At 71.6% G+C, this 57,671-nt stretch carries 43 protein-coding genes (1 of these 43 running past the window's edge); 21 read left to right on the forward strand and 22 right to left on the reverse strand.

Annotated features, from left to right (window positions below; translation table 11 throughout):
* From ACESM1_RS21825 to ACESM1_RS21865, 9 genes are all read right to left on the reverse strand, one after another.
* A partial coding sequence (locus ACESM1_RS21825; RefSeq protein ID WP_372623370.1) for a helix-turn-helix domain-containing protein occupies nt 1-162 on the reverse strand: 162 nt, incomplete at its 3' end.
* A 180-nt stretch (nt 163-342) separates the two neighbouring features.
* The gene (locus ACESM1_RS21830; RefSeq protein WP_372623323.1) at nt 343-1,326 is read right to left on the reverse strand and encodes an alpha-ketoacid dehydrogenase subunit beta; all 984 of its coding nucleotides are present in this window, start codon (nt 1,324-1,326) and stop codon (nt 343-345) included.
* An 11-nt stretch (nt 1,327-1,337) separates the two neighbouring features.
* Nucleotides 1,338-2,321, reverse strand: coding sequence for a thiamine pyrophosphate-dependent dehydrogenase E1 component subunit alpha (locus tag ACESM1_RS21835; protein WP_372623324.1), 984 nt, complete (start codon nt 2,319-2,321; stop codon nt 1,338-1,340).
* A 4-nt stretch (nt 2,322-2,325) separates the two neighbouring features.
* A complete protein-coding gene (locus tag ACESM1_RS21840) occupies nt 2,326-3,618 on the reverse strand; it encodes a TRAP transporter large permease (protein WP_372623325.1) in 1,293 nt (430 codons plus the stop codon).
* Between the two features lie 3 nt (nt 3,619-3,621).
* Nucleotides 3,622-4,119 carry a TRAP transporter small permease gene (locus ACESM1_RS21845; RefSeq protein WP_372623326.1) on the reverse strand — a complete coding sequence of 166 codons (498 nt, stop codon included), beginning with the start codon at nt 4,117-4,119 and terminating at the stop codon, nt 3,622-3,624.
* 57 nt (nt 4,120-4,176) lie between these two features.
* The gene (locus ACESM1_RS21850) at nt 4,177-5,148 is read right to left on the reverse strand and encodes a TRAP transporter substrate-binding protein (RefSeq protein ID WP_372623327.1); all 972 of its coding nucleotides are present in this window, start codon (nt 5,146-5,148) and stop codon (nt 4,177-4,179) included.
* A 60-nt stretch (nt 5,149-5,208) separates the two neighbouring features.
* Entirely contained in the window at nt 5,209-5,610 is a 402-nt protein-coding gene (locus ACESM1_RS21855; protein ID WP_372623328.1) for a hypothetical protein, read from the reverse strand.
* A 16-nt stretch (nt 5,611-5,626) separates the two neighbouring features.
* Nucleotides 5,627-7,264: a GMC family oxidoreductase gene (locus ACESM1_RS21860; RefSeq protein ID WP_372623329.1), complete on the reverse strand. Its 1,638-nt coding sequence runs from the start codon at nt 7,262-7,264 to the stop codon at nt 5,627-5,629.
* Between the two features lie 106 nt (nt 7,265-7,370).
* Entirely contained in the window at nt 7,371-8,138 is a 768-nt protein-coding gene (locus ACESM1_RS21865) for a hypothetical protein (RefSeq protein ID WP_372623330.1), read from the reverse strand.
* 1,154 nt (nt 8,139-9,292) lie between these two features.
* Here ACESM1_RS21865 and ACESM1_RS21870 point away from each other — a divergent pair.
* Nucleotides 9,293-11,059 carry a PHA/PHB synthase family protein gene (locus ACESM1_RS21870; RefSeq protein WP_372623331.1) on the forward strand — a complete coding sequence of 589 codons (1,767 nt, stop codon included), beginning with the start codon at nt 9,293-9,295 and terminating at the stop codon, nt 11,057-11,059.
* A gap of 18 nt (nt 11,060-11,077) precedes the next feature.
* On the opposite strand, the gene ACESM1_RS21875 is transcribed toward ACESM1_RS21870, so the two are convergent.
* Nucleotides 11,078-13,027 carry a serine/threonine protein kinase gene (locus ACESM1_RS21875; protein WP_372623332.1) on the reverse strand — a complete coding sequence of 650 codons (1,950 nt, stop codon included), beginning with the start codon at nt 13,025-13,027 and terminating at the stop codon, nt 11,078-11,080.
* Between the two features lie 226 nt (nt 13,028-13,253).
* On the opposite strand from ACESM1_RS21875, the gene ACESM1_RS21880 reads away from it, so the two are divergent.
* The 20 genes from ACESM1_RS21880 to ACESM1_RS21975 all read left to right on the forward strand — a co-directional run bounded on the left by ACESM1_RS21880 (nt 13,254) and on the right by ACESM1_RS21975 (nt 37,579).
* Nucleotides 13,254-14,162, forward strand: a complete 909-nt coding sequence (locus tag ACESM1_RS21880) for an ImpA family type VI secretion system protein (protein ID WP_372623333.1) — start codon at nt 13,254-13,256, stop codon at nt 14,160-14,162.
* Between the two features lie 47 nt (nt 14,163-14,209).
* Nucleotides 14,210-14,746, forward strand: coding sequence for a type VI secretion system contractile sheath small subunit (gene tssB / locus ACESM1_RS21885; protein ID WP_372623334.1), 537 nt, complete (start codon nt 14,210-14,212; stop codon nt 14,744-14,746).
* 17 nt (nt 14,747-14,763) lie between these two features.
* Nucleotides 14,764-16,275, forward strand: coding sequence for a type VI secretion system contractile sheath large subunit (gene tssC, locus ACESM1_RS21890; protein WP_372623335.1), 1,512 nt, complete (start codon nt 14,764-14,766; stop codon nt 16,273-16,275).
* A 50-nt stretch (nt 16,276-16,325) separates the two neighbouring features.
* Complete coding sequence (locus tag ACESM1_RS21895) at nt 16,326-16,814, forward strand: Hcp family type VI secretion system effector (protein WP_372623336.1); 489 nt, start codon at nt 16,326-16,328, stop codon at nt 16,812-16,814.
* 26 nt (nt 16,815-16,840) lie between these two features.
* Entirely contained in the window at nt 16,841-17,644 is an 804-nt protein-coding gene (locus ACESM1_RS21900) for a type VI secretion system accessory protein TagJ (protein WP_372623337.1), read from the forward strand.
* Nucleotides 17,637-18,347: a type VI secretion system baseplate subunit TssE gene (gene tssE / locus ACESM1_RS21905; protein WP_372623338.1), complete on the forward strand. Its 711-nt coding sequence runs from the start codon at nt 17,637-17,639 to the stop codon at nt 18,345-18,347. The genes ACESM1_RS21900 and tssE overlap by 8 nt, the downstream gene beginning before the upstream one ends.
* A complete protein-coding gene (gene tssF / locus ACESM1_RS21910) occupies nt 18,344-20,236 on the forward strand; it encodes a type VI secretion system baseplate subunit TssF (protein ID WP_372623339.1) in 1,893 nt (630 codons plus the stop codon). The genes tssE and tssF overlap by 4 nt, the downstream gene beginning before the upstream one ends.
* Nucleotides 20,200-21,300 (forward strand): type VI secretion system baseplate subunit TssG, encoded by a 1,101-nt coding sequence (gene tssG / locus ACESM1_RS21915; RefSeq protein ID WP_372623340.1) that lies wholly within the window; start codon nt 20,200-20,202, stop codon nt 21,298-21,300. The genes tssF and tssG overlap by 37 nt, the downstream gene beginning before the upstream one ends.
* Nucleotides 21,297-23,921 carry a type VI secretion system ATPase TssH gene (tssH, locus tag ACESM1_RS21920; RefSeq protein WP_372623341.1) on the forward strand — a complete coding sequence of 875 codons (2,625 nt, stop codon included), beginning with the start codon at nt 21,297-21,299 and terminating at the stop codon, nt 23,919-23,921. Before tssG ends, tssH begins: the two co-directional genes overlap by 4 nt.
* Complete coding sequence (gene tagH, locus ACESM1_RS21925) at nt 23,908-25,320, forward strand: type VI secretion system-associated FHA domain protein TagH (RefSeq protein WP_372623342.1); 1,413 nt, start codon at nt 23,908-23,910, stop codon at nt 25,318-25,320. The genes tssH and tagH overlap by 14 nt, the downstream gene beginning before the upstream one ends.
* Nucleotides 25,317-25,781: a type VI secretion system lipoprotein TssJ gene (gene tssJ, locus ACESM1_RS21930; RefSeq protein ID WP_372623343.1), complete on the forward strand. Its 465-nt coding sequence runs from the start codon at nt 25,317-25,319 to the stop codon at nt 25,779-25,781. Before tagH ends, tssJ begins: the two co-directional genes overlap by 4 nt.
* Complete coding sequence (gene tssK, locus ACESM1_RS21935) at nt 25,778-27,124, forward strand: type VI secretion system baseplate subunit TssK (RefSeq protein WP_372623344.1); 1,347 nt, start codon at nt 25,778-25,780, stop codon at nt 27,122-27,124. Before tssJ ends, tssK begins: the two co-directional genes overlap by 4 nt.
* 30 nt (nt 27,125-27,154) lie before the next feature.
* Nucleotides 27,155-28,495 carry a type VI secretion system protein TssL, long form gene (tssL, locus tag ACESM1_RS21940; protein ID WP_372623345.1) on the forward strand — a complete coding sequence of 447 codons (1,341 nt, stop codon included), beginning with the start codon at nt 27,155-27,157 and terminating at the stop codon, nt 28,493-28,495.
* Nucleotides 28,492-32,034, forward strand: a complete 3,543-nt coding sequence (gene tssM, locus ACESM1_RS21945) for a type VI secretion system membrane subunit TssM (RefSeq protein ID WP_372623346.1) — start codon at nt 28,492-28,494, stop codon at nt 32,032-32,034. Before tssL ends, tssM begins: the two co-directional genes overlap by 4 nt.
* On the forward strand, nt 32,031-32,678 hold the full coding sequence (gene tagF, locus ACESM1_RS21950; protein ID WP_372623347.1) for a type VI secretion system-associated protein TagF: 648 nt from the start codon (nt 32,031-32,033) through the stop codon (nt 32,676-32,678). The genes tssM and tagF overlap by 4 nt, the downstream gene beginning before the upstream one ends.
* Nucleotides 32,675-33,466 carry a PP2C family protein-serine/threonine phosphatase gene (locus ACESM1_RS21955; RefSeq protein WP_372623348.1) on the forward strand — a complete coding sequence of 264 codons (792 nt, stop codon included), beginning with the start codon at nt 32,675-32,677 and terminating at the stop codon, nt 33,464-33,466. The genes tagF and ACESM1_RS21955 overlap by 4 nt, the downstream gene beginning before the upstream one ends.
* Nucleotides 33,463-34,578, forward strand: a complete 1,116-nt coding sequence (locus ACESM1_RS21960) for a DUF2169 domain-containing protein (protein ID WP_372623349.1) — start codon at nt 33,463-33,465, stop codon at nt 34,576-34,578. Before ACESM1_RS21955 ends, ACESM1_RS21960 begins: the two co-directional genes overlap by 4 nt.
* Entirely contained in the window at nt 34,472-35,605 is a 1,134-nt protein-coding gene (locus ACESM1_RS21965; protein ID WP_372623371.1) for a hypothetical protein, read from the forward strand. Before ACESM1_RS21960 ends, ACESM1_RS21965 begins: the two co-directional genes overlap by 107 nt.
* The gene (locus ACESM1_RS21970) at nt 35,605-36,633 is read left to right on the forward strand and encodes a DUF4150 domain-containing protein (RefSeq protein ID WP_372623350.1); all 1,029 of its coding nucleotides are present in this window, start codon (nt 35,605-35,607) and stop codon (nt 36,631-36,633) included. The genes ACESM1_RS21965 and ACESM1_RS21970 overlap by 1 nt, the downstream gene beginning before the upstream one ends.
* An 88-nt stretch (nt 36,634-36,721) precedes the next feature.
* Nucleotides 36,722-37,579 (forward strand): hypothetical protein, encoded by an 858-nt coding sequence (locus ACESM1_RS21975; RefSeq protein WP_372623351.1) that lies wholly within the window; start codon nt 36,722-36,724, stop codon nt 37,577-37,579.
* Nucleotides 37,580-37,615: 36 nt separating this feature from the next.
* Here ACESM1_RS21975 and ACESM1_RS21980 read toward each other — a convergent pair whose 3' ends face one another.
* From ACESM1_RS21980 to ACESM1_RS22035, 12 genes are all read right to left on the reverse strand, one after another.
* Entirely contained in the window at nt 37,616-38,866 is a 1,251-nt protein-coding gene (locus ACESM1_RS21980) for a TIGR02270 family protein (RefSeq protein WP_372623352.1), read from the reverse strand.
* Nucleotides 38,866-39,327 (reverse strand): DUF6484 domain-containing protein, encoded by a 462-nt coding sequence (locus ACESM1_RS21985; RefSeq protein WP_372623353.1) that lies wholly within the window; start codon nt 39,325-39,327, stop codon nt 38,866-38,868. Before ACESM1_RS21985 ends, ACESM1_RS21980 begins: the two co-directional genes overlap by 1 nt.
* Before the next feature lie 11 nt (nt 39,328-39,338).
* Entirely contained in the window at nt 39,339-41,498 is a 2,160-nt protein-coding gene (locus tag ACESM1_RS21990) for a type VI secretion system Vgr family protein (protein WP_372623354.1), read from the reverse strand.
* Between the two features lie 27 nt (nt 41,499-41,525).
* Nucleotides 41,526-42,011: a hypothetical protein gene (locus ACESM1_RS21995; protein ID WP_372623355.1), complete on the reverse strand. Its 486-nt coding sequence runs from the start codon at nt 42,009-42,011 to the stop codon at nt 41,526-41,528.
* Nucleotides 41,990-42,808 (reverse strand): M15 family metallopeptidase, encoded by an 819-nt coding sequence (locus tag ACESM1_RS22000; RefSeq protein ID WP_372623356.1) that lies wholly within the window; start codon nt 42,806-42,808, stop codon nt 41,990-41,992. The genes ACESM1_RS21995 and ACESM1_RS22000 overlap by 22 nt, the downstream gene beginning before the upstream one ends.
* A gap of 725 nt (nt 42,809-43,533) precedes the next feature.
* Nucleotides 43,534-44,634: a hypothetical protein gene (locus ACESM1_RS22005; RefSeq protein WP_372623357.1), complete on the reverse strand. Its 1,101-nt coding sequence runs from the start codon at nt 44,632-44,634 to the stop codon at nt 43,534-43,536.
* Nucleotides 44,635-44,675: 41 nt separating this feature from the next.
* Nucleotides 44,676-45,314: an OmpA family protein gene (locus tag ACESM1_RS22010; protein ID WP_372623358.1), complete on the reverse strand. Its 639-nt coding sequence runs from the start codon at nt 45,312-45,314 to the stop codon at nt 44,676-44,678.
* Between the two features lie 191 nt (nt 45,315-45,505).
* A complete protein-coding gene (locus tag ACESM1_RS22015; RefSeq protein WP_372623359.1) occupies nt 45,506-48,553 on the reverse strand; it encodes a CHAT domain-containing protein in 3,048 nt (1,015 codons plus the stop codon).
* A gap of 50 nt (nt 48,554-48,603) precedes the next feature.
* Nucleotides 48,604-51,006, reverse strand: a complete 2,403-nt coding sequence (locus ACESM1_RS22020; RefSeq protein ID WP_372623360.1) for a calcium-binding protein — start codon at nt 51,004-51,006, stop codon at nt 48,604-48,606.
* A gap of 45 nt (nt 51,007-51,051) precedes the next feature.
* A complete protein-coding gene (locus ACESM1_RS22025; protein ID WP_372623361.1) occupies nt 51,052-54,432 on the reverse strand; it encodes a filamentous hemagglutinin N-terminal domain-containing protein in 3,381 nt (1,126 codons plus the stop codon).
* Between the two features lie 43 nt (nt 54,433-54,475).
* Nucleotides 54,476-56,158, reverse strand: coding sequence for a ShlB/FhaC/HecB family hemolysin secretion/activation protein (locus ACESM1_RS22030; protein WP_372623362.1), 1,683 nt, complete (start codon nt 56,156-56,158; stop codon nt 54,476-54,478).
* Nucleotides 56,159-56,333: 175 nt separating this feature from the next.
* Nucleotides 56,334-57,671, reverse strand: partial view of a serine/threonine-protein kinase gene (locus ACESM1_RS22035; RefSeq protein ID WP_372623363.1) — the 3' portion only. Its footprint extends 318 nt past the window's final position; the window shows 1,338 of its 1,656 coding nt (coding positions 319-1,656); the start codon falls outside the window, past its right edge — the gene reads right to left on this strand; its stop codon occupies nt 56,334-56,336.

The raw sequence follows: 57,671 nt of genomic DNA on the forward strand, positions 1-57,671 counted from the left end.
CCCCGGCCGCGGCGGCCGCGCCCGATACCGCGCCGCCTCCGGGTCACGCAGGTAGCGCCGCACCGTGTTCCGCGACACGCCCACCTCGCGCGCGATCTCGCGCACGCCCTTCCCGTGCTTGGTCAACACCCGGATCTCCAACGCCAGCTCTCCCCCAAGCATCCAGGCCCCCGCCACCGCGACGAGGCACCCTAAACCTGGGTCAGCTTTCAACCGGCGACCGGGTCAGCTTCACTCCGGCGGCTACATGCCCGCCACCAGGGGCTCACCCCGTGCTGGTGGGCAGGCGAGTCGGAGCAGAGGCGAAGGCGCTCCCGGGCCACTCACGGACGGCGAGGATCTTCACACACGGTACAGGACGAGTTCCTCCACCATGCGAACGACATCCTCAACCTGCGGAACCGACAGCCGCTCGATGCCTGGTGCGAAGGGCTTGGGGGCGTGTGGCGCGTTCAGGCGGCGCACGGGTGCGTCCAGCGAGTCGAAGCGGTGCTCGCCGATCGCGGCCGCAATGTCGGCTCCGACCGAGCAACGCGGCGTCGCCTCGTCCACGACCAGCACGCGGTTGGTGCGTTCCACGGACGCATAGATGGTCCGCATGTCGATGGGCGACAGCGTGCGTGGGTCCACGACCTCCACGGAAATGCGCGACGCACCGAGCAGGTGCGCAGCCTCGAGGGCAACCTCGACCATGCGGCCCGTGGCGACGACGGTGGCATCGCGACCGGCGCGAACGATGCGTGCGGATCCGAAGGGCACGGTCACCTCGGGGCCGTCCGGCACGGGCCCCTTCGACCAGTAGAGAGCCTTGTGCTCGAAGAACAGCACGGGATCGCTGCCACGGATCGCCGTCTTCAGCAGACCCTTCGCATCCGCGGGGTTGGACGGCATCGCCACCGTCAGGCCGGGGACGTGCACGAACCAGCTGTCGAGCGCCTGCGTGTGTTGCGCGCCGCTGCCGCGGCCCACGCCGTAGGGCGCGCGGATCACCAGCGGCATGCGCGCCTGGCCACCGCTCATGTAGCGCATCTTGGCGGCCTGGTTGACGATCTCGTCCATGCAAACGGCGATGAAATCCTGGAACATGATCTCCACCACCACCGGCCCACCGGTCATGGCGGCACCAACCGCCATTCCGACGAAGCCCGGCTCGGCTATCGGCGTCTCCAGGATGCGGTCGGGGAAGCGCTCATGCACGCGCCGGTGAACGCCGAACACGCCTCCCTGCGCGATCAGGTCCTCACCCATGATGACCATCTCGGGAAACCGCTCGAGCTCCTCGATCAGTGCCTCCGCCAGAGCGTCGCGATAGGTGATTTCGCGCATCTGCGTTCCGTTCAAGCCCAGGCAAGGATGTCGGTGCTGATGTCCTCGGGTACAGGCGGCGGGCTGGCTAGCGCGAAGGCGACCGCCGAGGCGACCTCTAGCGCGATGGCATCCTCCATCTCCTGCCGCGCATTGGCGTCGAGCAGCCCTGCCCTCCGCAGCTCGGCCTCGAGCCGGCCGATCGGATCGGCGGTGCGGCGCAGTTCCCCGATGCGCGCGGGTGCGCGGTAGACCTGCATGTCGGCGGTGGTATGACCGAAGAAGCGGTGCGTCTTGCATTCGAGCAGGACGGGGCCCTCGCCGCGGCGCAGCGCAGCCACGGCCGCTGCGGCCGCCGTGTGAACCGCGCGGACATCGGCCCCATCGATGATCGTGGAGGCAATCCCGAAGGGTGCGGCGAAGGCGGCGACGTCGCGCGCCGCCAGGTTCCGCTCGGCCGGGACCCACTGCGCGTACTCGTTGTGCTCGCAGACGAACAACACCGGCAGGCGCCAGAGCCGCGCGATGTTCATCACCTCATGAAAGGTCCCGCGGGAGGCTGCGCCATCGCCGAAGAAGGCGACCGAAACCTGGCCGTCGCCACGACGCTTTGCCGTAAGTGCTGCGCCGGCGGCGATCGCGAAGCTTGAGCCGACGATGCCATTGGCGCCAAGCATGCCGACCGAGAAATCCGCGATATGCTGCGATCCGCCCTTGCCACCGCAATAGCCGTCGCGCCGCCCGAGGAGCTCGGCGAACATCCGGTCCATCCTCCCGCCCTTGGCGAGGCAATGCCCGTGGCCGCGATGGGTGGAGACAATGGTGTCCGTTAACTGGAGCGCGGCGCAGACGCCGACCGCCACCCCCTCCTGCCCGATACAGACATGCAGCGCGCCCGGCAGCATGCCCGCGCGCGCCTGCTCGATCGCCGCTTCCTCGAAGCGCCGGATGCGCAGCATCTCCCGCAGGAAGCGGAGCAGCGCGCCGGGCTCGAGGTCATTCGCAATCCTGCGCATCGGCCTAGGGCAGCATCCAGCGAGGCAGGAACAGGGTGACATCCGGCACATAGGTGACCAGGCCGAGGACCACGATCAGCGCCGCGAAATACGGCGCGGCACTGCGGAAGATCGTCAGCACGTCCAGCCGGGTGATCACTGAGACAGTGCTCAGGATGAGCCCGACCGGCGGCGTGAGGAGGCCCATGGTGAGATTCAGCACCATCACCACGCCGAGCGTGATCGGGTCCACGCCCAGCTGAACGAAGACCGGGAAAGTGACCGGCGCCAGCACCAGCATGATCGGCAGCGCATCCATGAACATACCGAGCAGCAGCAGCACCAGATTGAACAGGAAGAGCAGCACATGGACGTCCGAGGAGATGGCCAGCATGGCGCCGGTCAGGATGCTGCCGAACTGCTCCTGCAGCGCGATGCGCGCGAACATGCTGGCGACGCCGGCCATCAGCATGATGATCGCCGTGGCACCTGCCGCCCGCGCCGCACAGTCGATGATGCTGGAGAGGTTCAGCGTCCGGTAGACGAAAAGGCCGAGCAGAGCGATGTAGACGACCAGGATGGACGCCGCCTCGGTCGGCGTCGCCAACCCCACCATCATGCTGCGCAGCACGATCAGCGGTGCAGCGAGCGGCAGCGCCGCGCTGAGGGTGGCGCGCCAGAGCTCCCCCCGGGACACCCGGGGCTCCCGCGGATAGCCGCGTGCGCGGGAGACGACGTAGGTAACCACGAACATCGCCAGGAACAGCAGCACCCCCGGCAGCACGCCGGCAAGGAACAGCCGTCCGATCGAGAGGTTCTGGATGGCGCCGAGCAGCACGAAGAGGATGGAAGGAGGAATGATGGGCGCGATCGTCGCCGCGGCCGCAATCACGCCCGCCGCATAGGCGCGCGGATAGCCGCGCTTCTCCATCTCCGGGATCAGCACGGCGCCGGTGGCCGCCGCATCCGCGATGGCGGAACCGGACATGCCGGACATGATGAAGTTTGTCGTCACGCCGACATTCGCAAGCCCGCCATGAATGTGCCCGACCAGCGCTGCGGCGAAGCGGATCAGCCGTTCCGTGACCCCCGCGGACGACATCAGGTAGCCGGCGAAGAGGAACATCGGGATGGCCAGCAGCGTGAAGCTGCGCACCCCTTCCAGCATCTGCTGCGGCAGCAGCGAGAGCGGGATGGGGAAGGACACGAAGCCACTGGCGAAGAGGTAGACCAGGCAGGCGATGCCGATGGACCATGCGATCTCCATTCCGGCGAAGGCCAGAACGAGCATGGTCAGGATCAGGAGAAGCAGCAGCAAGTCTCAGCCCGCTTTGCCGGTGCGTAGCGCCACGATGGTCTGCACGAGCAGCACCGACTGGAACACCATCATCAGCGCCAACCCGACCGGCAGCGCCGCTGTGATCACCACCGAGGGCAGCCGCGTCGCCTCAAGCGTGCCGAACAGGCTGAGCTCCACCACCGGCGCCGAGTGCCAGAGCAGCGTGCCCAGGAATCCGACTGCCATCACGTGCAGCACGGCGCGCAGCACGAGCCCGGTACGCTCCTTCAGCACCAGGTCGATCGCCTGCACGCGCACGTTCCAGCCATTGGAGATGGCGAGCCCGGCCGCGGTAAAGCCCATCCAGATGAACAGGATGACGGCCACTTCCTCCCCCCAAAAGGGAGGCGCGTTGAAGAAGTAGCGCGCGATCGTCGCATAGAAGATGAGGCAGGTGGACCCGATTAGCGCGAGCGCGCTGAAGTAATACAGGAAGGAGCGCAGGAAGCCCTGCCGCTCATACGCCGTGCCCTCGCTCATCCCGTCGCTCCGGCTCGATGGGCGGGGGCGCCGGCCTGTCCGGCGCCCCCGCGGCGTTCAGGCGCTGGTGATCTGTTCGTACGCGCCGTGACCGTAGACGCGCGTGACCATCGCGCGCGCCACCGGCTCCATCAGGCGTTCGAGTTCGGCGACATCGAGCTCGATCACCGAGTTCGGCCCGTTGGCGGCGCGCCAGGCGGCGTGGTCGTTGGCCTTGTTGCGCATCGGGCGCTGGATCAGCCAGTCCTCCTGCATCTCGCGGAAGGTGCGGTCGAACAGCGCCTGCTGCTCGGCACTCAGCCGGGCCCAGCTGCGCTGGCCGATGAATATCTTGTCCATCCCGACCCCGAAATCGCTCGCCACCACGAAGCGCGAGACCTCGTGGAACTTGTTCGCGAGCATGATATTCAGCACCGTGATCAGCCCGTCGGCCACGCCCTGCTGCAGCGCCAGGTAGACCTCGTTGAACGGCACCGGCGTCGGCACGCCGCCCAGCCGCCGCACCGCCTCCGGATAGGCCTCGAAGGGCGGCACGCGGATCTTGCGGTTGCGCAGATCCTCCCAGGACGAGGCCGAAGAGCGGAGCGACAGCGCGAAGGTGCCCGCCGATCCGCCGCCGATGAAGCGTGCGCGGTAGCGCCGTTGCAGCGCTTCCGCGGCGCGCTGGCCGATCGGGCCCCGGAATACGCGATCGCCATGCGCGACGTCCTTCAACAGCGCAGGGACGTAGAGCACGTCAAACTCTGGCAGGCCCGAATAGCCGCTCAGCGCCATGTCGATGGAGCCAAGCGCCACGCTTTCCACGATGCTCTGCTCAGACCCGGCGTTGAGCACCAGCTGGATATCGATCGCGCCGTTGCTGCGGTTGCGCAGTTCGTTGGCGAATGCCGCGGCGAACTGGTTGGTCAGCGCCTGTTCGTTCGACGCGTTGGCGTAGCGAAGCCGCACGGCCTGCGCCCGGGCCGGGGTGGCGAATGCCGCGAAGGTCGCCAGTGCGCCTGCGCCCAGCCGCCGCCTTGTCGTCGTCATCCGTTCATCTCCCTTTCCGTGACGCCGGCGCCAACGCCGCGGCGTTCAGCCATGCCCGGTTCAGCGTGGCGCGATATGCATTGCTTCCGCAAGGTCGTTCCAGATATGCTGCTCCAGCAGCAGGCCGTCCTGCAGGATGAACCGGTCCACGTAGCGGATGCCGGCGAAGGCAGTGCCGTCAAGCCATTCGCCCGACAGCCTCCCGGAAAGCATCACCACCTTCCTGCCGTGCCGGTCAATCCCGAGGTCGGTTTCGTCGAAGCTCTTCCGCACGAACCGGTACCGGGTCCGGCTCCAGGCGACGAGTACGGCGAGGTCCACCATTCGGCGGTTGCCGGGGAAGACCATGGCGAAATTCGGGTGCAGGAAGCCCTTGGCGCGCTCGAGGTCGCGCTCCTCCATCGCCCGCAGGTAGCCGAGGGCGCGGTCCAGGTCGTCCGGCTGCGCCATGGTGGTGCTCATGGTCGGCCTCCGGGCATCATGGGCGCGCGCCGGCGTCGCGCAGGATGAAGCCGGCCGCCATCTCGGCCACCATCATTGTGGGTGCGTGGGTGTTGCCGCTCGGCATGGTCGGCATGATCGAGGCGTCCGCTACGCGCAGTCCATCCACGCCGCGCACGCGCAGCGCGCCGTCCACCACCGCACCGTCGTCGGCACCCATGCGGCAGGTGCCGACCGGATGGAACACGGCATCCGCGGTGCGTGCAATCCAGGCGTCGAGCTCAGCATCGGTGCGCACGTCCGGGCCTGGCGAGAGCTCCGCGCCACGGAAGCCGTCGAAGGGCGCCTGCGCGAAGACGTCCCGCAGGATCTTCGCGCCGGCGCGCAGCACCTGACGGTCCCGGAGGCTCGACAGGTAGTTCGGCCGGATGGCCGGCGGCTCCTTCGGGTCTGCACTGCGGAGCACGATCTCGCCGCGGCTCTCCGGGCGAAGCTGGTAGACATTGGCGAAGAAGCCGTGGCCGTCGTGCCGCGGCCGCGCGACCGGCAGGAACGGCAGGCGCAGCGCGGCGGAGGACAGACCCGGCAGGAAGAAGGACTGCAGGTCCGGCTGGTCGAGCGCGGGATCGGAGCGGAGATAGGCGCCAGCCTCGATCGGAAAGGTGGCGGCCGGTCCGGTGCCGAACAGCAGCGCGTGCGCAAGCGCCGCCGCCGCCCTGTCCGCGCGCGTGATGCGGTGCAGCGTGATGGGCTGGGTGCAGGCATGCTCCACCCGCACGAGCAGGTGGTCCTGCAGGTTGCGCCCCACATCCTTCAGATCCGCGCGGACGGGAATGCCGAGGCGCCGCAGCAGGTCGCCGTCGCCGATGCCCGACAGCATCAGCGCCTGCGGCGAATTCACGGTCCCGCAGCACAGGATCACCTCGCTGGCCGCGTGGATGGTCTCGACCCGGCCGCCGGTGGCGATCTCCACGCCGCGCGCACGGTGCCCCTCGACGATGACGCGCAGCAGGTGGGCGCCGGTGACGATGCGCAGATTGGGGCGTTTCCGCGCAGGGTCGAGGAAGGCACGCGCTGCGCTCCACCGTTCACCGCGCCGGGTGGTGAAGTCGTAGCGGCCGAAGCCCTCCGGCTGCGGGCCGTTGAAGTCTTCGGTGAAGGGGAAGCCGGCAGCGCGGCCAGCGGCGATGTAGGCATCGTAGAGCGGGTGTGGCGTGCCGGGGCGCGACACCGGCACCGGTCCCTCGCCGCCATGCCATTCGCTCGCGCCAGCATGGTGGCGCTCGATCCGACGAAAGGCCGGAAGCACGCGCTCGAAGGACCAGTCGGGCAGGCCCATCTGCGCCCAGCAATCGTAATCCGACGGCAGGCCGCGCGTGTAGACCATGCCGTTGATGGTGGACGAGCCGCCGAGAACCTTCCCGCGCGGCCAGAAGATCCGCCGGCCTTCCAGGTGCGGCTCCGGCTCGGTGTGGTAGAACCAGTTGGCGTAGCGGTTGCGAAGCAGCACGCCCGACATCAGTGGCACGCGGAACAGCGGATTGCGGTCGCTTCCGCCAGCTTCCAGCAGGACGACCCGATGCGTCGGCGAGGCCGAGAGCCGGCTGGCTACCACGCTGCCGGCGGAGCCTGCGCCCACCACGATGAAGTCGGCTTCCCTCAGTATCCTGTCCATCCGATCCTGTCTGGGGTGCGCGTTCCGGATCTTGTGCGCGGCCGGGGGAGTGGCGCAAGCCCATCCGGGATGCGGCGTCTTGCCTTGCGCGGCAAAGGCCGGGGCCTCATCCGCGCGCTGCCGCCAGCCGCCTGCGCCAGCCCGGATCCTCCGCGAAGCGCAGCAAGCCTGCGCCGTCTCCGGGCCATGCCCCGGCCAGCGCGAACAGGCGCCAGCCCATGCACAGCATGCTGGACAGGACCGGCTTCCCGCCCATCCGTGGCGTGGCTGCGATCGGCGCCAGCGAGGGCAGTCCGGTGCCGAGCACAACGATCGCGTCGGCTTGTGCCCCGGCCAAGTGCGCCATCCCGAGGCGCGTCGCGTCCGAGGGCAGGCTGTAGATCGGGTGGAACTCCTGCGAATGCCGGAACACGGAGAAGGAGGCGACGACGATGAAGCCGCGCGCCGACCAGTAGGCCTCGCTCGCCGCGTGCAGCGCGTCGTCATACGGCGAGAGCAAGGCGATCCGCTCGGCGCCTACCGCCCGCAGCGCATCGGCGATGGCAATCGTAGCCGTCACTACCGGGAAGCCGGCGCGCTCCGACAAGGACGCGACGGCAGCATCCTCCCGCCTGGCTCCCACGAGATACGATGCGCCCGTGCAGGCGAAGCCGGCAGCGGACAGCGGTGCATTCGCGAACTCGCGCAAAGCCTCGCCGAAAATCTCGAAATAGTCGTGGAGTCGTTCGTCCATCGAAGGTTTGGCGCTGCAAAGACGCGCGGTGAGGAAGGACAATCCGGACGGCGTCATGATCGCCATCTCGGGCTCGACCGTGGTGTTCGCCTGAGGCGTCAGGATGCCGATCAGCCCCTTGGGCGCGTATTCCAGTGTCATGCCGCAGCTCCTCCTTGGCAGAAGTCCACCGAGCCGCGTGCCGCTCCGCAGTCGCCGGTCATGACACGCACACTACGACAGACAGATCGCCCGCTTCCACAGCCGCCTGCGCACCCGCGCAGCAGCTTGGGCAGGATGCTCCACCCGCCCGCGCAGCAACCTACTGCCGAGGTCGATCGCACCTGGGCGCCGTTGCCAAACCGCAAGCCGGCCGTATCCGCCGCCGACACCGATGGGCCAGGGTGATCCCCCGCGGATCCGGCGGAAAACCCGCTCGCGCGAGCGTCGCGAGCCACACAGGGTCGATCTCGGCATGGATCCGCGCGAGACGGCGCGGCCAGCCGAGTTGCGCAGCGATCTCCCGCAACGTACCGGCGAGCAGGTCGACGCCGGCATCGGTTCCCGCCATGCCGACCGAGCCGATGACCACGCCCGCCGCGTAGCGCGGCGGTGGCCGTCGCAACCGATCAGCTTCACGCCCGCCGCAGCGACGGCGTTCAGGCTCTCCCGGCGAAAGCCTGCGCCGAGCATGCCCGCGGCGGCCACGACGGCCATTCGCGCCGTGGAGGGACGACCCCCTGCGCTCCGTTGCGGATGATCGTCGCTGCGCGGGTGACGGACCAATTCCCATGCGGTCTTTGGCCGCTACCGTGCGCGGTAGATGCGCCCGGTCTCGCGACCTTCGGCGAGGCCTGACACGGAGTAACGCACATGGTCGGCTACTACGAACTCGGCCAGCGGGGACGCGATCGTCGGCCTCTGGGTCCGGCGGACGAGATCCTTCTCATCACAACCGACGCATCGCGGCGAGCGCGGCGGAAGAGCTGGAGGCCTTCACGGGCCCAACGCAGGACGGAACCCACGGGTCCGTCATGCCAGAGGCTGCGACAGCGAAGTTGACCGAAGTGGCCGCGATCCTTCAGGCTGCGTGGCTCGGTCCCGAACGGGATTGCGCGCCCATGCAGGAGCCGCCGCAGAGCGGAAGCCAGCTCGCCCGGCGTCATCCGGATCCCCACGCGGAGGGGGTGGAGAGAGCCATGAAACGTGCTCGGCGGAGAGCGCCGGAAGTGGCCGCGCAGGACGCCGCGGCTGCGCCGGCCGCACAGCCCGTGCCAACCTTGCCCGCAGCATCGGCGGCCGCCACGGCGCCGGGAATGCCGGCGCCTGCGCGGCCCGCCCCCACCGCGCGGGCACCTCTGCCGAGCTACGCCACGCTGGATCGTTCCGTGCGCGCCAGCCAGGCACGCGCGACGCAGGGGCTCTCACCCATGGCGGTCGCGGCGCCCCTGGCCGACTGGGCCTTCCACCTGGCGCAGGCGCCGGGCAAGCAGATGGCGTTGGCGCTGAGGTTGCAGGTGCTGGCGATGCGCTACGCACTGTGGCTCGCTCGCGCCGCGGCGGACCCGGCCGCCGAGCCAATCGCCAGGCCTGAACCGGACGACCGGCGCTTCGCCGATCCCGCCTGGTCGGTCTGGCCGTTCAATGCGCTGGCGCAGGGCTCGCTGCTGACGGAAGCCTGGTGGATGGAAGCCGCGCGCCACGTGCCGGGCGTGACGCACCGGCACGAGGAGCAGATGAGCTTCCTGATGCGGCAGCTCACGGCGCTCGGCGCACCGAACAACATTCCCTGGCTCAACCCGACGGTGATCGCGCGCACGGTGAACGAGGGCGGCATGAACCTGCTGCGCGGCGCGGCGAACTGGCTTGAGGACTGCGACCGGCAGCTCGCCGGCAGGCCGCCCGTCGGTGCTGAGGAGTTCGTCATCGGCCGCGACCTTGCCGTGACGCCGGGACGCGTGGTGTTCCGCAACGAGGTGATGGAGCTCATCCAGTACGCGCCGACGACCGGCACGGTCCATGCCGAGCCGCTGCTGATCGTGCCGGCATGGATCATGAAGTACTACGTGCTCGACCTCAGCCCGCACAACTCGCTGGTGCGCTGGCTGGTGGAGCAGGGGTACACGGTGTTCATGATTTCCTGGAAGAACCCGGACGAGCGGGACCGGGAGACCAGCCTCGACGACTACCGCCGGCGCGGCGTGATGGCCACGCTCGACGCGATCGGCGCCATTGCGCCGGGGCGGAAGGTGCATGCCTGCGGCTACTGCCTGGGCGGCACCATCCTGTCCATCGCGGCCGCGACCATGGCGCGCGACCATGACGACCGGCTGGCCTCCATGACGCTGCTGGCCGCACAGACCGATTTCGCGGAGGCGGGCGAGCTGATGCTGCTGACCGACGAGGAGCAGGTGGGCTGGCTCGAGGACCTGATGTGGGACCAGGGCTACCTGGACACGCACCAGATGTCCGGCGCCTTCCAGATGCTGCGCTCGAACCAGCTGGTCTGGCCGCGGCTGCTGCGACGTTACGTGCTCGGCGAGGTGGACGGCATGACCGACCTGATGGCGTGGAACGCCGACCAGACGCGCATGCCCGCGCGCATGCACGGCCAGTACCTGCGCGGGCTGTTCCTGGAGAACCGCCTTACCGCCGGGCGTTTCGCGGTGGAGGGGCGCGTCATCGCGCTGCGCGACATCACTGCGCCGATCTTTGCGCTCGGCACGGTGCGCGACCACATCGCGCCCTGGCGCTCGGTCTACAAGGTCGCGCTCTTCGCCGATACCGACGTGACCTATGCACTTGTGGATGGCGGGCACAATGCCGGCATCGTCAGCGAGCCGGGCGGGCGCACCGGCCGCGGCTACCAGCTCATGATGCGCCGGCACGGCGAGCGCTACATGGACCCGGACACATGGGCGATGTTCGCGCCGCGCCACGAGGGCTCCTGGTGGCCGGCCTGGCGCGACTGGCTGGTGGCGGCCGGCTCGGGCGAGCGCACGCCGCCGCCATTCATGGGCGCGCCGGAGCAAGGGCTGCCGCCGCTAGAGCCGGCCCCGGGGCGTTACGTCCATCTGCGCTGATGATGGAAGTCGGGCGGTTCATGGGCGCGGGCGCACGGTGAGCGGAACGGCGGTGCCGGCCAGCACCTCGCGCCGCCGTCGCGCCGCCTCGATCGCCGCCTGGAGGTCGCGCAGATAGGCCTCCGCCGTCTCCGTCTCCGGGCGGGTGCGCGAGAAGAGTGGCGATTCCGACGCGACGCCGAGAATGAGGTCGGTGCCGAAGGGCGGCCCGACGGTCGGCGGCTCCGCCATGGTCGGGCCGGGCTCGCCCCATCTGTCGCGCGCAAGCGGCTCATAGCGGCGCGCAGGCGCGGCGGCGGAGGGCTGCATGTGGAAGACCGTGCCGTCGCCCTGGAAGTAGGAGAGTTGCAGAAATGCGGGGAAGTTGGGCGCGGTGATGTCCACGATCAGCCGGTCGCCGTCAGTCAGCGTCGTCCGCCCGCCGGCAAGCGAAAGCGAGAGGCCGGTGCCGAGCATGCCGAAGCGCGGGGAGATCGGCCGGACGAGCTCGAGGGCGGCGCAGTAGGGGCCTTCGAAGCTGCGCACCCGCCAGTCCAGCGCGGCGGAGGGCGCGGCGCTGGTGACGACGGTCCGCAGCTCCGCCTCGGTTTCGCCCGAGGCGGCCAGGCCGGTCAGCAGGAGCGTGTTGCCGTCCTCCGCAATGTCGCCGGAGACGAGGGCGCAGGGCACCGTCGCGATCGCGTCGCGTACGGCGCGGCGCGTCTCCTCACGCGGCAGCGGCGCGCGCGCGGGAGGCTGGGGCGCCGGCTCAGCGAGCTCGCGCGCGGGCGGGGGCAGCGGCGTGATGCGCTGCTCGGGCGACGGCGGGGATGGTGCGGCAGGAGGCGCCACGGGCTCGCGCGCCGCGGGCTCGCGCGGCGCGGCCTCGGGTGGCGTGGCTTCGGGCGCCGCGGGTGCGGCTGCCTCCGGCGCCTGGGCAGGCGGCGATGGCGCTTCCGGCCGGAGTGGCATCTCGGGCGATGGCGTGCGCGGTGGAGCAGACGGTGTCGGCGCGGCCGGAGGGAGGGTGAGTTCCGCCACTTCGGTCGGCGGCGGCGACGGCTGCGGCCAGAGCAGGTAGAGCGCGCCGCCGCCCGCGGCGAGCAGGACCGCGACGAGAAGCGCGGCGGCGGTGCCGCGCCGGCGGTGCGGCGGCTGCGGTGCCGCGAGGATCGTGGTCGCCTCCTCCGCCTGTGAAGCGGCCTGCAGCGCGCGGGCGAAGTCGGCGGCGCTGGCGAAGCGGTCCGCGGGATCGCGCGCCATCGCGCGTGCCACGACCGCGTCCAGCGCCGCCGGCGCAGTGACGGACAGCGCGGAGGGGCTCGGCGGGTGCCCCTGCAGCACGCGCTGCGTCACGCCCGCGATGCTGTCGCCCTGGAAGGGACGCTCGCCCGTCAGCATCTCGTAGAGAAGGACGCCCGCCGCGTAGATGTCCGTGCGCACATCGGCGGTGCCACCGGTGAGCCGCTCGGGCGCCAGATAGGCAAGCGCGTCGGGCTCCTGCCGTGTCGCCGTGACGTCGTCGGCGACGACGCGTGCGACGCCCGGCTCGGCGATCTTGGCGCGCTCATCGGCCGTCAGCATGACCTTGGCGGGGTCCAGCGCGCCGTGGATGACGCCGCGCTCGTGGCAGTGCTGCAGGCCGGCAAGCAGGTCGTCCATCCAGCGGAGTGCCTGCTGCGGCGTCGGGCGCGCACGCGCCAGGCGCTCGGCGAGCGAGCCGCCCTGCACGAATTCCATGACGATGTAGGCGGATCCCTCCGTCTCGCCGGAATCGAAGACGCCGACGACATTGGGATGCGCAAGCGATCCGAGCAGCTGGGCCCCGCGCTCAATCCGGGTCGGATCGGCTTCGGGGGCACCAGCCCGCGGCATGACCTTGATGGCGACCCTGCGCTCGATCACCGGGTCCCAGCCGTCGTGGACGTTGCTGGCACCGCTGCCGAGCCGCCCGCGGATCTCGTACTTGCCGAGGCGTGTCCGCTCCATCCGCGGACTATAGCGGCGGCCGTCCCGCCGCCGCACGTCGCGGCTCTGCCGTCACGCCGTTGTGCGGGCCGACCATCGTCCGATACTTCGGAATTGTAATATTCCGGGGTGATTTGAAATACCCCGCCAGTATCCGTTCACGCTTTGTCGAAGTCTCGATTTCTCGCTTCTCGCGGGACGTCCGCTGGGGTTCCCTTGACGAACAGGCGCGAAGGTTCCGCTCCGAATGCCTTTCGATCATGCCGCATTGCTGGCGCCGGTGAGCGATGCGCAGCCATGTGGCGGAACGCTGGACGAGCTGCCGCACTACGAGGATTTCCGGGCCATCGCGACGTCCGCCCAGCAACCGGACTGGGGACGCCATCTGGAGCGCGCGGTGGAGCTGGCGCGTGCGTCGCGGGACCTCCGGGCCTGGGTGTGGCTGACGCGGGCGGCGCTGTCCGCCGAAGGCATACCGGGCCTTGCAGCCGGGCTGCAGCTCATTTCCGAGGGGCTGGAGCGCTACTGGGACACGCTGCCGCCGCAACATGCGGACGAGCCCGATCCGCGCGAGCGTTTCATGCGGCGGCTGTTCACGCTGACGCAGCTCGGCGTCACGAATTTCAGTTGCCCGCTGGATGCGCTGCTGGCGAGCGGGCCATCGCTCGCAGCGCTGAGGACGGAGCTGGACGCGGCGGTGATCAATGCCGTCCCCGATGCCGCGACGCGCCGGGCCGTTGAGCAGGCACGGGCGGCCATCGGACGCATCGGCGCCCTCTTCGTCACGCGTTTCGGACCAGGCCAGGACCCGCAGCTCGGCTTCGAGACGCTGCTGCACGCCCTCGACGCGGTGGAGCGGAAGTTCGCCGCGGCAGGCCTGCCCAGGCCCGCCGCCGGCGCTGCGGAGGGCAGCATCCCGGAGGGGCCGGCAGCGCTGCCCAACGGCGCGATCCACTCGCGCGACGACGTCGTGCGCGTGCTGAATGAGGTGCTCGAATACTACCGGGCGAACGAACCATCGAGCCCGGTTCCGCTGCTCGTGCTGCGCGCGAAGCGGCTGGTTCCACTGTCCTTCCTGGATGCGATCAAGGAGCTGGCGCCGACCGGGCTGAAGGAGCTGCAGGCCGTGGCGGGCGCGAGCGAGGAGAAGAAATGAGATGGTGACCCGCGACCTTGCGGGTGCCGACAAGCCGAGGAAGAGCGATGCCGCAGGAAGAAGGCCAGAAGTTCATCCAGCGCAACCGGCCACCGCGCGTCCAGATCGAGTACGACGTCGAGATCTACGGCTCGGAGAAGAAGGTCGAGCTGCCCTTCGTGATGGGGGTCATGGCAGACCTCGTCGGTAAGCGCGCGGAGCCGCTGCCACCCGTGGCGGAGCGCAAGTTCCTCGAGATCGACGTGGATTCCTTCAACGACCGGATGAGGGCGCTGAAGCCACGCGTGGCCTTCACCGTGCCGAACGCACTCTCGGGCGAGGGGAACATGGCGATCGACATGACCTTCGAGAGCCTGGCCGACTTCGCCCCCGATGCCATCGCGCGCCGGGTCGAGCCGCTGCGCAAGCTGCTGGAGGCGCGCGAGCGGCTCTCGCACCTGCTGACCTACATGGACGGCAAGGACAACGCCGAGCAGCTCATCGCGCAGCTTCTGCAGGACAAGGCGCTGCAGCAGGCGCTTTCCGCCGCACCGAAGCCGCCCGAGGCGGGCGGTGAGACGAAACCCGCCGACGCCGCCGGCTGACCACGCGAGGAGCACGCATGTCCGACCGTCAGCCGCTCGAACAGGCCCAGCCCGCACCGGCACCCGCCGAGGCGCCGAAGGCCGAGGCATTCGACGCATTGCTGCGCGGCGCCTTCCGCCCGCGCGACCGCGAGCAGGAGGAGCAGATCCGCGGCGCGGTCGAGGTGCTGGTGGACCAGGCGCTGCAGAATGCACGGCTCATCTCCGCTGATGCCATCCGCTCCATCCAGGCGATGATCGCCGCCCTGGACAGGAAGCTGACCGAGCAGGTGAACGGGATTCTGCACCACGAGGACTTCCAGAGGATGGAAGGCGCGTGGCGCGGATTGCACCACTTGGTCAACAACACCGAAACCGACCGGATGCTGAAGATCCGCTTCGTCAGCGTCTCCAAGGCGGAGCTTGGCCGCACGCTCGAGAAGTTCGAAGGCGCGGCCTGGGACATGAGCCCGGTCTTCAAGAAGGTGTACACCGAGGAGTACTCGATGTTCGGCGGCGAGCCGTTCGGCTGCCTCGTCGGCGACTACTACTTCGACAACAGCCCCGCCGACGTTGCGCTGCTGGGCAACATGGCGAACATCTGCGCCGCCGCGCATACGCCCTTCATAGCCGCCGCGGCGCCGAGCCTGTTCAACATGGAGAGCTGGCAGGAGCTGATGAACCCGCGCGACCTCGCGAAGATCGCGAGCACGCCGGCCTACGCCAAGTGGAACTCGCTGCGGAAGAGCGAGGACAGCCGCTACATCGGGCTGACCTTGCCGCGCGTACTGGCGCGGCTGCCCTACGGCGCCAAGACGAAGCCGGTCGAGGCCTTCGATTTCGAGGAGGAGGTACGCGGCACCGACCATCATCGCTACTGCTGGATGAACGCCGCCTACGCGATGGCGACCAACATCACGCGTGCCTTCAAGCTGTATGGCTGGTGCACGCGGATCCGCGGCGTGGAATCCGGCGGCGCGGTGACGAACCTGCCGGTGCACACCTTCCCGACGGACGATGGCGGCGTGGCGATGAAATGCCCGACCGAGATCGCCATCGACGACCGGCGGGAGAAGGAACTGGCCGAGCTCGGCATGATGCCCGTCCTGCATCGCAAGAACACCGACATCGCCGCCTTCATCGGCGCGCAGTCACTGAACAAGCCGCAGGAGTACGAGGATCCCGACGCCACGGCGAACGCCAATCTCTCGGCGCGCCTGCCCTACCTCTTCGCCGTTTGCCGCTTCGCGCATTATCTGAAGGCGATCGTGCGCGACAAGATCGGCTCCTTCAAGGAACGCGAGGACATGCAGAAATACCTGCAGAACTGGATCACCAGGAACTACGTGGACGGCAGCCCCGACACATCTTCCGAAGCAACGAAGGCGCGCCGGCCGCTGCGTGCGGCCGAGGTCGTCGTGGAGGAGGTCGAGGGCAATCCCGGCTACTACAACGCGCGCTTCTACCTGCGCCCGCACTACCAGCTCGAAGGCGTGAACATCAGCCTGCGGCTCGTCTCGAAGCTGCCTTCGCTGAAGAAAGCGGCCTGACGAGCGCACCTCGCGGCCATCCCGCCGCCCGGACATGAGAGGAGGGGACCATGGCAGTCGACATCTTCATCAAGATCGAGGGAGCGGAGGGCGAGGCGCAGGATTCGAGCCACAAGAACGAAATCGACGTGGTCTCGTGGAACTGGGGGATGTCGCAGGCGGGTTCGTTCCTGGCAGGCACCGGCGCCGGCAGCGGCACGGGAAAGGTGCAGGTGCGCGACCTGAGCTTCGCGAAATACGTGGACAAGGCCTCCACCAACCTCATGCTGTTCTGCTGCAACGGGAAGCACGTCCCGGAGGCGGTGCTGACGGTGCGCAAGGCCGGCGAATCGCCGGTGGAATACCTCAAGATCACGATGAGCGACTGCTTCATCTCCTCGGTGGATGCCGGTGGGGCGGGCGAGCAGGATCGGCTGATGGAGACCGTCGCCATAAATTTCGGGAAGGTGAAAGTGGAATACACGCCGCAGAAGGCCGATGGCACCGCGGATGCGCCGACCACGCTCACCTGGAACGTGAAGGAGAACAAGTCGGAGTAGGCCAATCAGCAGGCGAGTGCGCGCGCATGACCGAGCCGGCCCCCGCACCGCGAGCATTGCAGGAGGAGATCGTGGCCGCGGCCGCCGCGATCCGGGCCGCGCCGGGGGCGCCCGCGCCGCGCATGGCGCTGTTCCAGCTTTCCGCCGTCGTCGGCGACTGGACGCGCGCGCGATCGCAGCTCGAGATGCTGGTGAAGCTGGATCCCGAATACGCGCTGTTCGCGCATGTGTACGGCCGGCTTCTGGATGCGGAAGTCGTGCGGCAGCGCGTCTTCGCAGGCAGGGAAAAGCCGGTGGCGCTCGGCGAGCCGCCGGCGTGGTTGGCCATGCTGGCGGAGGCGCTGCGGCTGGACGGCGAAGGCGCGCCGGCAGAGGCGCGGGAGCTGCGTGCCCGCGCGCGGGCTTCTGCGCCAGCCCGCGCGGGGAGCATCGGCGAGGAGCGCTTCGCCTGGCTGATGGATGCGGATCCGCGGCTCGGCCCTGCGCTGGAGGCCGTAGTGGAAGGGCAGTACCGCTGGCTGCCGCTCGACCGGCTGGAGGAACTGCGCGCCACGGCGCCGGGCGCGATGCGCGACCTGGTCTGGCAGCCCGTCACCTTCCGCCTGGCGGCCGGGCGAGAACTCGGCGGCTTCGTGCCGGCGCGGTACCCAGATACGGAACGGGAGGCGGAGGACGCGGTCCGGCTGGCGCGTGCGACGCGCTGGATCGAGCGGGACGGCGAGCAGTGCGGGCTCGGCCAGCGTATGCTCGCCAGTGACCTCGGCGACCACGCCTTCCTCGATATCCGCCGCCTCCGCTTCGATTCCGAGGAGGCGGCGACGGATGGCTAGCGCCTGGCCGAAGGAGCGGCTGCAGCCCTCGCTGTTCGATCGGCTGGGCGACAGCCTGGCGCCGGAGATTGCGCAGCTTGCGCAGGATCGCGCGGCGCTGGACCGGCTGCTGGACGCGCCCGGACGCGCGGCGCTGGCGCGGCTGCTGCAGGAGGAAGGCCGGCCCGGTGAGGAGGGAATGGCGGCCCTCTCCAACCTCGGCGAGGAAGCGCGCGCGCTGGTCGAACGCGTGCTGCAGCTGGAGCGCGCGCGGCGGCGGGAGATGCGCAGCGCAGTGGTGCTCTCGGCCGCGGCGCTGCGCGAGGCGGTGCTGCGCGACCTGCTCAGCCTGCTGAACACCACCGCTACGGAGGCCGATCCAACGGTCGGGGACGCCGTGCTGGCGCCGTTCCCGGCGGTCCGCGCGAGCGTTCTGAACTACGGCATCCCTGGCCTCGCCGGGCATGTGCGCACGATGGACGATCTCGTCGCGCTGGCCCGCGAGATCGAGCGCGCCATCGAGTGCTACGAGCCGCGGCTGCGCCAGGTCCGGGTGCGCCCGGCGCAGCCACCGGCGGGCGGCGGCGCGCTGGCGAGCCCGGTGGACCTGGTGATCGAGGCGGAACTCTGGGGCTATCCCGTGCCGGAGCACCTGCTGGTGCGCACGATCCTCGACCTCGATGCGGGCCATGTGGCGCTCGCCGGGCCGGAGCGCACGGCATGATCCGCGATGCGCGCTTCCTGGACTACTACGAGCAGGAGCTGCGCTTCGTGCGCGACCTGGCCGGCGAGTTCGCCAGCGATCATGCGCGCATCGCCAACCGCTTCGGGCTGGATGCGGACAGCTGCGCGGACCCGCATGTGGAATGGCTGCTGGACGGCTTCGCCTTCCTGGCCGCGCGCGTGCAGCACAAGCTGGATGGCGACGGCGCGCTGCTCTCCCAGCACCTGCTGGAGATGATCTACCCGGACTACCTGGCGCCGACGCCGGCCGCCGGGATCGTTGCGCTGGAGCCGGCGCCGGATGCGCCGCCGCTCGAGAAGGGCTTCGCCGTGCCGCAGGGCAGCCGGCTAGTGAGCCGGATCGTCCCGGGCGAAGCCAGCCGCTGCATCATGACCACCGCGCATCCCGTGACGGTCTGGCCGGTGGAGATCGCAGAGGCGCGCTATCTCTCCGCAGCGACACTGGCGGCGCAGGGCATCGCACCGGCGGGGCGGGTCCGGGCGGGGCTGCTGCTGCGGCTGCGCACGCGCGGCGGCGTGGCCTTCGCAGGCCTTGCGCTCGACCGCCTGGTGCTGCACCTGGCGAGCCGCGACCGGGTGGCGCAACTGCTCTACGAGGCGCTGGTCGGGCACGGCTGCGGGATGGCGGGCCGGGCGGAAGGCGACAAGGCGGCGGCACCGGTCGCCGGCGGGCGCGTCTCGCGTGTCGGCTTCGCGGAGGAGGAGGCGCTGTTCCCGCCTTCGCCGCGCGGCTTCTCGGGCTTCCGGTTGCTGCGCGAGTATTTCGCCCTGCCCGACCGCTTCCTGTTCGTGGCGCTGGAGGGGCTTCAGCCGCTGGTCCGGCGCGTATCGGGCAGCGGGATCGAGCTGCTGGCGCTCCTCGACCGGTTCGAGCCGGCGCTGGACGGGGCGGTGACGAAGGACCAGTTCACGCTCTTCGCCACGCCCGCGCTCAACCTGTTCCCGCGCCGCGCCAAGCCGATCCTGGTGGAGCCGTACGAGGACGAGCACCACGTCGTGGTGGACCGCGCGCACCCGCTGGACCACGAGGTCTTCTCGGTCACGCGGGTCACGGGCTTCGGCGCGGATGGACGGGAGAGCGCAGCATTCGGCCCGTTCCACGCCGCGCCGGCCCGGGAGGCGCCCGGGTCCGGCGGCTACTACACGGTGGAGCGGCGCCAGCGGCTGCTCGGCGCCGCGGAGGAGCGCGCGCGCTCGGCACGCTCCGCCCATCTGGGCAGCGAGGTCTGGATCCAGCTCTGCGACACGCAAGGCGGGAAGCTGCAGCGCGAGTTGAAGCGGCTGGACGTGGAAGTGCTCGCTTCCAACCGCGACCTGCCGCTGCGCCTGCCGCTGCCGGCCGGCGAGATGCATTTCACGGTGGAAGGAGGCGGGCCGCTCGCCGGAGCCCGGGTGCTGGGCGGGCTGACGGCGCCGCGCCCCTCCCCGGCGACGATGGCCCCGCCGGGCGGCGGGATCTGGGGCGACGTGGCTTGGCGGCTGGTCGGGCACCTGGCATTGAACCACCACTCGCTGGTGGATGGGCGCGGCGCGGAGGCGCTGCGCGGCATGCTGGAGCTCTACGGCGCCGATGCGGAGCCGCAGCTGGCCCGGCATGTCGAAGCGGTGCGCCATGTCGCTGCGCGCACGGTGACGGGCCGGCTGCCAGGCGGCGGTCCGATCGCCTTCGGGCGCGGGCTGGAGGTGACGCTGGAGCTTGCCGAGGCAGCGTTCCAGCAGGGCGGCGCCTTCGTCCTGGGCGGCGTGCTGGAGACTTTCCTGAGGCGGCACGTCACGCTGAACAGCTTCATCGAGACGGTGCTGCGCACCAGTGAGCGCGGGGAGATCATGCGTTGGCCGAGCCATACCGGCAGCCGGCATCTCGCCTGAGCCCGGACGCCGCCGGCTCGGTCGGGGCGTCCCGCGCGGAGGCGGCGGATCTCGCCGCGCTGATGGCGGCGCCCGAGCGGTTCGGGCTCTTCGCGGCGCTGCGGCTGATCGAGGCAGCGCATCCGGACCGGCCGCGCATGGGCCGTGCCCGGCGCGCGCAGGACGAGCCCGTGCGGCTCGGCCAGCCGCCGCACATGCATTTCCCCCCTGCCGAGATCGCCGGCTTCGCCGGCGGGCAGGCGGGACGCGCGCCGCGGCTGCTGACCTACGCGTTCGGGCTGTTCGGCCCGCAGGGGCCGCTGCCGCTGCATGTCTCGCGCGAGGCGCTGACGCGTGCGCGGCAGAACGCGGACCCGGTGCTGGCGGATTTCTGCGACGTGTTCCATCACCGGATGCTGGCGCTGTACTGGCGCGCCCATGCCGGCGCGCGGCCGGCGGTGGAGCAGGACCGCCCCGCCGAGAACCGCTTCGCGCAGCGGCTGCGCGCGGTGGCGGGCATGGCAGGGCCGGGCTTCCGCGGGCGATCGGCGCTGCCGGAGCGGTTCATGCTGTTCGCGGCCGGGCTGCTGGCGATGCAGACCAGGCCGCCGGAAGCCCTGGCGCGGCTGATCACGCTCTACTTCGCGGTGCCGGTGCGCGTGCAGGAGTTCGTCGGCGCCTGGCTGTGCATCCCGGCACATGCGCACACGCGCCTCGTGAGGGGCGAGAGCGCGCCGCGCCTCGGCCAGGGAAGCGTGGTCGGCACGCGTGTCTGGGCGCGCCACCACCGGTTCCGCATCGTGCTGGGGCCGCTCGGGCTGTGCGACTTCCTGCGTTTCCTGCCGGACGGCGACTCGCGCGCGAAGCTGGATGCGATGGTCGCAAGGGTGCCGGGGCCGGAGCTCGACTGGGACGTGCAGCTCGTGCTGCGCCATGAGGAGGTGCCGGTGCTGCGGCTGGACGGCACGGCGCGCCTGAACTGGACGAGCTGGATCGCCGCGCGGCGTCCACGCGCGCAGGACAGCGACGAGGTGGTGCTGCCCGGCAGCGCCAGCGGCCATACGGAAGCGGACGAGCGCAGATGACGACCATCACCCGCGACGTGGTCTTCGGCAGGCTCGGCAGCGTCGCGATGAAGACGCTGCAGGGCGCCTTCGAGTTCGCGCGCGCGCGCGGCGACGGCTACATCGAGCCGCTGCACTGGCTTTCGATCTGGCTGCGCACGGATGGCTGCGACGTGCCGCTCATCCTCGACCGGCTCGGGGTGCAGCGGGAGGCGCTGCTGGCCGATGTCGGCCGCGCGCTGGAGCGTCTGCACCGCGCGCGCTCCTCGCATCTCGACTTCAGCCGGGAGCTGGAGCTGGCGATCGAGCGCGGCTGGATCAGCGCGAGCCTGGTGTTCGGCGGCGCGCGCATCCGCACCGGGCATCTGCTGCACGGCATGCTGGACGACCCGCAGCTGGCGCGGCTGCTGTTCGACATCTCGGGCGCCTTCCGCACGCTGGACGGCACCGCACTCGCCGCGCGCTTCCAGGAGCTGACCCGCGGCTCGACCGAGGAGGCGGATGCAGTGCCGGCGGAGGCGCCGGCCGGCGCACCGGCCGCCGCGTCGCTGCCAGGGCAGCGCGAGAGCGCGCTGGCGAAGTTCACGCGCGACATGACGGCCGATGCGCACGCCGGCCGGATGGATCCGGTGCAGGGGCGCGACAAGGAGGTGCGCACCGTCATCGACATCCTGATGCGGCGGCGCCAGAACAATCCCATGGTGCTGGGCGAGGCCGGCGTGGGGAAGACCGCGCTGGTGGAGGGGCTGGCGCAGCGCATCGCAGGCGGCGACGTGCCGAAGCCGATGCGCAACGTGCGCCTGCTTTCTCTCGACGTCGCCGGGATGCAGGCCGGCGCTTCCGCGCGGGGCGAGTTCGAGAGCCGGCTGAAGGCGGTGGTGGAGGAGGTCGCAGCCTCCGACCAGCCGATCGTGCTGTTCATCGACGAGGCACACACGCTGATCGGCGCAGGCGGCGCGGCCGGCACGGGCGATGCGGCCAACCTGCTGAAGCCGGCGCTGGCGCGCGGCACGCTGCGCACCATCGCGGCGACCACCTGGGCCGAATACAAGAAGCACATCGAGAAGGATGCTGCGCTGATCCGCCGCTTCCAGGTGGTGCAGGTGGACGAGCCGGACGAGAAGGCGGCGGTCGAGATGGTGCGCAGCGTGGCCTCCACGCTGGAGGGGCACCACGAGGTGCAGATCCTGGAGGAGGCGCTGGGCGCCTCCGTCAAGCTCTCGGCGCGCTACATCCAGGGACGGCAGCTTCCGGACAAGGCAGTCTCGGTGCTCGACACGGCCTGCGCGCGCGTCGCGATGAGCCGGGAGGCCACGCCGCCCGGCGTGGAGGATGCGCGGCGCCGCATCGCCGACCTGGAGCGCGAGCAGGCGGGGCTGGGGCGCGAGCGCCGCATCGGCCTGCCGCATGCGGAGCGCGAGGCGGCGGTGGGCACGCAGATCGAGGCGGCGCGAAAGGAACTGGCCGGGCTGGAAGCGCACTACGCCGCCGAGAAGGAGGTGGTGGAGAAGCTGCTCGCGCTGCGGGCGGAGCTGCGCGACCGTGCCGAGGGCGATCCCGAGGCACTCGCCCGTGCGCAGGCGCTGCAGGAGGAACTGGCGAAGCTGCAGGGCGAGGCGCCGCTGGTGCTGCCGGCCGTGGACGGCCAGGCCGTCGCCGCGATCATCGAGAGCTGGACCGGCATCCCGGTGGGCCGGATGCTCGCCGATGAGATCGCGGCGGTGCTCGGCATGGCGGCGGCGCTGCGCGGGCGCGTGGTGGGGCAGGACCATGCGCTGGACGAGATCGCGCGGCGCATCGAGACGGCGCGCGCGGGGCTGGAGCACGAGGGGAAGCCGAAGGGCGTCTTCCTGCTGGTCGGCCCCTCCGGCGTCGGCAAGACGGAGACCGCGCTGGCGCTGGCCGAGCAGCTCTTCGGCAGCGAGGAGCACGTCATCTCCATCAACATGTCGGAATTCCAGGAGGCCCACACCGTCTCCACCCTGAAGGGCGCGCCCCCGGGCTATGTCGGCTATGGCGAGGGCGGGCGACTGACCGAGGCGGTGCGGCGCAAGCCCTACAGCATCGTACTGCTCGACGAGGTGGAGAAGGCGCACCCCGACGTCCACGAGATCTTCTTCCAGGTCTTCGACAAGGGCTGGATGGCCGATGCGGAAGGGCGGCGGATCGACTTCCGCAACACGCTGGTCATCCTCACCTCGAATGTCGGGTCCGACCAGATCATGCAGCTCACCGCCGATCCGGAGCTGCGGCCGGAGCCGGAGGTGCTGGTCAGGGAGCTGCGCCCGACGCTGCGCAAGACCTTCCCCGCCGCGCTGCTCGGGCGGCTCACCGTGGTGCCGTACTACCCGCTCAGCCAGGAGACGCTGGACCAGATCATCCGCCTCCAGCTCGGCCGCGTCGCCGGGCGGGTGGCGCGCAGCCGTGGCGTTCCCTTCACCTACGAGCCGGCGGTGGTGGAGCTGATCCGCGGCCGCTGCACCGAGACGGAGAGCGGCGCGCGCATGGTGGATGCGATCCTGACCGGCACGCTGCTGCCCGCCGTCAGCCGCGAGATCCTGATGCGGCTGCGGGAGCGCCGGCCACTGGCGCGCGTGCATGTCGGCGCCGCCGATGGGCGACTGACCTATGCCTTCGACTGACGAACGCGCGGACAGCCTCAGGCTGCTCGTACTCACGCTGGAGGAGACCGGCGAGAGCCGGGAGCTGGCGCGCGGGGAGCTTTCGGTCGGGCGCGGGCCGGACAGTGACTGGGTGCTGAAGGAGAGCGCGCCGAAGCCGACCGTGTCGCGCCGCCACTGTCGCTTCGCCAACGGGCCGGACGGTGCGAGCGTCACGGATCTGGGCAGCACCAACGGCACGCGCGTGGATGGCCGCGCACTGGTGCCGCGCGTGCCGGTGCCGCTGCGCGGCGGCGAGGCGCTGGAGATCGGCCAGTGCCGCCTGCACGTGGAGCTGGCGGAGCCGTGGCGGCGCGGCGCGCCCGGGCTGGCGGTGCCGCCGCTCGGCCTGCCGCGGGGCCCCGGCGCGCCAGGCCTCGAGCTGCCGCCCCCTCCCCTGTTGCGCCCGGGCGCGCCTGACGATGCGGGCACGCTGTTCGGCCGCGGCGGCCCGGCCGATCTCTTCGCCGTGCCGGAAGGAACGCCGCTGCCGGGCACGATGCAGGAGGATCCGCTCGCCGGCGTGTTCAGTGCCGAGCTGCGGCCTCTGCCGCGCGGCGCCCGCGCCGTCGCGCCGCCGGAGCAGGCGCCGCCGTCCGAAGCCCCGCCGCAGATGGAGGCACTGCCCCCGCGTGGCCCCGTGCCGGAGCCGCAGCGCACCACGCCGGAGTTCCAGGATCCGCTGGCTGCCTCCGAGCCGCCGGCCGAGGCGCGGAAGCCTGCGGGCGAGGCGCCGCGACAGCCCGCGGCCGAGGGCAGCGCGCTGCTTGCGGCCTTCCTGGAAGGTGCGGGGTTGCGGCCGGCCTTCGCGGCGGGGCGCGACCCGGAGGCCTTCCTGCGGGAAGCCGGCACCGTCTTTGCGCGCCTGGCCAACGGGGTGCGCGAGCTGCTCGCGGTGCGGGCGGCGATCAAGGACCAGACCGGCGTCACGCGCACCCAGATCAGCGCCGCGCTGAACAATCCGCTGAAGCTCTCGGTCACCGGGCGGGAGGCGACGGCGGCGCTGCTGGGCGCGCGCGAGGAGGGCTACCTGCCGCCGGCCGCGGCGGTGGATGCCGCCTTCCGCGACCTGAAGGCGCATGAGCTCGCGCTGCTGGAGGGCGTGCAGTCGGCCGTGGCGGAGCTGTTGCAGCTCTTCGACCCCGAGGCGCTGGAGCAGCGGCTGGAGGAGGAAGGGCTGCTCGCGGCGATCATGCAGGGCGGGCGGCGCGCGCGGCTGTGGGAGCTCTACGAGGACCGCTACGAGGAGATCGCGAAGGCCGCGCGCACGCGCTTCCTCGGCCGCATGGACGATGCCTTCCGCGAGGCCTATGCCCGCAAGGCGGAGCAGGTCGCGACGCACCCCGGGCCGGACGAGCCGCGCCAGGAGGGCCGGCGATGAGGCGGCGCGCATTGCTGCTCTCGCCAGGCCTCGCCGCGGCGCTTGCCGTCGGCTGCGGCGGCCCGCCGCCGCCGACGCAGGTGGCGCTGCAGCTGCGCGCCGGCGCGGACGTCAACCCCGATGCCGCGGGCGCGCCCAAGCCGATCCGCGTACGCATCCTGCAGCTGGCGGGCACCTCCGCGTTCTCGCAGGCCGACTACTTCGCCATCGACTCCGATGCGGCGAAGGCGCTCGGCGCCGACCTGCTCGGCAGCGAGGAGGTGGTGGTGAGCCCCGGAGAGACCGTGCCGGTGCAGTTCGAGGCGAAGCCCGGCACGCGCTTCGTCGGCATCGTCGGGTCCTACTTCGCCTATGACCGCGCCGGCTGGCGCGCCTGGGCGCCGGTGCGGCCGAACGAGGACAACACCTATGCCGCGACGCTCGGTGCGACCGGCCTGACGCTGGTGGAGGGCGCGGCATGACGCATCCCGGCCGCGTCGTCTGGTCCGAGGGGATGCTGCTCCGCACGCAGCACCTGCAGCAGCAGGATCGCTGGGTTGAGGCGCTGATGCGCGCCTGCACCCTGGGCGCGCGGCAGCATGGCTGGGGCTTCCGCGAGCTGGAGCTGGAGCAGGGGCTGCTGGCGCAGGGCAAGATCGCGATCCGCCGCGCGGTGGGCGTGATGCCGGATGGCACCGCCTTCGCGCTGCCCGACGAGGGGCCGTGCCCCGATCCGCTGGAGATCCCGCCGACGGCCGCACAGTCCGTGGTGCACCTGGCGTTGCCGGTGCGGCTTGCCGGGTCTGCCGAGATAGATCCGGTCGGGCACCAGCCGACCGGTGCGCGCTACGCCGCGCGCGAGGTGGAGATCCGCGACAGCGTTGCGGAGGCGGATGCAGGCTCGGCTCCGGTGCACATCGCGCAGCTCCGCTTCCGGCTGCTGGCGGACGATGCGCCGCGCGACGCCTATGTGCACCTCGCCGCCGCGCGCGTGGCGGCGGTCGGCACCGACCGCGCGCTGCTGCTGGATGCGGAATTCCCGGTACCTTGCCTGCGCTTCGGCGCCTCGCCCTGGCTGGTCGGCGTGGTGGAGGAGCTGGTGGGCAAGCTCGAGAGCATCGCGCGGGAACGCGCGGCCTTCGTCACCGGGCGGCGCCCGCAGGGCGCAGGCGATCTGGCGGACTTCCTGGCGCTGCTGGTCTGCAACCGCTACCTGGCCGGCGCGCGGCACCTGGCGGCGCAACGTGCGGCGCATCCGGAGGAGCTGTATCTCTGGATGCTGGAGCTGCTGGCCGAGGCGACCAGCTTCTCCACCGGCGACGCGGTGGCGCCGGCGATCGAGCCCTATCGGCACGCCGAGCCGTGGCTCGGCTTCCGCCCGCTGGTGATCGAGCTCCGGCGCGCGCTGCTGGAGCTGGCGCGGCCGGACCGGCGCGCGGTGCAGATCCCGTTGCGCCTTTTCCCCAGCGGGGCGCGCGCGGCGGAGGTGCAGGACCGCGCCTTGTTCGAGGATGCCTCCTTCTACCTCGCCGTGCAGGCGCCGCACCCGCCGGATGCGATCCGGCAGCGCCTGCCGGGCCAGATCACCATCGGACCGGCGGAGGAGCTGCAGGCCATGGTGCGCTCCGCCGTGCCGGGCATTCCGCTGCGCCACGTTCCGACGGTGCCGCGCGAGATCCCGGTGCGTCGGCAGATGGTCTATTTCGAGCTCGACCGGAACAACGAGTTGTGGCGGCGCCTGCCGAGATCGGCGGGGCTCGCCATCCACGTCACCGGCGAGCTGCGCGAGGGGATGGAGATGGAGTGCTGGGCGGTGCGCGGCTGACGCCGCGACACCGAAGGGAGCATGCGTGGCATGGGCTCAGACGACGACCCGTTCGGCCTGGCGGACAGCGAGCGCACGCAGATCGCGCGCCCGCTGCCCGGTGGCCGGCCGGCAGGCGCGAGCAGGCCCGCACCCGAAGCACGCCCGGCATCGCCGCTGCGCGCCGCAGGCAGCATCGCCGCGGTCTCCGGCACGCCGGGCCGCGGGCCGCTGGTGGAGTGCGCCTTCGGCCTGCTCTCGCTGGCGCCGCTGTTGCGCGCACGCACGCCGCCGGCACCGCCCGAGCACCTCCGCTCGCAGCTCGAGGCGGAATTGCAGTCCTTCGCGGACCGCGCGCAGGCGCGCGGCGTGGACACGCGGCTGGTTGCACTGGGGCACTATGCGCTGTGCGCCTTCCTGGATGACGTGATCCTCAACACGCCCTGGGGCGCGCATGGGATCTGGCGCGCGAACAGCCTGGCCGGCGCGCTGCACCATGACGCCGCCGCGGGCGAGCACTTCTTCGCCTATCTCGACCAGGCGAAGCGGCAGCCGGAGCGCAGCCGGCCGGCCTTGGAGCTGATGGCCGCCTGCCTCGCGCTCGGCTTCGAGGGCGCCTACCGGCTGGAGCCGCAGGGACAGGCGACGCTGCGCCAGCTCCGTGCCGAGGTACTGGACACGCTGCGGCGCCTGGACGGGGTGGAGGAGCAGGAGCTCTCGCCGCATTGGCGCGGGGTTGAGGCCGCGCATGTGCCGATCACCCGCCGCATCCCGCTCTGGGTCTATGCGACCGGCGTGCTGGGCGTGCTCGTGCTCGTCTATGCCGGGCTGGCCATGCGTCTGGGCAGCGAGACCGCGCAGCTCGATGCGGTAGTGGCGGCGCTGCCGCCCGCCGGACCCGTCGGCATCGTGCGGCAGGCGCCGGTCACCGCGCAGCCCGTGGCAGTGCAGGTGCCGCGCGCCGCTGCGCTGGCGCCGCGGATCCGGGAATGCCTGCCGGCGGCTGCGCAGCGCGATGCGGAGGCGGTGGTGGAGAACCTGCAGGGCGTGCGCGTGCGCCTGCCGAATGCGGGCCTCTTCGCCTCGGGCAGTGCGCAGCTGCAATCCGCGGTCGCGCCGCTCGTCGCCTGCATTGCGGAGGTGCTGAAGGAGGCGGAGGGACGCATCGCGATCGTCGGCCACACGGACAACGTGCCGATCCGCACCGCGCGCTTCCCGAGCAACTGGGAACTCTCCCGCGCGCGCGCCGAGGCGGTGGCGGCGGTGGCGCGGCCGGTCCTCGGCCAGCGCATCCAGGTGACGGGCCGTGCGGATGCGGACCCCGCGGCCTCCAACGCGACCGAGGATGGGCGGGCCCGCAACCGCCGCGTGGAGATCCTGCTGCTGCGATGAGCGCGCTCCGTTCCCTCCTGTCCGTGCTGCGCGCCAGGTGGTTCTGGAGCCTGGTCGGCGCGGTCGTGCTCTCGCTGCTGGTGTGGTTCTTCGGCGACCTCGTGGCGGTCGGCGAGACACGTCCCCTCGGCACGCCGGTGGCCCGGCTCGTGGTGATCCTGTGCATCGCGGTCGTATGGGGCGCATGGAACCTGCTGGCGCAGGCCCGCGCGCGGCGCTCCAACGAGAAGCTGGTGGCGGCGCTGGCGGAGCCGGCCGCGAGGAGGGCGCCCGGCTCCGAGGAGGTCGCGGAGCTCGACCGCCGCTTCCTCGCGGCGCTCGACCAGCTCAGGCACCGCCGGCTCGGCGGGCGCGGCGGGCGGCGCTGGCTCTACCAGTTGCCCTGGTACGTGATGATCGGGCCGCCCGCTTCGGGCAAGACAACGGCGCTGGCACAATCCGGCCTCAGCCTGCGCGCCGGCCAGATCCAGGAACTGCGCGGCGTCGGTGGCACCCGCTACTGCGACTGGGTGTTCACCGACGAGGCGGTGCTGATCGACACCGCCGGCCGCTACACCACGCAGGAGAGCGATCCGGAGGCCGACAAGGCCGCCTGGCTCGGCTTCCTGGACCTGCTGCGAGAGCGGCGGCCGCGCCAGCCGCTGAACGGCGTCCTCGTCGCGATCTCCACGCGCGACCTGCTGCAGGCCGGGGGCGTTGACCACGCCGCGCGCATCCGCGCGCGGCTGGACGAGATCGAGGGGCGGCTGGGCCTGCGCCTGCCGGTCTACCTGCTGGTCACCAAGGCCGACCTGATCGCCGGCTTCGAGCCATTCTTCGCGGATCTCGGCGAGGCGGAGCGCGAGCAGGTCTGGGGCCACAGCTTCGCGCGTCAGCCCGGCCACACCGAGCCACCTTCGGCGCCTGCGCTGCGGGACGCGCTGGCCGGCCTGGTGGCCCGGCTGGACCGGCGGCTGCCGCGGCGCCTGGCAGCGGAGCAGGACCTCGCACGGCGCGCGCAGGTCTTCGGCTTCCCTGCACAAGTCGCGAGCCTGTCGGACGAGATCGTGCGCTTCGCCGAGCGTTGCTTCCGCGCCTCCACCTACGAGCGCGGTGCATGGTTGCGCGGCGTCTACCTGACCAGCGGCACGCAGACGGGCACGCCGGTGGACCGGCTGATGGCGACCATCGCGCGCAGCATCGGCAGCGCGGTGCCGGCACCCTCCGCCGCCAGCGGCGACCGCAGCTTCTTCCTGCGCCGCCTGCTGGAAGGCGTGGTGTTCGGCGAAGCGAGCCTGGCCGGCCGTGACCTGGCGCGCGACACGCGTGACCGGCTGGTGCGCGGCGTGGCGCTCGCCTCCCTTGCGGTGATCGCCTTGGCGACGCTTGGCGCCTGGACCTGGAGTTACGCCGGCAACCGCGATCGTCACGAGCGCCTGGCGGGCGAGCTGGAGGCCTGGGGGCGACAGGCGCGGCCCTTCGCGCATACGCGGCTGACCAGCGCCGATGCCGACTTCACCGCCGTGCTGCCGCTGCTCGACCGGCTGGGCGACATCTCCCAGCGCCTGGCGCGGGCCGATCCGCTGGCGCTGCGCATGGGCCTCTCCCAGCGCGCCACGGCGGAGGCACAGCTCGGCATCGCCTATCGCAACGCGCTGTCGCGGATGCTGCTGCCGCGGCTTGCACTCACCACCGAAGCCGGGCTGCGCAGGCACCTGCAGGAGCCCGACGCGCTGGTGGAGGAGCTGAAGACATATCTCTCGCTTGTCGGCCGCGCCCCGGTGGAGCCGCAACTGCTGGAGGAGCTCTACGCGCTCGAGGCGGAGGCGCGCGCGCCTCCCCTCGTCGCCTCCGCACGCCGGCACGTCGCGGCGCTCGCGGCCATCCTGCCGGGGCTGGAGCAGTCGGAACGGCCGGCGCCCGACCAGCCGCTCGTGGCCGAGGCGCAGGCCGTGCTGGCGCGCATGCCGCTCGCGCAGCGTGCCTACCGGATGCTGGTGTCGAGCCCGGCCGTCGCGGCGCTGCCGGGATGGCGCGTGACGGATGTCGCGGGGCCGAGCGCGCCGCTGGCGCTGACCAGGCGCTCCGGCCAGCCGCTGGGCGCGGAGATCCCTGCCGTCTTCACCTATGACGGCTTCCACCAGCTCGTCCTGCCGTCGCTCGACGAGGTCGCACGCGCCGCCTACGCCGAATACTGGGTGCTGAGCGGGCGCGGCACGCCGGACGCGTCGGAAGCCGATATCCGCAAGCTGAAATCCGACATGCTGCAGCTCCACTATACGCACGCCGTGGCGGCATGGGATGCCCTGCTGAAGGACGTCACCGTCGCGCCGATGGGCACGCTCGAGCGTGCGGTGGAGGTGACGCGGGCGCTCTCCGGTCCGAACTCACCACTGAAGCTGCTGCTGGCAGCGGTGCTGCGCGAGACGTCGCTGACCGTGCCGCCGCAGGCCGCGCAGCCACCCGCCGAGGGCACGGCGACCGCGGCGCTGCGCGCGGCGGCGCAGAGCGCGACCAGCCGGGTGGACCGGCTCTCCCGCCTTGTCCGGCCGGGCGGCGCCGCAGCGGCGGCCACGGAGACGCCCGGCGCACCGGTGGAGGCGCGCTTCGCCCATCTGCGGCCGCTGGTCGAGGGCGCGAGCGGCGGGCCGCCGCTGCTCGACGAGGTGGCCGCCGCCTTCGGTGCGGCGCATGCGAAGCTCGCGGAGGCGCAGGCCTCGCCCAACCCGGCCGAGGCCTTCGCGCGCATGGGGACGACCTGGGCGCAGCAGCTTGCCGCCACCGCGCAGCGCATGCCGGAACCATTGCAGCAGATGCTGGCATCGGCGCCGGGGAGCGCCGCGGGCATTGCACGCTCGGGCGCGCTGCAGCAGCTCAATGCGGTGTGGCGCACGGATGTGCTGCAGTTCTGCCGCGCGGCGATCGGCGGGCGCTTTCCCTTCTCGCCGGGCAGCCCCGCCGATGCGAATACCGAGGACGTGGCCCGGCTGTTCGGGCCGAACGGGCTGATCGACGGCTTCGTGAAGGGACCGCTGGCGAATTTCGTGGACACCACGCGGCCGCAATGGCGCGACAGCCAGGGCATCGGGTTGAGCGGCGGCGCATTGCAGCAGCTGGCGCGCGCGCGCCGCATCACCTCCGCGCTGTTCGCCAGCGGAGCGGGGCCGAAGGCCTCCTTCAGCATGACGCCGCTCGCCCTGAGCGGCAACGCGGCCTCCGCCACGCTGGCCGTGGACGGGCAGGAACTGCGCTACGCGCATGGGCCGGGGCGCCCCGTCGCCTTCGTCTGGCCCGCGCCATCGGGAGCGAACATCGTGCGGCTGAGCTTCGCACCGAGCGGCGGAGGGCCCCCGCTGACGGTGCTGCGCGAAGGTCCCTGGGCGCTCTTCCGGCTGCTGCACGAGAGCGGCCGCTTCGCGCGCACCGACCAGCCCGACCTCTTCGTGGTGGAGCTGGCCGCCGGCGGCTACGCGCTCAGCCTGCGGCTGCGCGCGGCCAGCGTGGAGAACCCCTTCAACCTCAGCCTGTTCGCAGGCTTCGCCTGCCCGGAGGGGTTGTGATCGCGCCCGGAGTCTTCGGCAAGCTGCCGTCGCAGGGCGACTTCCTGCTGCGCGGGCTGCCGGCGAGCTTCGCCGATCCCTGGCATGCCTGGCTGGTCCGCGGCCTGGCGACGGCGCGCGAGGCGCTCGCGGCGCGGTTCGAGCCGGCCTACATGGCCGCGCCAGTCTGGCGCTTCGCGCTGCCGCCCGCCGCCTGTGGCCCGGATCCGGCCGCCGGAGTCATGCTGCCCAGCGTGGATGCCGCTGGCCGGCTGTTCCCGCTGACCATCGCCGCCATCGGCGTGGCGTTCGGGCCCGCCGAGGCGACCGCCGCCGCCCTGCCGTGGTTCGAGGCGCTGGAGCAGGCCGGCCGCGACGCCCTGGCCGGTGATCCCAACACCGATGCCTGGATGGCCGGGGTGGCGGCGCTGGCGCCGCCGCCATCGCCCGCACCGTTAAACTGCGCGCATGTGCCGCGGTCGTCGGAGGGCGCTTTGCAGCCGGCCGTCCTGCCGGTGCTGGCCGCCTTCGGCGCGGCGCACGCCGTGCTGCTGTGGTGCGAGGGCTCGCCCTTCGTCCGCGCCTGCGCGCTGGTGGCGCCGGCGCTTCCGGAGGGCGCCTGCTTCGTGCGCCTGCTGTCCGATCCGGCGGAGGCGGCGCAATGACGGGGATGTGGTCCGTCGCGTGCGCCGCGGTCAGCCATGCCGGCCATGTGCGGCGCGTGAACGAGGATGCCTGGCTGGCGCGCCCCGAGGCGGGCCTTTTCGCCGTGGCCGACGGCATGGGCGGCCACCAGCGCGGCGACATCGCCAGTCGAATGGTGATCGACGCCCTGGCGACGCTGCCGCCTGCACCCGATGCGCGGACCATGCGCGACCGTGTCGAGACCTCGCTCGCAGCGGTGAACCGCGCGCTGCAGCAGACGGGCGGCGGTGCGGGCGGCGTCTCGGGCAGCACGGTGGTGGTGCTGTTGATGTGCGGGCGGCACTTCGCCGTGCTCTGGGCTGGCGACAGCCGCGCCTATCGCGCCGGGCCGGATGGCTTTGCGCAGGTCACGCGCGATCACAGCCTGGTGCAGGAGCTGGTGGACCGCGGCGCGCTGACGCGCGAGGCGGCCCGCGGCCATCCGATGTCGAGCCGGATCACCCGCGCGGTCGGCGTGGCGCCGGAACTGGTGCTGGAAGGGGTACAGGGCGAGCTGCGGGCCGGCGATGCCTTCCTGCTGTGCAGCGACGGGCTGACGCGCCATGTGGCGGATGCGGAGATCCGCTCCGCGCTCGAGGCACTGCCGCCGGAGGCGGCGGCCGAACGCCTGCTGGAACTGACGTTGGCGCGCGGCGCGACGGACAACGTGACGGTGCTGGTGCTGCACATCCGACCCGGCGACGGCACCGGTGCCGAGCCGGGCGGTGACGAGGATGCGACCGTCGTGCTGCGCGAGGGGATGCCATGAACCTGCTGAATGCCACGGCCATGCAGGCGGCCTGGACGATGGGCGTGGATCCTTCGGGGCGCGAGCATGTGGTCGTCGTCGCCAAGGGCACCTTCCTGATCCCCGATGACGGCGGCCCGGCCGTGCTCGCGCCGAAGGAGCGGCAGGTGCCGCTGGTGATGGCGGACACCTTCACCGGCGAGCCGGGCTTCTCCGCCCCGGTGCACGAGGCCGAGTTCGCCTGGGCCAAGCCGCGCTGCGACGTGCTGGTGAACGGCACGGCCCATGCGCCGGAGGGAAGGCCGGCGGAGCGGGTGCGCGTCGGCGTGAAGCTCGGCGCCTGGCAGAAGGTGTTCGACGTGGTCGGCGACCGGGAGTGGATCCAGCGCGGCGCGACGCCGGCGCCCTCGGCGCCGATGCCCTTCCTCGCCATGCCGGTGACCTATGACCGCGCCTTCGGCGGCGTGGACGACACGGATCCGGAGAATGCCAGCGCCTACATGCGCAACCCCGTCGGCCGCGGCTACGGCGCGCCGCGCTCGGCGGAGCGGCTGCTGGGCCGCCCGGTGCCGAACACGGAGGATCCGCGAGATCCGGTGCTGCTGCCCTGGGGCGAGTATGCGCCGATGAGCTTCGGGCCGGTGGCACGCGGCTGGCAGCCACGCCTCGCACTGGCCGGCACGTATGACCAGCGCTGGCTGGACGAGGTGTTCCCCTTCCTGCCGACCGACTTCGACGTGCGGCACTTCCAGGCGGCGCCGGAGGACCAGCAGATCGACGAGCCGAAGGCGGAGGAAGAGGTGGTGCTGCTGAACTTGGCGCCTGCTGGGCGCGTGCGCTTCCGCCTGCCGAGGGAGCTGGAGGTGCCGGTGGCGTTCTTCCCGGGGCGCGGGGAGGTGGAGCATCGGCGGGCGGTGCTGGATACGGTGCTGATCGAGCTGGAAAAGGGCGTGCTCTGCCTGGTGTGGCGCTGTGTGCGGCCGCTGCAGCGCAGCGTATTTGAGCTGGAGGAGGTTCTGGTCGGCCGTGGTACTCCCGCCTGGTGGCACGCGCGGGACATCGGCAAGCCCTACTACCCCGGCCTCGGCGCGCTCCTGTGGACCCGGGCGCATCCCGAGGAGGCCGACACGTGAGGGTAGCGCATTGAGGATCCTCGGCTGCGGCATGGCGACTGCGGTCGGCCTCACGGCTCCGGCGAGCTGCGCGGCCATCCGCGGGCGGATCGACGGCTTCAGGGACACTGCCTTCATCGCCGCGGGCGGACAGTGGATCGTGGGCGCGGAGGTGCCGCTCGAGCAGACCGTTCGCGGCACTGCGCGCCTGGCCCACCTAGCGGCGGGACCGCTGCGGGAGTGCCTTGGCCTCGTGCCCGCGGTTAGGCCGGAGGACATCCCCGTTCTCCTCTGCCTCGCCGAGGAGGAGCGTCCCGGCCGCCCTGCCGGACCGGACATGTCAATCTTGCTCCACGCCGCAGGCCTGCTGGGCGTGACGTTCCATCCGGAATCCCGGGCCGTCGCTGCGGGGCGCGTCGGCGGCGTGGTCGCGCTGCACCATGCGAGGCACCTGATCGAGCACGGCCGCGTGCGGCACGTGATCGTCGCCGGTGCCGACAGCTACCTCTCCGCCGCCACGCTCCAGGCATACGAGGAGGACGAACGGATCCTCACCGGCGACATCACGGACGGCTTCATCCCGGGCGAGGCGGGCGGCGCCCTCCTGCTCGGTCCGGCGGATGCCCGCGGCAACGGCCTCGCCGTGCTCGGCATCGGATTCGCGCGGGAGACGGCCACAATCCTGTCAGGCGATCCGCTGCGGGCGGACGGCCTGACGAAGGCCGTATCCGATGCCCTTGCGGAAGCAGGCCTCGCCATCCACGACCTGGACTACCGGATCACCGACGTCAGCGGCGAGCAATACGCCTTCAAGGAGGCGTCTCTGGTGCTCTCCCGCCTGTTGCGCCGACGCAAGGAGGAGTTCGACATCTGGCATCCCGCGGACTGCATCGGCGAAGTCGGGGCGGCGGCCATGCCTTGCATGCTGGGCGTGACGCTCGCTGCCGCGCGCAAGGGCTATGCACCTGGTCCGGGCATTCTCTGCCACCTTGCGAATGACGATGGCCGCCGTGCCGCCGTGGTGCTGCGGGCGGAGGCGGAGAGCTGATGGGGAACAGCGTCTTCGCCAACCGGCGGGAGATCGCCTGCAAGTCGGGTGCCGGCAAGGTCATCGCCGCGTTTCCCGACGTCTGTTTCACGCCACCGCAAACCCCGGCAACGCCGCCTGGCGTGCCCGTTCCCTACCCGAGCAACAGCAGGTCATCCGCCACAGCAAAGGGCAGCCGGTCCGTCCGGATCGACCGGAAGGAGGTGATGCTCAGGAACATCTCCTTCTACAAGAAATGCAATGGCGACGAAGCAGGCTGCGCCCCGAAGAAGGGGCTGATCACCAGTTCCAACACGTCAAAGACCTACTTCCGCGCCTGGTCCATGAACATCAAGATCGAGGGGGAGAACGTCGTCCGCCATCTCGATCTGACCACGTCGAACCACCGGAGCGAGGTGGGGAACGCCTCGGTCCCGATGATCGACACAGAGCGAATGGGCTTCACCGACCTGCCCAAATGCAAGGGTGTCGACAAGAAGTTCGAACTCGTACCCTACAAGAGCCATGATCCAGGGCCTCCGAAGGCGAAGAAGAAGACGCTAACCTGTGGCCGGGCGACTCCGCCGATGACCGGCCACCATCTGATACCCGGCCGCTGTATGCGGACGCGCACCCGCGGAAGCCGGGGCAGGAAGCTCAAGAACCCAACCTATCCCAAGGGCTGCTCGCACGACAGCGCGCCCTGCGTCTGCGTGGATAACGAGAACCAGCACGATGGGCTGCATCGCGACTGCCACGCCGTGTTTGACCCGATTGAGCACAAGCTGGCGCAGAAGCCCCCGAAAGGGCAGATAACCTATCGGCAGGCGCGCAACGCCGCCGCGAAGTCGGCTGCCGGCATCAATGGCGGGAAGCAGCCGACCAAGAGGCAATTAGATTGCATCAAGGCGCAGCTCGATAATTACTACAAGAACTGCCTCAAGGGCAAGAATGGGAAGGTGGATATGGATGCAAAGCTGAATGCACAGCAGGATGCCGCCGGTCTCGTTCTGCCCAACTATAAATCCGTCCCAAGCAAATCTATGTAACGCCGCTCAACGGAGGTTATACATGGGAGCCCGACCAAAGCGCAGGAAGCGGAAACCCGAAGCTCAATACTTCACAGGCGTTGCTGTGATGGGACCTCATGAGGCCGCTTTCACCGGCCAGCTCTACAGCCTGGAAGATAGCAATGACCGCCGGACCGGGGTGCCGACAGTGCACAACGGCGAATGGGCATCGTACGGTGTACTCTCTGGCATTCTCCACGCGATTCGCTTCACAGAGGATCCGGAGCGGCAGCTTCTCCTGCTCGCACGGGCGCATGGCCTGTACCGTATCTCGAAGAAGGGAATATCGTTTGAAGACATCGGCAAGGATGACGAAGGGTTCCTGATGGATCTCCGGCGGATCGGCGCCCGCTGGTACGCGGTGGGCGGCCATCACCACGTTTATCGGGAGGAAGCCACCGGCTGGCAGCGCTTCGACCAGGGCGTCCACATTCCCGACGAGCCCGGAGAGGCCAGGATCCTGCTCAGCATCGACGGCGTGGCGGAGGACGACATCTACGCGGTCGGCTTCAACGGCGTGATCCTGCATCACGACGGAAGCGCTTGGGCGGAACTCGAATCGCCGACCAATGTCGGCCTGCAACGCGTGCTCTGCGTCAGCCGCGACGAGGTCTATATCTGCGGCTATGGCAATGCGCTCTACCGCGGCAACCGCACTGGCTGGCAGGCCCTGACGGCACCCGATGAGAACGTCGTCTATTGGGATATGGCGCGGTTCCATGGCAGGATCTATGTCTGCACCAAGCAGAGACTGTTCGTCCTGAACGGCGACAGGCTCGACGAGGTAGACATCCCGGTGGAAGGGCCGTTGGGCTTCTATCGTCTCGACGCGAGCGACACCGAGCTCTGGAGTTGCGGCAACGAGTGCGTCTTGCGGTTCGACGGGACGACTTGGACGCAGTACGTCTGGCCGGATAATGCCTGACAGGAGCACGACACGTAGCTTCCCGGCAGGGCGGGCCTATCGCGGCCGTGCCCTGGATCGCCCCCGCCAGACCGGCAGCGGGCCGGCCGCGCCGCCGAGCTTCGCCTCCAGGCACGCGGCCCGGCGCTGCGGCTGGTAACCCTCGGCACGCGTCCTCGCGCGGTTCTCGGCATCGATAAGTTGGCCGCAGAGGTAGCGTTGGTCGGGGCGGAACCCTCCCTGCCTGTCGGCCCACCAGGCGCCAATGCGCGCCGGGTCCGGCCATGGAAGATCCTCGTCCGGATCGGGCGCCACCTCCTCATCCGTGGGATCATCGTTCGGCCCCGTGAGGACACCCGGGAGCGGCTCACCCTCGAGGTCCTCATAGGAAAGATCAGCGCCCGTGATCATCGAGAATGCCTCGCCCGCCACGCGCGCCAGGTCGGCATCCGCCATGCGGGCAATGAGCCAGGGCACTGCGGACGGTGCGCCGAGATGGCCCAGCGCCACCACAGTTGCGCGGCGCTGGGCGACGTCGCCGCTCATCGCGCGGACGAACCGCGCCCCGTGTTCCATGCCCATCGCGCGGACCGCGACTTCCAGCGCCTGCCAGCGGCGCGGACCCTCGGCGAGCGCCACCGCCTCGAGGGCACGCAGCGCGTCGCCGCGGTCCCCGAGAAGCACGGCGGACCAGCCCGCCCAGAAGTGCGCCTCCGGATCGGGATCCCCGAGGTGCTGAAGGCAGGTCTCCCGATACTCCGGCCTTCCCAACTCGCCTGCGAGACGGAGCGCACGGGCGCGGAGGAGCGCATCCCTGTCACGCGTGTATGCCGCATATCCAGGGCCGGGCTCGGCGCGGTGGACCGAGCAGGCACACACCGCGAGGTAGCGCTCGGCTGCATGAGGCGAGGCATGCCACGCCTGAACGGAGGGGGCCAGCAGGCCGGGCGGGCACCAGGCAATGGCGCCGACCAGGCCGCGCCGCGCCTCAGGCACTGCCGTCAGCGCAGCCAGTGGCTCGATGCGGCCCATGTCGCGTGATTCCAGCGCGAGGATCGCGGCCGCGAACGACTCGCCCGCCTCGGATCGGGCCTCGCGTTGCGCCGCGGCAATCCGCCACCCTGCTTCCCCCGCGACGCGCAACCCGTCCAGATGCGCCTCGAGCCGCTCGTCCAGCCGCACCAAATACTGCGCGCTGTAGTGCGGCGCCTCGACCGCGGCGTCACGCTGCGTCCAGAGGAAGGCCGCCCCTTCCGCGTGCTGCTCGACGATGTGCTCCAGGACCGGAGGTTCGGGGAGAGGCGGCATCAATTCAGGTGGACGGAGGCGCCCCTGATCCGGTTCGTGCCGCTCGACCAGCTCGAGATATAGGCGCCACGAATCAGGACTTTTCCGGCTCGGGTCAGGGTGATGCTCGCCGTGCCGCAGCGGAGCACGATTTCCTGCTCGGCCCGCAACTCCAGGCGGTCGCCGCGATCACGCACCACCTCCACTGCCTGCCTCCGTGCCGGTCGGCCCCGCGGGGCGGGCGGCGCCTCGGCAGGGCGCAGCAGGCGGCCAATGACGAGCGGCCTAGCCGGATCACCGCCCTCGAAGAGCAGCGCCACCTCGCCGCCCACATCCGCCGCCGACAGCGCGGCGGTGCTGCGTGCCTCCACGGCCTCCTCCCGCCGGTTGCCGGGGAAGACCACCAGCGGCTCGCCCGCGTCGCCGAAGCCGAGGAGGACACCGATCACGACACCTTCCAGCCGACCGACCTCGCTGTGCATACGTGTCTTCCTCAGCTGTTCTGAAGGATCTTGCGACCCTTCTGCGTGATGTTTCCACCGGCCTTCTGGTCGATCTTGCCCGATCCGTCGACCAGAACGTTCTTCCCCTTGATCGTGATGTCGCCGTTCTTCTTCATGACGATCATCGCGTTGCCCGTCTTGATCGTGATCTCGTCGCCGGCCGTGATCACGATGGCCTTGCCGACCGAGACCGACTGCCCCTTGCCGACCGAGACGATCTGGTCGTTGCCGACCGAGACGGACTGGGCCATTGCAACATCCAGGCTGTCATTGCCGCCAATCGAGGCGGTCCGGTCCCTGCCGACTGCCCAGCTGTCGTTCCGCCCGACCTGGTGCGCCTGCGTCGCGCCGACCGTCACGTTGCGCGCCGCGCCGATCGTCATCTGCTGGGCGACGCCGATGCTGCGCGCCTCGTTCAGCACCACCGTGTCCACGCGGCTTGCTCCCACGGTGACCGTCTGGTTGGATCCGACCGTGACGCTCTGATTGGCGCCCACCGTCACGCCCTCGTCCACGCCGACGCTGCGCGTGCGGTTGTTGCCGACGGAGAGCGTCTCGTCGTGGCCCACCGATTCCGTGCGGTCCACGTCGATGGTGATGGTCTCGTTGTGGTGGACCGTCTCCGTCTTGTCGTTCTCGACGACGATGGCCTCGTCCTTCTGGGCGTGCAGATAGACCTGCTCGCTGCCCTTCCTGTCCTCGAAGCGCAGCTCGTTGGAGCCGCCGCCGCCCTTGGAGCTGTTGCTCTTGATGCCGGACTGCGTGGCGTTGCCGGGCAGGTCGAAGGGCACGGTGCGGGCGGCGTTGTAGACGCGGCCGGTGATGATGGGCTGGTCGGGGTCGCCCTCCAGGAAATCCACGATCACTTCCTGGCCGATGCGGGGGATGTGGATCGCGCCGAAGCCGGCGCCGGCCCAGGCCTGGCTCACCCGCACCCAGCAGGAGCTGTCCGCGTCGGACTTGCCCTCCCGGTCCCAGTGGAACTGGACTTTCACGCGGCCATGCGCATCGGTGTAGATCTCCTCGCCGGACGGGCCGGTGACGATCGCCGTCTGCGGCCCATGCACGAAGGGGCGCGGCGTGCGGTGCGCGGGGCGGAAGGGCAGGCGCGTGTCGATCGCCTCCAGCGTGCAGCGATAGGGTTCCCCCTCAGTGCCGGGCAGGGAGCGTTGCGATTCCACTTCCAGCATGGTCTCGACGGCCAGGATGAGGTGCTCCGCATTCTGGTCGCTGCGCGGGAAATCGCGCAGCTTGAAGCGGTGGCCGCAGGCGAGGCCGGACGCATTCCCCGTGGCGAGGATGCGGCGCCGGTCCGCGCGCAGCGCCTCCAGCATCACCTGCGCGCGCGCATCGCCGGCATCGGTGGCGACGAATCCGCCCGGATAGTCATAGGCCTCCAGGTCGTCGCGCGCGTGGCAGGCAGAGGCCTGGCCCGCCGCTTCCAGCGGACGCGCCGGCTGCTTGAAGTCGAAGCTGCGCAGCGCGGTGCGCGCGGTGCGGGCGCGCGCGATGATGTCCCAGCGGTCCAGGTGGTCACGCTCCCGCTGCGCGGGATCGTCGGGCGGGTAGAAGGGAACGGTGTCGTACCCCGTGCGCGTGGGGCAGCTCGCCGGGTCGTCCACCAACACCATCTCGTGCCTGCCACGGGAATGCTCGAAGAAGAAGAACACCCCTTCCTCCTCCAGCAGGCGGGAGACGAAGTTCAGGTCGCTCTCGCGGTACTGCACGCAGAAGTCGCGCTCGATATAGTTTCCCGTCAGGCGGTCGCGCAGTTCCCCGCCATGCCCCGCGACCACGCGCTTCACGATCTCGACCGCGTTCATGCGCTGGAAGATGCGGCAGTCCGTGCGGCGGTCCAGGAACCAGAGCCAGGGAACGAGCACCAGGTCGTAGCGCGCCTGCTCCTCCATCGCGCCGCCATAGGTGACGTCGGCAATCAGGCCGTGGATGTGCCGCGGTCCGCCGGTGCCCTCCAGTTCCACGGTGGCGCCGGTGCCGAGGAGGGCCTCGAGATCCAGGTCGTGGGAGGGACCGAGCAGCGTGAGGTCGTAGCGGAAGGGTTGGCTCACCTCCTCGCGGCCGGTCAACCGCCGGAGCACGAGCGGCTGGGAGGTCTCGAGGGTGAGCCGCGCCTCGCGTTGCTTCGCCACGCCTGGCCTATCCTTCCTGCCGTCGCATCAGTCCATCTGCCCGGCGAGGCGTTCGGCCAAGGCGGCGTAGTGGCGCGCGGAGGCCTCGTTGCCGTTGCGGCGGAACTGCTCGCTTGCCTCGCGCGCGGCCACGCTCGCCGTGCGGAAGGCCTCGATGATCTGGTTGCGGTCGTCGGTGTCCAGCAGCCTCCCTTCGGCGAAGCGTCCGGCCATGTAGCCGCCCGCGACCTCGATCACGCCGAGCGCCGGGCGGCCCTGCGACATCTCGCCGAGGAAGAGCGCGGCGAGCTGCCCGCCCTGGAGGATGCGGAGCACGCCGCGGCCATCCGCGCGCATGCCGGGGCAGGCGCCGATCCACTGCCCCGCATGGCCTTGCCAGTCCGCGGGCATCTCGAAGCGGCAGCCGGTGCGCCGATCCACCGTCTCCGCCGCCCAGGTCGCGGAGGCGGGCGCCAGCAGCGCCGGCAGCAGCAGCGCCGCGCGCAGCGTCGTCACGAGAGTGCGGCGCGCCATCGCGTCACCAGCTTCTGGCTGCCTTCGAAATGCATGGCGTCCTCGGTCTGGAAAGCCGCGCCCCAGTACCAGCCATGCCGATTGAAGATCGGCGCGATGAGGGTGAGGCCGAACTGCACGCGGTTGTCGCCGCGCGCGTCCAGCACGCCGTGCAGCTTCAGGTCGATCGCGGTGCCCCACGAATGGTTGGAGATCGCGCGCGTCGAGCCGCGCTGGAAGCGGCAGCACAGCATCCCGGCGGTTCCGATGAAGGGATAGAGGTCGGGGAAGGCGGTCTGGACGTCGCGGAACACGGCGCGCAGGCTTTCCACCGCCGGGGCGAGGCCGGTGACGCGCACCGGGCCGGCCTGGCCCGTCACCATGTTCCGCGAGAGGCCCTGGTTGGTGACGCCCTGGCAGTCCTGGCCGTAGGACTCGCGCGGGTTGCCGAACAACTCGAGCATCAGGCGGTTCGAGACCGCGCGCAGGCCGATGTTGACGGTGCCCTCCGGCGGTCGTGGCACGAGGACCAGGCTCGGTTCGCCGGCGAGCCGCGGCGGCAGGCCGTTCGGCGCAGTGCCGTTCGGCAGCGCGGAGAGGCGACGCCATGTCGGTCCGCCCGGCGCGATGACGCCGTCGGGGTGGCGCAGGAAGGATTGCTGGAACCCGACGATCGCGGCGATGGTCCGCGGGCCGCAGATGCCGTCCGCGGGACCCGGCGGGAAGCCGTGGGCCCGCAGCTGCGTCTGCACCAGGCGGACATCGGCGGCCAGGTTGCGGCCGCCGCGGCCGACAGTACCGGCGATCTTCTGGGCCATGCAGTGCCTTCTGCCCAATGGCCGCCTTGCGGAAGAGGGCGGCCTGGTCCGACGCTCACCAGATGTCATCTTAGAATACTGTATGCTGGACCGCGTCGCCACGGGATTCGCCCAGGCGGCCTTGGCGAAGCCCCGGGGAGGCCGCGGGATGCAACTGCTGTTCGCAACGCCGACCGCCGGCGGCATCGTGAAGGCGCGCTTCGCGCATACGCTGTTCGAGGCAGCAATGGCGGTGCGAGACGCCGGCTGGCGACCGCAATTCGCCAGCCTGGACGGCAGCGACGTCACCGCCGCCCGCAACCACTTCGCGAACCTGGTCCTGCGCCAGCCCGGGTTCACGCACCTCGTGATGATCGACAGCGACATGGCGTGCGACGGCGAGGTGATCCTGCGGCTGCTGCGCGCCGGCAGGCCGGTGGTCGGCGCCGCCTATGCGAAGCGGCGGCTTGATCTCGATGCCCTCGCGCGGGCGGCGCGGGGCGCGGAGCGATCGTTGGCGGAGATCACTGCGCTGGCGCTGCGCTACAACCTGAGCCTGGAGTCCGGCACTTCCGTGCAGGTCACCAACGGCATGTGTCGTGTCGAGCGGATGGCGCTGGGATGCGCGGCCATCCGGCGGGACGCGTTGGAGGGGCTGGTTGCCGCCGGTCTTGCACCGGCGCGGTCTGACGCGGTGCTGCAGTCGCTCGGGCTCGAAGGGCCGTTCCATGACTTCTTCGGCCAGGTCACGCTGCCGGGCGGCGGGCGGCTCTCGGAGGACTACTCCTTCTGCCATCGCTGGCGCAGCGTGCCGGGGAACGAGATCTGGGCGCTGGTGGATGCCCAGGTCGGTCATGTCGGCGAGATGGTCTTCGGCGCGCCCTATCTGGACCGGCTGCGCCAGGGCGAGGCGTGACGGCGCCGCGCCGCGGTGCGGCTGCGGGCTGCGGCGCGGGCTGCGACGGCGTCGCCTCGCGCGGCCAGTCTGTGGGCATGCCGGCGAGGAAGGCGGCACGCATTCGCGCCACACGCTCCGCCGGCAGGCCGAGCGTGGCATCGTCGAACAGGCGCGGGTCGGGCGTATGCGCCAGATAGGCTTGCATCTCGTTCATCGCCAGGTCGTCAGTGGCGGCTTCGTAGCCCTCCTGCGCGAGGAAGCGTCGCCAGGCCGCGCGTTCCTCCTCCGTCAGCGCCTCCGCCCAGAAGCGCCGGACATGCGCGGCGTAGTCGGGATTGGAGAAATAGGCCGCGTGCGACAGCTCGTGCCGCAGGATCGCCGCCCGCAGCGCGGCATCCACCGGCGCGGCGGCGCCGGGGACGGAAACCACCACGGCGTTGCTGCCCGGCCGGTCCAGCCCTTCCCGGCGCATCAGATCGCGCAGCGCCTGCTCTTCGGGCGTCAGCCTCACGCCACCTTCGCGGGCCAGGGCGAAGAAGCGGCGGAGGTCGGCAGCGCGGTAGTCGTGGCCGAAATACCAGTCCGCCGCCGTCGCGCCTGCGGCCTCGATCGCCGCAGCGAGTTCGGCATCGTCCAGCAGGCGGTCGCGCGGCAGCCCGGCCTTCTCCACCAGCGCGGCCAGCCGGTTCAGCATGCGGCCCTGCGCCTCGAGCGTGCCGAAGCTCAGCACCAGCACCTCGGGGTTGGCGGCGAGGCGGAAGACGCGCAGCCCCCTGCCCGCATCGGCCAGGATCTCCTGCTCGGTGGCGAGCGGCGCACGTGGTTCGGGCGGCGGTGTCGGCTCCCACGGCGCCCATCGGCCGAGCAGGCCGGCGACAGCCAGCACGAGCAGCACCGCGAGGATCCACGGGCGCAGCACCCAGCGCAGACTTGCCTGCCGTGGCGCCATGGCGGGGCGGCGCCTCCATCGCTACCGCGAGGCCGGATGCCTCAGCCGCTGATGTTCACGACCTGCACGCGCCTGTTGCGCGCATTGGCGGTGTTGTCGGGGGTCCGCACCAGCAGGTCTTCCTCGCCCATCCCCACCGCCTCGATACGCGAGGTCTCCACGCCGTAGCGCGTCGTCAGGTAGTCCATGACAGCCGCCGCGCGGCGCTCGGACAGGCGCTGGTTGTACTCGGTGGGCCCGACCGTGTCCGTATGCCCGGCGATGCGAAAGCGGTCGGGCGCCAGCCTCGGGTCGTTCAGCGCGCGGCCGAGCTCGTCGAGGACGCGCATCGCCTGCGGGGTCAACTCGGCCGAGTTGGTGTGGAACTGGACATTCAGGTTGATCATCGGGCGCTCCGCGGACTGGGCGCCGGCGGTGCCGGGCGGCGGCTGCGCGCCGGCCGCAGCGGTTCCGGCCGCAGCACCGGTGCCGGCGCGGGGCTGCGGCGCGGCCGTCGTGCCGGGGTCGGTGAGCCGGGGGCGCCGGATGCCGCGGCCGGCGTCATCCTCGCGCGCGGCGCCGCGGTAGAGCTGGTTGATCATGTCCTCCGCGGTGGGCGTACGCTGCGCCGAGGCGACACCAGGAACGATGCAAGCGGCGGCGAGCGCGCCGGCGGCAAGAAGGGGCAAGAGGCGGAGCATGGCCTGATCTCCCGCTGAAGTGGCCAGGATGGAACCGCCGTAGGGCGGCATCGCCCGGGGCGTGAAGCAGTCTGCTCTGCAGACAATCGGAGCGAGCATCGCCGTGAACGCACGTGAACGCAGAATGCGCCAGCCGGCGTCGGCGCGTCGCTGCCGCCACCAGCATTCGAAGACAGCGACCGCACCGCGCTTCAGCCCGCATCCGCCCCGGCGGCGTCGCTGCGCGCCGCTGCGCCCGTCGTGCGTGGACCGTCGCCGATCAGCGCGAAGCCGGCCCAGTAGAACGGATGGGCGAAACCCGCGGGCAGCCTGCGCCCGACCTCGTCCAGGATGCCGAGCTGCGCACCGCGCAATGCCACCGCGGCGTCCTGCCCCTCGCGCGCGTGGCGGCGCAGCGTGTCGGCGACGGTCAGCGCGGCGATGGCGTCCGACACCGGCCAGTGCGTCACCATCAGCCCGCGCGCGCCGGCGAAGAAGAAGGCGCGCGACAGGCCGGAGAGCGCCTCGCCCCCGCTGCCGGCGCCGCCGACGATGGTGCCGGTGTTGCAGGCCGAGAGGATGACGAGGTCGGCATCCAGCTTCAGGTCGAGCACCTCGCTCGCCTCGATGAAGGCGGCCGAGGCGTCCGCCGCGTTGCGCGGCGGGGAGGCGATGACGGCCGGCTCCTCCAGGCAGCTCAGCTCGCCGGGCAGCAGCGCATGCGTCGCCAGATGGACGATGCGGTAGCGGTCGAGCCCGGCGTTGCGCAGGCTGGCGGCGGTGAAGGCCTGGCCGAGCGTCACCGCGCCCGGCGGCGCGCCGACCATCGCGCGCGCCGCCTGCAGCTCCGCGCGCGTGCCCGGCAGCGGCGCCAGGTTGGCGGCCATGCGCACGTCGTCGCGGCAGCGCCCCTCGGGGAAGCTGCGCGCGAGCTGCGGCAGAGTGGGCATCACCGGGTCGCCGAAGCCGACATAGGCGAGTGGCGCACGCGATGCCCCGGCGCGCGTGCGCAGCATCACCAGCGTCTGCGTGGACGGCATGTGGACGATGGCGTGGCGGCGGATCAGCCAGTCCGCGTCGCGCAAACCGGTCGGCTCCGCCGGCGCGGCCAGCAGCAGGCCGAAGGGGATGGACAGCAACGGTCCGTCCGGCACCACCACCAGCGTCGCCACGCCGTCCAGCGCCGGGGCGAGCGGCGCGAGCAGCGCGCGGTGCAAGGCGTGCGCCGCGGCGGCATCGAAGGTGCCGGGCCCGGAGCCGTCGGGCGGCGTGATCCCGGCGCGGATCCGTTCCACCAGGCGCTGCGCCTCCGCCTCCGGCAGCGCGACGCGGCGCGCCAGCGCGGTGCCGTCCCCGCGCAGCGCGAAGGCATAGCCGTGCTCGCTGCCAATCAGCATCGTCACCAGGGCCTCGCGCGGGGCGAGCGCGGAACGCGCGGCGGCGGCCGGCGCCACGGCCTGCAGGAGCTGGCGGTAGCCTGGGGCCGCCGCTTCCGCCTCGCTCTCCGCCTCGGCGCGCGCCACCTGCGCAGCGCGGATCCGCTCGTCCAGCGGCGCGGTGTCGCGCGGATCGGCCGCATCGCGCTGTTCGAGCAGGGCGCGCAGCTCACGGTCGGCGTCCTGCAGCCGGCGGACCGCGGCGGCGACGCGCGGGTTGCCTTGGGCGGCGCCGAGGCGTGCCGCCGCCTGCGCCACCAGGCGCGTGGTCTGCGGCCGCTGCGCGATCTGCGCCGCCTCGAACATCTCCGCATACAGCGCCGCGGCCCCGGCCGGGTCGCCCCTCGCCTCCTGGTCCAGCGCGTCGAGATAGGGCAGCACCTGATCGACCGGCAGGCCGATCTGCCGTTCGCGCAGGATCCGCGCGCCGGCACGGAAGCGCTCCAGCGCCTCGGCCCGCCGGCCGGTGGCGTTCAGCCGTGCGCCGGCGAGGAACAGCGTCGCCGCTTCCGGCCGCTCGCCCGGCAGCGCCTGCGCGAAGCGTTGCGCCGAGGCGCCGAAGAGCTGCGCCGCATCCGCCTCGCGCCCGAGCTCGGCGGTGGAGCCGCCCTGGCTGCGCAGGCTGCGGCCGAACAGAACGCCAGGCTGCAGCCCGGCGGACTGCAACAGCGTGCGCGAGGACTCGGCCAGCGCGGCGCCCTCCGCGGGACGGCCGGCATGGGTCAGCGCCACCCCGCGGGCCCGCCGCGCCTCCGCGATGCCGACCAGGGCGGAGAGCGTGGTGGGATCGAGCATCAGCCCGTCCGTCAGGTCGTCCGCGCCGATGCGGCCGGCGCGCAGGGCGCTGTCCACCGGGGCGGCGCCGGCATAGCCGCGCTCGGCCTGCTCCAGCAGCGCGGCCGCCTCGCGGTGCTGGCCGGCGTTGAGGGCGTGCAGCCCGCGATAGTGCAACAGCCGCGGCTGCGCCGTGGGGTCCGCCGCGCGCGGCGCCAGGGTGGCGGCGCGCGCGAAGAGCGGCTCCGCCTGCGCGTGGCGGCCCTGGTTCGACAGGTTCAGCGCCAGGTGCATGAGCGGCGTGGCGACGTTCGGGTCGTCCGGGCCGAGCACGCGTTCCTGGATGCGCAGTGCGCCTCGATAGGCGTCCTCGGCGGCGGCGAAGTTCTCCGCCTGGTTCAGCTCGCGCCCCAGCGCCATGAGCTGTTCGTAGCGTCCGACATCGGCGCTGCCGAAGGCCTGCGCGGAGAGTTGTGCGGCAACCAGCGTCAGCGCAGCGGAGCGCGCGCCGGTCGCTGAGGCCGGGCCGATGCGTCCCTGCGCCACGCGCTCGATCGCCGGCAGGGCGGCGGGCAGGCCGTCGGCCAGCACGATGCCTTGCGCCCCCTGGGTGACGAGGGCGAGATGCGGCCAGCCGCCATTCCGGCGTGTGCAGGGCAGCAGGCGGGCCGGTGCGCCGTCGGACAGCGTGGTCGGCACGGGCTGTCCGCACACCACGCGCCGCTCCAGCCAGCTTCGCCACACGCCGCCGGTGGCGATGGCGTCAAGCGCCGCCGGCGTGGCGCCTTCGCGCAGTTCCACCACGCGGGCGGCGGGCTGCGTCCAGCCGCCGCAGAAGATCACCCGGGTCTGCAGCACGGGGCGTTCGGTGGGCGGCGTGTGGCCAGGTTGCACGAGACATTCCGCGTTCACCGCGTCGCGGCCGGCGGATATCGGCTCCCCGATCGCGGCGGCGCCACCCGCGAAGTAGGCATCCGGCGGCGGCGTCGTGCAGCTGGCGGCGAGCAGTGCGAGCAGGCCCGCGGCGCCATGCAGGGGCGGGCGCCGCATGGCCCTGGCGTTCTCCGTGGTGCTGGCGGGGCGACGGCGCATGGCGAGCCTCAGGGAAAACCGGCGAGCCAGTCGAACCCGACCGGCGGCACGAGGTCGAGGATCCCGGACGCGCCTGCCGGCGGATCGTCGTTGACGATCGTTCCGGTCGCGAGCGGCGTGGCTGGGGAGATCTGGAGGTCCGAGGAGGCGGAGGACAGCCCGATGGCGAAGGTCTCGTCCGCTTCGGTCAGCCCTTCGCCCAGCACCGGGAAGCTGATGGACGCGCTCGTCTGGCCTGCGGCGAAGTTCACGAAGCCGGAGGGGAAGCGGCCTTCCGGGAAGGTCTCGGTGGCGGCGGCGAAATCGGCCGTCGAGGCCGGGTTCGTGCCAGTGCCCGAGACCGACCACAGCAGCGACTGCGGCTCCACCGGCGGCTGGTCGAGCTGGACCGCGAAGCTGAAGGTTGCCCCTTGGCCCGGCCCGCCCTCCGCTGCGGCGGCCTCGACCGGCACGATGGAGACGATGGAGCGGTCGTCGTTGAGGATGGTCCCGGTGACGCTCGGCGTCCCGATCGCCAGGTCGGGGGTGACGGCGGACAGCGTGAGGACGAAGTCCTCGTCCGGCTCGACCTCGGCGTCGCCGCGCACGGGCACCGTGATGGTGGCGCTGGTATCGCCCGGCGCGATGTCCACCGTGCCGGCGGGCAGCGTGGCGTCCGCGAAGTCCGCTGCATCCGCATCGCCCGGCGCGCCGGTGACCGCCCAGGCGAGTGTCTGCGTTTCCACCGGCGCCTGGTCGAGCGTCACCGTGTAGGTGACGGCGGTGGTCGTTCCCGCGCCGCCCTCCGGGACCGCCTGGGTCGCGGGGGTGATCGTGACGCCGGAGACGTCGTCGTTCAGGATCCGCCCGGTCGCACTGGCCGCGGCGGGGCTGATGGTGATCGGGCCCGAGGGCGAGGAGAGGGTGACGACGAACTCCTCGTCCGGCTCCACGGTGTCGTCGCCCAGCACGGGGATGACAATGGTGGCGCTCGTCCCGGCGAAGAAGGCGGTGCCGGTCAGGTCCGAAAGGGCGAAATCCGCCGCATCGGCCTGCGCGGTCCCGGTGCCGCTCACCTGCCAGTCGATGGACGCGCTGCCCTCGGTGATCACGGACCGGTCGAGCGTGACGGTGTAGACGAAGTCCGTCGTCGCTGCGTTGCCCTCGGGCAGCGTCCGCGTGGCCGGCGCGATGGAGGCGATGGCGAGGTCGTCGTTCCGGATCGTGCCGGTCGCGCGGTCCGCGTCGGGATTGACGGCGACCGGAGAGCCTTCGGCCCGGGAGAGGATCAGGGCGAACTCCTCGTCAGGCTCGACGTCGCGATCGCCAGCGACCGCGATCTCGATCCTGGCGCTGTCCTGGCCTTCGGCGAAAGCTATGCTGCCCGAAGGAAGGCTGGTGGCGCCGAAATCCTCGGCATTCACGCCCCCGCCCTCGACCCGCCAGTTGAGTTGGTAGCTTCCCGAGACGGTCGGTGCCTCGCTCAGCGCGACGGTGAAGACGAAGATTGTGCTCCCGCTATCGCCTTCCTCGCGATCGGCGTCGGTCGCGGTGACCGAGGCCGATGCGGTGATCGTGGAGAAGGTGCCGGGCACGAAGTCCGCGGCGGTGACGGGACGCGTGAGGGCGGGCTGGCCGATGACGTCTATGGGGTAGCTGACCTCGCCGCCGTCGCCATCCACGACGAGGCCGAATGTGACTTCCGGCGCCTGCAGGCGCGCGACGGCATCCGCCTCACTGACGCGGAAATCGCGATCCAGGTCCACGACCACCCAGCCGGCAGGTGCATCGGCAGCGGAATCGGAGATCCACCAGGTCTGGTACACTCCCCTGCCGACGTTCTCGCCGGGCAGGACGACATCCCCCAGGGTGGTCGCGGTCGCGGATCGGGCCGCTTCCATGAAGACGAGCGGGAGCGAGCCGTCCGGGCCACGCAGGGTGCCGTCAGCCTCGCTGATCTGCAGCCGGTCGCCCGCATCACCGTAGAACCCGATCACGACATCCTGCGCATCGAGACGCGGGCTGGCCGGGCTTCCATCCCGCATGAGGACGAAGGTCGCTGCCTCGACACCCGCGTAATAGGTGTCGGCGCCCGAGCCACCCTCCAGGCGTCCTCCTGCATTGGCAAAGAGAATGTCGGCGCCGGCGCCGCCGAGCAGCAGGTTAGCGGCGGCGCCCTCATCGCTCCCGCCGGACAGCACATCGTCGTCGGCACCACCGTCCAGCGTGTCGGCGCCGGCGTTTCCATTCAGGATGTCGGCTCCGTCGCCTCCTTCCAGGCTGTCGTCGCCGCCGCCTCCGGCCAGCGTATCGGCCCCGGCGAGGCCGCTGATGACGTCGGCATCCAGGCTCGGGACGCCATCCGTCACGCCAGAAGTGACAAGGAAAGGCTCGATGCGGTCGTCGCGCGCCGTGCCGGTGATGGTCGCCATCGCTATCGTCCTATTTCAGGCGGCCGGACTGCCGAGCGCTTCATCTCAGTAGTCCTCCTCAGCCGTGTTCGGTACGGTCACGTCAGGGTCGGCCAGGGGGCCGCGGCTGAGGCGCAGCCGCACGAGCGGCGCTGCCGGCACGAACAGGGCGCCAAGGTCCTGGGCGAGAAGCACCTCATCGCGGATGATCTCGACCGTGTTCCGCGGGTCGGGCGGGAACAGAGCCACGGGCACCTCAAGCACCGGTGGCTCCAACGGTGGCTCCACCGGTGGCCCCCCCGGCGCCCCTCCTGGCGGCACCGGCGGCAGCTCGAAGCGGCAGGTGGCGAGGCCGATGACGCAATCGTTGAAGAGATAGGCCGCCTGCGCCTCGGGGGCGATCGGCCGCGTGATGTCGGCCAGTTGCGCGGCCGTGCCGTCGGTACGGCCGCCCACCGCGCCTGCCAGGCCCGCGCTGCCGCCGGTCCCATGCACGCCGAAGCGACCGGCCAGCAGCCTGCCGGCCGCACCGCCACCGTCGAGCAGCAGGAAGACCGGAGAGGAGCCGGCATCGAGCGTCACGCGCAGCGTTCCCGCCGGTGCGTTGCTCGCGGGGCCGAAGGTGCCCGGGGCGTCCTGGCCGGGCAGGCGCACCTGCGTTGCCTGTTGCTCCGGCGGCAGGCCCGGAAGGTCCGGCGCGACCCCGGCCGGGATCGTCGCCGCCGCCGCCCCGCCGCGCCGCAGATCGAACAACGCGACGGGAATGGCAGCGCTGCTGCGCGGCTCCAGGGTAGAGGTTCCGCCGCCCTCGATTGCACCGCCGGCGCCGAACAGCGCTGCCTGCCCGATGACCAGGCTGGCACCGTCGAGGGTGAGCACGCCCCCTGCGCCGCCGAGCGGACCGGAGCGTGCGACAAGAGTCTCCGCACCGATTTGCGCGCCCGCCAGCCGTGCCGCGCCGGCAGCCTCGAGCCCCACATTGCGTGTGGCCGTGATGCTCCCGCCGAGTTCGATTGCGCCCGCCTCGGTGCGCAGCAGCACGTCGCCGGGACCAGGACTGACCGCGGCCGCCAGCGTCGGTGCGGCCAGCGCCGTGCCGAAGTTGTCGAGCGCGGTGATCTCCCCGGGAGAGGTCTGGCGCAGCGCCCAGTCCTGCCCGGCCGGCAGCGCGGCACCGCCGGCACGCAGCGCGACGCTTCCGGCGTCCGAGGTGATCGCGCCGCGCGTGTCGATCCAGTTGCCGGCGGCGACGAGCAGGTCGGCGCCGGCGAAGAGGGTCCCCGCATGGGTGACGGAGTCCAGCGCGAGAAGCTGCAGGGTGGAGGCCGCGTCGATCACGCCGGCATTGGTGAGCGCCGCGCGGCTCTCGACCTGCACCGCGCCGCCATCGCCGAGAATGACCCCCGCCTCGGCATTCGCCAGCGCCCCGCTGGCGCGCAGCAGCACGGCGCGGCTGGCGCCATCGGGATAGGCGATGGAGCCGGTGCCGGTGATCGTGCCGGCGTTCTGCAGCGTGCCGCTCGCCACGACGGCCACCCCGGGGCCGTCCAGGATGCCCTGGTTCAGCACGGCGCTGCCCGCCAGCCCGACCAGGCCGCCATTGGCAGCGTTGGCCACGCCCTGGATGGTGCCGGTCGCCTCGTTGGTCAGCGTGCCGCCGGCCTGCACCAGCGCGGCGAAGGCGGTGCCCCCCGCCAGGTCGGCACCGCCGCCGGTGCCGGTGATGATGCCGCCATTGGTGATGTCGCCACCGGCGACCAGCCGCACGCCGTTCGTCGCGGCAGTGCCGGTGCCTTGCACCGTCACCGGCTGCCGATCCGGCTGTATGAGCGCGCTGCCCACCACGAAGGAAGGCGGCTGCCAGTCCGCCGCGATCGTGATCGCTCCGGCGGTGCGCATATCGAGTACGCCGCCGGTGACGTTGACTGGCGCCTGGATGAAGATGCCGTCTGCAGCCGGAGCGGTGGTCTGCACCACGAGGTCACCGGCAGGCTTGTCGATCCGGGCGAGCACCTCCACCCGGCTGGTGGCCTCCAGCACCACGTCGCCACCGGCGTTGCCGACCGTGGAGGCCGAGATCTCGGCGGGCTCGGTCGCATCGGGATCAGCGGCGGCCACCACGCGCAGCGTGTCTGGATCGATCAGCACCGAACCGGGCTGGCCGGCGACGGCCGAAGCGTCCAGCATGGCGTCCACTACCAGGCCGCCGCGCGAGGACACCTCGATCTGCCCGCCGGCGCCGCCGCGCGGGCCGCCGGTCGCGCTGACGCGGCCGCGCATCTCCGTCCGCTCCGCGGCGTGGACGATCACCTCGCCGCCCGGGCCGCGCTCGGTGGCGTCCGCGCGGATCTCGGCGTCGCGCGCGACAGTCGTGCGCAGAGCAAGCCGCTCCGGGCGACCGCGCGCGCTGGAGGCAGCGGCGCCGACCGTCGCGCGCCCGCCGCCGGCAGCGCCCGAGACATCCACACGCGCGCCGGAGGCCACGGTGACGCCGCCGCTCGCGGTCGCCTCGACCGTGCCGCCGCGCTGCCCAGCGCCGCCGGTCGCCGCGACACGGCCCGTCACGCGCACGCCGCCGCCCTCGGCGCGCAGCGCGATGCTCCCGCTGCGCCCCGCCGCAGTCGGCGCCTCCACGCGGCCGGTGTTGGCGACGAGCGATTCCACCAGGCCGCTCGCCGCATGGGCGCTGAGCAGCACGCTGCCGCCCGCTGCCTCCACCAGCCCGCTGTTGGTCACCAGCGCTGCGCCGCCGGATGGCGCCTGTCGCACGGCCTGCGTGACGTCGAGCGAGATCAGCCCGTCGCCCGCGAGGTCGAGCGTGAAGGTCTCCGCCCCGGCCAGCGTGACACGTCCGAGACGCGCGCGGATCGTGCCGCTGTTGCGCACCTCCGGCGCGACCAGCGCGGCCATCCCGCGCTCCGCCACCGTGACGCCGCCATGGTTCTCCACGCGCGCGCCGGGGCGCGGGGGGCCGTCGAACACCATGCGGCCGGCCATGAAGTTCTGATTGGTGATGTTGGACGCACTGGCGATCAGGCTGCCGACATCCACCTGCGAACCTTGTGCGAAGACCACGCCGGACTGGTTGATGATGGCGATGCCGCCGTTCGCGGTGATGCGCCCGGCGATCACCGAAGGGTCGGGCGCGTTCACCCGGTTGAGCGTCCAGGAGCCTGGGTTGGGCTGGTTGAACTGCACCCTATGCTCGCGGCCGACATCGAAGCGGCGCCAGTCGATCGCCGCGCGCTGGGATGACTGGTCGATCCGCGTGCGTGCGGCGGATTGCGCGATGCTGGCCGAGCCCGCCACCACCTGCCCGCCCTGCGGCGCGGCATTTGCCGGAACGGATTGGGCAATCGCCGAGGGGGAGAGCGCGACCAGCGCCGCTGTGGTGCCGAGCAGCCGCAGGCGGCGTGCGCGATGCGCCGTTGCGTGTGGGCGGGACATCAGGGGCATACGCCATCCCTCCTTCCCCGCGCCCGCGGCGCGGTCAGAACTGCACCAGCGCGCGGCCGAACACGGCATTGGCATCCAGCTTCTCCACGCCCGCGCCCTGTGGCTGGCGCGTGACGCGGTGTGCGACCTCGATGTCGAACTGCAGCCATTCGTTGATCACGAAGCGCGCGCCGCCGCCCCAGGAAGAGAGACGGCTGTCCGGCAGCTCGGCAGGGCCGCCGGGCACCTCGTTCTGCCAGGCCCGCCCGAAATCCCGGAACAGGTAGAACTGCGTCGCGAAGCGCGTCTCGCCGGCGCCGAGGTCCAGATTGAATCCGGTGCTGAGCTGCAGCTCCGCCGAGACGCCGAACGCCTTGTCGCCGGTCACCTGGCCAGCATAGAAGCCGCGGCCGAGCCGCGTGCCGCCGAGATAGAATCGCTCTGAGGGCGGCAGCGCGTCGTCTGACCACTGGCCCGCCAGCGTGGCGGCGACACCGAACAGCCAGCCCGATGTCGGCTCGAACAATGGCTGCACACGGGTGACCTCGCCGGCGATCTTGGTGAAGCCGAACTCGCTGCCGGGGCGCGAGACGTCGTCCACGGATCCGTCGCTGGCGCCGAGATCGCTGATGCCGTTGCTGAGCCGGAGCAGCCCTGATGTGGCGGCCGCCGCCGGTGCGAAGGCGAGCAGGGTGTCGCGCGCCGAGGCGTCCAGGCCGAGGCGCAGCGCGCGCACCGAATCGCGCGTCCGCGGCACGTCCGGCAGACCCAGATCCACTGTCCCCTCGAAGACGTCGAACTGCCCAAGGACCGAGAGGTTGAGGGGCCGGCTGCGGATGATGGGGTAGGCGAGACCGGCGCCGCCGACCCAGGTGTCGCCCGAATAGCCGATGGCGGCGAGAACGGAGCCTGGCCGCGCGTTGCCACCGCCGACATAGGCGCGGAAGCGCAGCCCCGAGCCGCCGAGGAAGAACGCCTCCGAGATCTGGACGAAGGTCTGCTCGTTGCTCTCGGCCTGCAACCAGGCGATCTCGGTCCGCTCGCCGAATTCGGTGAAGGAATTGAGGCCCGCCACGAGCAGCCCCTGCCATGGCCCCGTCAGCTCGTAGCCGCGATTGTCGAGGCTGATGTAGCCGCTATAGGCCGCGCGGGTGAGCTGCACGACGAGCTGAAGCGCGCCCGCCTCGCCGGCCAGCGGCCGCAGCACGCCACTGACGGCGACGCCGGGGATGTCCGAGGTCAGCAGCAGAGCGCGTTCCAGCGCGGCGGTGGTCACCGGGCGCTGGCCGACCACGCGCTCGAGGAAGCGCAGCGCCTGCGCGCCGGCCGGGCCGATGTCGCCCTCCAGCCGCACCTCGGCCACGAAGCCCTCGGTGGCGGCGAAGCGGAGCTCCACGCCGCCCGGCACGGGCACCAGGCCGGCGGTGACGGCGACGTAGGGGTAGCCGGCGCGGCGATAGGCACCGAGCATGGCCAGCCGCGCATCCTCGATGCGCGCGAGCGGCACCGTCTCGCCTTCCAGCCCGGCCGCGAGCGCGCGCAACTCGGCCTCGGACAGGGCCGTGTTGCCGAGGATGGCGGTGCGCAGCACATGGACGGTGGCGGCCGCGCCCGGGCCGGTGGCGCGCGGCGCCTCGGGCGGCTGCAGGGACGGGCCGAGCCGCGGGACCGGCCGCGGTGCAACCCGCTCGATCACGCCCTGCTGCGGCGGCGGCGGCGCAGGAAGGGGTTGCGCCAAAGCCGCTGAGCATCCGAGAGCCCAAGCTAGCCAACTCGCGCGCCGCATTCGCCCCGCTTTCCCGATTTCCGATCGGCGAAGAAAGTCTCGTGCGGTTCGTATGAAGTATTCAATTACTCAATTGATGGTCGGTCCCTATGGCCCCTAACAGCTGCGTGAGGCGGCGCGGGCACGCTCAACGGCGCGGGCCGACGACAATGATCAGCGCCGTGCCAGCAACCGGCTCACCGCGCCGGCGCACCGCCGCGATGGCGGCGCGCAGCTCGCGGAGATAATCGGCGGTCGGCTCGATCTCCGGCCGGGGTTCGTGGAAAAGCCAGGAAGGTGCGGCGATCGCCATGACCATGTCCGCCCCGAAGGGTGGCTGGACCGTCGGCGGTTCCGCGATGCCAGGGCGCGGCTCGCCCCAGTCGAGCCGCGAGCCCGGCTCCTGCACCGCGCCCGGATACGCGGCGGAAGGCTGCATGTGATAGGTCGTGCCGTCGGTCTGCAGGTAGTCGAGCTGTACGCGCGCACGGAAATCCGGCGCGGTGACGCGCAGCACCAGGCGATCGCCCTCCTCCAGATGCGTGCGGCCATCGGAGGTGGCGACGGCGAGGCCGGCGGCCGGCGTGCCGAACGGCGCGGCGAGGGAGCGCAGCAGTTCCACGGCCTCGCAGTGGGGACCGTCGAAGGCGGTCACGCGCCAGGTGAGCGCGACGCCGGGCGCAGCCTGCGCCAGGGCGGCGCGCAGGGGCGCGGCGTGCTGCGCCGCGACCAGACCATCGAGCAGCAGCGCGGTGCCGTTCCCGGTCGCGTCGCCGGAGACGAGCGCGCAGGGCGTCGCCCCGACCACCGCCGCCACGGTGCGCCGCAACTCCTCCGGGCTGCGCCGGCCTCCGATGCCGTCCTGCCACGCGAACCACAGACCACCGCCGGCGACCAGCGCCGCGACCAGCCCGCCGGCGAGGAGCAGGCCCGCGAGCCGGCGCCGAGCCGATATGGGCCTCGCCGGGTCGCGTGGCCGCTCTGCCGCCTGCGGCATCGCCGCCCGCAGCGCCCGCGCGAAGGAGGCGGCATCCGGGTAGCGATCCTCCGGCCGTCGGGCCATCGCACGGGCAACGACGGCATCGAGGCTCGGTGGAATTGCCGGCGACAGCGCGGAGGGCCTGGGCGGCGTGCCGTGCAGCACCTGGTGGTGCACCGCGCTGGTGCCGCCCGGAAAGGGGCGCTCGCGGGTCAGGAGTTGGTAGAGGACGACGCCAGCCGAGTAGAGATCGCTGCGCGCATCCGCCTCCTCGCCGGTGAACTGCTCGGGCGACATGTAGGCCGGGGTACCGAGCACCGTCCCGGCCCGGGTCAACCCGCTGTCCTCAAGCCGGGCGATGCCGAAATCGGCGATCTTCGCCCGACCCTCCGGCGTGAGCATGATGTTCGACGGCTTGATGTCGCGATGGATGACGCCATGCGAATGGCTGTGCGCAAGGCCGGCGAGAACGTCCTCCATGATGCCGAGCACCCTGGGCAAGGGCAG

It is taken from the genome of Falsiroseomonas sp., from assembly GCF_041690465.1.
In the GTDB taxonomy this organism is placed as follows: Bacteria; Pseudomonadota; Alphaproteobacteria; order Acetobacterales; family Acetobacteraceae; genus Falsiroseomonas.

Coding starts and splice junctions, on each gene's coding strand:
- ACESM1_RS21970 (WP_372623350.1), top strand. CDS start 35,605: ATGGGGAACAGCGTCTTCGCCAACCGGCGGGAGATCGCCTGCAAGTCG.
- ACESM1_RS22000 (WP_372623356.1), bottom strand. CDS start 42,808: ATGGCCCAGAAGATCGCCGGTACTGTCGGCCGCGGCGGCCGCAACCTG.
- ACESM1_RS21995 (WP_372623355.1), bottom strand. CDS start 42,011: ATGGCGCGCCGCACTCTCGTGACGACGCTGCGCGCGGCGCTGCTGCTG.
- ACESM1_RS22005 (WP_372623357.1), bottom strand. CDS start 44,634: ATGGCGCCACGGCAGGCAAGTCTGCGCTGGGTGCTGCGCCCGTGGATC.
- ACESM1_RS21960 (WP_372623349.1), top strand. CDS start 33,463: ATGAACCTGCTGAATGCCACGGCCATGCAGGCGGCCTGGACGATGGGC.
- ACESM1_RS21850 (WP_372623327.1), bottom strand. CDS start 5,148: ATGACGACGACAAGGCGGCGGCTGGGCGCAGGCGCACTGGCGACCTTC.
- ACESM1_RS21955 (WP_372623348.1), top strand. CDS start 32,675: ATGACGGGGATGTGGTCCGTCGCGTGCGCCGCGGTCAGCCATGCCGGC.
- ACESM1_RS21875 (WP_372623332.1), bottom strand. CDS start 13,027: ATGGAGCGGACACGCCTCGGCAAGTACGAGATCCGCGGGCGGCTCGGC.
- ACESM1_RS21985 (WP_372623353.1), bottom strand. CDS start 39,327: ATGCACAGCGAGGTCGGTCGGCTGGAAGGTGTCGTGATCGGTGTCCTC.
- ACESM1_RS22020 (WP_372623360.1), bottom strand. CDS start 51,006: ATGGCGACCATCACCGGCACGGCGCGCGACGACCGCATCGAGCCTTTC.
- ACESM1_RS22010 (WP_372623358.1), bottom strand. CDS start 45,314: ATGCTCCGCCTCTTGCCCCTTCTTGCCGCCGGCGCGCTCGCCGCCGCT.
- ACESM1_RS21895 (WP_372623336.1), top strand. CDS start 16,326: ATGGCAGTCGACATCTTCATCAAGATCGAGGGAGCGGAGGGCGAGGCG.
- ACESM1_RS21865 (WP_372623330.1), bottom strand. CDS start 8,138: ATGACACTGGAATACGCGCCCAAGGGGCTGATCGGCATCCTGACGCCT.
- ACESM1_RS21835 (WP_372623324.1), bottom strand. CDS start 2,321: ATGCGCAGGATTGCGAATGACCTCGAGCCCGGCGCGCTGCTCCGCTTC.
- tssF (WP_372623339.1), top strand. CDS start 18,344: ATGATCCGCGATGCGCGCTTCCTGGACTACTACGAGCAGGAGCTGCGC.
- ACESM1_RS21830 (WP_372623323.1), bottom strand. CDS start 1,326: ATGCGCGAAATCACCTATCGCGACGCTCTGGCGGAGGCACTGATCGAG.
- tssJ (WP_372623343.1), top strand. CDS start 25,317: ATGAGGCGGCGCGCATTGCTGCTCTCGCCAGGCCTCGCCGCGGCGCTT.
- ACESM1_RS21855 (WP_372623328.1), bottom strand. CDS start 5,610: ATGAGCACCACCATGGCGCAGCCGGACGACCTGGACCGCGCCCTCGGC.
- tagH (WP_372623342.1), top strand. CDS start 23,908: ATGCCTTCGACTGACGAACGCGCGGACAGCCTCAGGCTGCTCGTACTC.
- ACESM1_RS22015 (WP_372623359.1), bottom strand. CDS start 48,553: ATGCGGCGCCCGCCCCTGCATGGCGCCGCGGGCCTGCTCGCACTGCTC.
- tssC (WP_372623335.1), top strand. CDS start 14,764: ATGTCCGACCGTCAGCCGCTCGAACAGGCCCAGCCCGCACCGGCACCC.
- ACESM1_RS21900 (WP_372623337.1), top strand. CDS start 16,841: ATGACCGAGCCGGCCCCCGCACCGCGAGCATTGCAGGAGGAGATCGTG.
- ACESM1_RS22025 (WP_372623361.1), bottom strand. CDS start 54,432: ATGTCCCGCCCACACGCAACGGCGCATCGCGCACGCCGCCTGCGGCTG.
- tssE (WP_372623338.1), top strand. CDS start 17,637: ATGGCTAGCGCCTGGCCGAAGGAGCGGCTGCAGCCCTCGCTGTTCGAT.
- ACESM1_RS21860 (WP_372623329.1), bottom strand. CDS start 7,264: ATGGACAGGATACTGAGGGAAGCCGACTTCATCGTGGTGGGCGCAGGC.
- ACESM1_RS21880 (WP_372623333.1), top strand. CDS start 13,254: ATGCCTTTCGATCATGCCGCATTGCTGGCGCCGGTGAGCGATGCGCAG.
- ACESM1_RS21975 (WP_372623351.1), top strand. CDS start 36,722: ATGGGACCTCATGAGGCCGCTTTCACCGGCCAGCTCTACAGCCTGGAA.
- tssL (WP_372623345.1), top strand. CDS start 27,155: ATGGGCTCAGACGACGACCCGTTCGGCCTGGCGGACAGCGAGCGCACG.
- tssB (WP_372623334.1), top strand. CDS start 14,210: ATGCCGCAGGAAGAAGGCCAGAAGTTCATCCAGCGCAACCGGCCACCG.
- ACESM1_RS21980 (WP_372623352.1), bottom strand. CDS start 38,866: ATGCCGCCTCTCCCCGAACCTCCGGTCCTGGAGCACATCGTCGAGCAG.
- tssH (WP_372623341.1), top strand. CDS start 21,297: ATGACGACCATCACCCGCGACGTGGTCTTCGGCAGGCTCGGCAGCGTC.
- tssM (WP_372623346.1), top strand. CDS start 28,492: ATGAGCGCGCTCCGTTCCCTCCTGTCCGTGCTGCGCGCCAGGTGGTTC.
- ACESM1_RS21870 (WP_372623331.1), top strand. CDS start 9,293: ATGCCGGCGCCTGCGCGGCCCGCCCCCACCGCGCGGGCACCTCTGCCG.
- ACESM1_RS21845 (WP_372623326.1), bottom strand. CDS start 4,119: ATGAGCGAGGGCACGGCGTATGAGCGGCAGGGCTTCCTGCGCTCCTTC.
- tssK (WP_372623344.1), top strand. CDS start 25,778: ATGACGCATCCCGGCCGCGTCGTCTGGTCCGAGGGGATGCTGCTCCGC.